Source organism: Kitasatospora sp. NPDC057940, assembly GCF_042887425.1.
GTDB lineage: Bacteria > Actinomycetota > Actinomycetes > Streptomycetales > Streptomycetaceae > Kitasatospora.
In genome coordinates this window covers 1-57671 of sequence record NZ_JBHVPH010000023.1, presented here as the reverse complement: position 1 = coordinate 57671, position 57671 = coordinate 1, and the positions used below count along the sequence as shown (strand labels likewise).

The following is a 57671-nucleotide window of genomic DNA, read 5'->3' as shown; positions in this document are numbered from 1 at the left end:
ACCGCCCAGGCCGGACCCGCCACACCAGGGGACACCGACGGGACGCGATCGGCCGGCGAACTCGTCACGCACGGCATCCGGACCCACTGCGACAGGCTGCTGGAGCTGGATGGTGCGGTGCGCAGCGGGGAGGAGGACTCCGTGCATCAGATGCGGATCACCGCGCGTCGGCTGCGGAGCCTGCTGAAGGCGCATCGCCGGTTGTTCGACACCAACCAATCGACGCCGTTGGCCGATCAACTGCGCTGGCTCGCAAGGCTTCTGGGCGAGGCCCGCGACCAGGAGGTACTCGCCGACCAGTTGGTGGACGCCTCGAGTGCCGTCCCCGCAGCCGTGCGCGAGGGCGCCCTGCGGGACCGGATCACCGAACGCTACGCCCGCGGCTACCAAGCTGCCTGGCAGCGGGCCGTCGCCGAACTCGACGGAGCCCGGTACTTCACCCTGCTCGATGACCTGGAGGACTTCGCGGCGCACCCGCCACTGCGCCGCCGGGCCCGCCGCGATGTCGGCGACTACCTGGCCGGCGCCCTGCGGCGCGAGCAGCGCCGGACCCTGCACCGACTCGACAGGGCGCTTGACGCGGAGACCGGGGCCGCCCAGGACGAGGCCCTGCACCGCGCTCGCAAGGCTGCCAAGCGCGCCCGTTACACCGCCGAGTGCGCACGGCCCGCCACTGGTCGGACCACCGCGAAGCGTCTGGCGAAGTACGCGGTCCGGATGAAGAAGCTGCACAAGGTGCTCGGCAATCAGCACGACAGCGTGGTCGTCCGCCGCGCTCTGGTCGACCTCGGCACGCAGGCGGACACCGACCGTCGGCACGTGTTCGCCTACGGCGTGCTCCACGAGGTACAGCGGCGCGCTGGCGACGACGCCTTGGCGCGCCTGCCCCGGCTGCGCCGGCGCGCTGCCCGCCGCAAGCTCACCCGGATGCCCTGAGCCGGGCAAGCAGATCGAGTTCCAACCGGGCGCTGAGGCACCGTCCCTTCAAGCGACGATATGGGAGCGGTCGGCCAGGAGCCGCTGCCGGTCGTCCTCGGTAAGTCCGCCCCACACGCCGTAGGGTTCGCGCGTCTGCAGCGCGTGGCGGCGGCACTCGAGGCGGACGGGGCAGTCGGCGCAGACGGCCTTAGCCGCTTCCTCGCGCGCCACCTGGGCGGCGCCCCGCTCTCCCAAGGGATGGAAGAATAGGGCGTTGTCGGCTTCACGGCACAGGCCGCGAAGCTGCCAGTCCCAAAGGTGCGAGAAAGCTCCGGGCAAGCGCGAGTTGTCCGCCATGGCAGACCCCCTTCGATGTGGACGATCGCCAACTGCCCGGTCGTATAACCGCACCCGCGCGGAGTAATCACGGTGATCGATACCGGGATCGGGTCGGCTCGTACACGAGCAGCGCCACGTCCACTCGCTGCACTGCGGCACGACGAAGCGGTGGCGGCTCACCCCTGGCAGCGGTGGCTGTCGTCGTCGGCGTAGGCGCCGACACCAAGCGCGCGCTCAAGCTCGTCGATGCGGTCACGGACCTGCTGCGCGCTCCGGCCGCCGTGGCAGGCGGGACGCGCGAGGGCCAGCCTCGCCACCAGGCGCCTGACGACCAGTACAGGGACGGCGGTCACCCACAGCACGCCGGAGAACAGGGCGATCGCCTCGATGTGCTGGCGTTCCCTGCGCTCGAACTCGGCGAGCGACCTGCCGGTCGCCGTGCCAGCGAGAAAACCGGTCCTGCCGCGCTCGAAGACAGTTCGGGCCGTCACCACGGCCCCGATCGCGTACCCGCCGAGCACGCCCAGCCACAGCAACAGCACCGCGGATCCCCTCCCTGGTCGCCTCGACTTCCTGGCGTCTCGCGTCTGCCCCAACGGAGCAGTCCATAACGGGACAAACCGGAACGGGCCCGGATCCCACGTTAGCCGCGCTAGGGCTCCCATGGGGCATGGCAGGGCGAAGTCGGGGCACCTGAGACGCATCGAATCGTCCACTCGTGAGGAGACCACCGCGATGCTTGCCCTCGTTCTGGTACTGCTGCTCGCTCTGATCCTGTTCGGCGCCGGGTTCGCCATCAAGGTGCTGTGGTGGATCGCCTTGGCCGTCTTCGTCATCTGGCTACTCGGGTTCATCGCCCGCGGGACCACAGCAGGCGGGAGCCGGGGACGCTGGTACCGCTGGTAGCGGGCTACACCAGTCTGCCGCCAGAGGGATTGGGCTCGCCGGCCGGTCCGGTGACCGCACGGTTGTTCACACCGGGCGGTCACCGGACCGGCCGGCAGCGGGCCACGGTCGTCGCCATACTTCACAACTGCGTGTGCGTCCGTCGCCCAGGCGCTGCAGTGCGGCTGGGCTCGGCCCACGGCCTGGGTGAGGGAGCAGCGACAGGCATTCGACCGAAAGGCCCGCTCCCGGCAGTCGTGCAGATGCCCAGTGTCGGGGTGCCCTCGAAGCCGATCTTCCATGCCATGGTCGGCAGCACCACCCGGACCACAGTCAGCTGTTGCCCCACAGTGGGCGAGGACGGACGTCGTGCCATCGGAGTGGTGTCGTCAGGGCATCGCCGTGCCGGGTGCGAGCCGGGCCGCGGTTTCGAGCAGTAGCGCGTGGACGAAGACCTGGGGCAGGTTTCCGCGCAACTGACGCTGAGCGACATCGAACTCCTCCGCGTACAGGCCTGCCGGTCCGCACGCGGCGCGGTTGCGTTCGAACCAGCGCACCGCCTCGAGGTCGTTGTGCTGCTGCTGCTCAGCCAGGGCCATCGTGAAGCCGCAGAGGAGAAACGCGCCTTCGACGTCCTGCAGGGGTCGTTGGTCGTGGCGGAACCGATAGGCGTAGTGGTCCGAGGCGAGGTCTGCGCGCACCGCTCGCAGGGTGGCGGTGGCGCGGGGGTCATCGGCGGGCACAGCGCCGCGCAGGGCGGGCATCAGGAGGGCGGCGTCCACGCCGGTGTCGCTCGGGGACCGCTGCCACCGCCCGGACGGGTGCAGGCAGTCGGCTGAGGTCTCCGCGACGATACGGTCCGCCAGTGCCTCCCAGTCGCCTGCCCGGCCGCTCGCGGTACGCGGGGCTGCCTGGGCGATGGCCCGCAGGCCGGCCACGCAGGTGAGGCGGCTGTGTGCCCAGTTGTCGTCGTGCAGTTCCCAGATCCCGGCATCTGACTCGTGGTGGCGGGCGGCGATCGTGTCGGCGGCGGTCAGCGCGGCGTTCCAGCCGTCGGTGTCCAGTCGGTCGTGGCGGGCGGCCGCGGCCAGGAGCAGCAGGACCTCGCCGAACCCGTCGAGCTGGAACTGGCGGTTGACGTGGTTGCCGACGACGTCGAAGCCGCCGGGGTAGCCGGGCAGGTCCAGGGTGCGCTGGTCTGGCACTGCCCGCCCGGTGGTCGTGTAGGCCGGGGCGAGGTCGGGGCCGTGCTCGAGGAGGCGGGCGGTGGTGAACCGCACCGATTCGTCCAGTAGTTGGTGCCCGCCGGCGGCTGCGGCGGCCTGGCCGACGTAGGCCTGGTCGCGGATCCACACGTACCGGTAGTCGTAGTTACGGCCCTGCTCTGCTCGTTCCGGCAGGCTGGTGGTGGCCGCGGCCACCGTGCCTCCGCCGGGGGAGGTCAGGCCGGTCATGACCGCGTACGCGTGATGGGCGTCGCGTCGGCCCAGGGTGTCGGCGAGGTCGGGCACGCAGGTCGCCCATCGGGTCTCAGTGGCTCGCCACCACCTGTCGGCTGACGAAGGTTCGGGCAGCGGCCGGCCGCCCACCTCCAGCACCAGGTCGTGGTGCGCTCCGGCTGCCACCTCCACGGTGGCCCGCAGGGTGGTGCCGCCGTGGTGGGCCTCTGGTGCACCGCTGAAGCGGACGTACAGGTTGCCGGCGCGGCCCGTCCACCGGCCGTGGTCGTCGCGGCGCACGTCCCGGAGCGGGTGTGCGCCGAAGCCGGCCGCCAGGTTCAGCTCCAGCTCCAGTCGGGCGTCGCCGTCCACGGCCAGGATCCGGCGCAGCAGCACGGCCCGGTGCGGGTCGCCGGGGTGGGCCAGCGCCTCGCGGCACTCGATGATGCCGCCGGTGGTGATCCAGCGGCTGCGCCAGATCAGGCTGCCCGGTTCGTAGTAGCCGCCCCACACGAACGGCTCGGTGGGGGTGACGGTGTACCAGCCTTGGCCGCCGATCAGCGCGGCGAAGACCGCGTCGCTGTCCCAGGTGGGCGCGCACATCCACACGATGTCGCCGCGCGGCCCGACCAGAGCGCCGCGCTCGCCGTCCGCGAGCAGCGCGTAGTCCCGCAGCGCGTGCGGAGGCGGCGCGCCGCCGGCTCCCGCGGGGGCGGTCACGGCCGGCCCCTTCCGCCGCCGCCGTGCGGCTGGGGCTGCAGGACGGCGGGGGCGCCCGGCCGGACCGGGCCGGGCTCAGAGGTGGACACGGTAGTGCTTCGCGACGTCGTCCCGGATCGTCAGGCCGAGCCCGGGCTCACCCTCCCGTCCCGGGCGCAGGTGGCCGCCGGACGGGTCGAGGGTGCCGTCGAAGAGGAGGTTCTCGATGCGGACGTGGTCGTGGAACCACTCCAGGTGGCGCAGGTTCGGGATGGCCGCGGCGGCGTGGGCGTGGGCGTGCGGGGCGCAGTGCCCGGACAGGTGCAGGCCGTGGGCCTGGGCGAGGGCGGCGGCACGCAGCCACACGGTGAGGCCGCCGCAGCGGGTGGCGTCGGCCTGCAGGCAGTCGACGGCCGGGATCATGCGGGCGAAGTAGGGCAGGTCGTAGCCGTACTCGCCGGCGGCGACGTCGGCGGTGACGGCGTCGCGGATGTTGGCGAGGCCGGTGAGGTCGTCGGAGGAGACGGGTTCCTCGAACCAGCTCACTCCCAGGCCGGCCAGCGTCCGCCCGATCCGTACGGCCTGTTTGCGGGTGTAGGCGCCGTTCGCGTCCACATATAGCTCGGCGTCGTCGCCTACCAGGGCGCGGGCCTGTTCGGCGCGTTCCAGGTCGCGGCGCTCGCGGGTGCCCCAACTCTCACCGATCTTGATCTTGAAGCGGGTGAGGCCCTGCTCCGCCCAGCCTGCGAGCTGCTCGGCGAGCCGGTCGTGCGCGTAGGTGGTGAAGCCGCCGCTGCCGTAGACGGGCACCTCGTCGCGGGCCCGGCCGAGCAGGTCGGCCAGCGGCAGGCCGAGCAGGCGGGCCTTGAGGTCCCACAGGGCGATGTCGATCGCGGAGATGGCGCCGGCGATCAGGCCGGGCCGTCCGGCGTTGCGCACCGCGCGGCTCATCGTCTCGTTCGCGGCTGGCACGTCGAACGCCGAACGGCCGACGACCACGTCGTGGAGCAGCCCGGTGGCCACCTGAGCGGTGGCGGGGTCGCCGTAGGTGTAGCCCAGGCCCGTCGTGCCGCCGCCGCGGGCCCGGACGAGGACCATGGTCGTGTGCTCCCAGGCCAGGGTGCCGTCCGCCTCGGGAGCGTCGGTCGGAAACTGGAGGACCTGCACGTCCAGGCGCTCGATGGTCGGGGCTCCGGTGGTGTTCATGACGCCTCGCCGGCAGCCCTCTGGGCGGCCGCGTAGGCGTACTGCAGGAAGTCGGCCACGCTCAGCGCGGCCAGCGTAGCGGTCGCCAGGCGGGTGACGCGTGGGGCGAAGATGGAACCGGCGGTACAGGCGGTGGCGGCCCAGAGGCCAATGCAGAACGGGCAGGTCACCAGCTCGCCGATGGCCTTTCGGGCCCCGGTGCCGCGTACCTCTTCCTCCAACTCGGCCGGGCCCGTGGTGCCCTCGAAGCGGGTGAACGGCGCACGCAGTGGACTGGTGACGGGGTCCTTGGCGAGTAGGCGGGACAGCTGGTGGGTGGCCAGCGCGTTCAGGGCCACGTCCCACGCGGTGGGGCTGGGCAGCTCGCGGCGGCCCGCCCGGGCGGCCGCGGCGATGCCGCCCACCGCGGCGCCGTACACGGCCATGAGGCCGGTGTAGCCGGCCAGCGGCCGATCGTCGTCGCCCTTGTAGGCGCGGGCCTCGCGGTGCAGCCGATCGTGCAGGGGCATCATCGTGTCGAACCCTTCCGGATCGGATGGCGGTGGCGGGCGGCGAGGACACCGCCTACGGCCAGGGCGGCCCCGGCGCCGACCAGGCTCGCGGTCAGCAGGCGGGCCGGCACCAGTCGGGGCTGGGGACGTGGGACCGCATGCTCGGGGTGGTCTGCGGGCGGCGGTCCGTCAAGTGCCAGGGCGAGAACCTCGGCCAAGTGCAGGGCCTGTCGGCCGGTGTCGGCCTGGTCGATCTGGGTGCGGCAGCTGAAGCCGTCGGCCAGGACGAACGCGTCGGGCTCAGTGCCGCGCACGGCGGGTAGCACGCCCTGCTCGGCGATGGCCTGCGACAGGTCGTAATGCCCCTGCTCGAAGCCGAAGTTGCCGGCCAGGCCGCAGCAGCCTTCGTCGAGCACGTTCGCCTCCAGGCCCGCGCGGCGCATCAGTTCGCGGTCCGGATCCGCACCGAGGACGGCGTGTTGGTGGCAGTGCGTCTGCACGGTCGCGGCGCGGTCGATCGTGGGCGGTTGCCAACCGCCGGGGGCGTGGTTGACGAGCTGTTCGGCGAAGGTCCGCACCTGTGCGGCGAGGCGGGTGATGTCCTGGTCGCCGGCGAGCAGGTCCGGGGCGTCGGTCCGGAAGACGGCGGTGCAGGAGGGTTCGAGGCCGATGATCGGCGTGCCGGCCTCCAGCCACGGGCGCAGGGTTCGCGTCGTGCGGTTCAGGACGCGGCGGGCGGTGGCAAGTTGGCCGGTGGAGATCCAGGTCAGGCCGCAGCAGACCGGCCCCTCGGGGACGGCGACCTGGAAGCCGGCGTTTTCGAGGACTCGGACCGCGGCGTGGGCGATGTGCGGGTGGAAGTGGTTGGTGAAGGTGTCCGGCCAGAGCAGCACGGTGTGCGGATCGCGCGGATCAGGCTGTGGCCTGCCGGACCGGTGCCGGGCCTCCTGGAACGACTCGGTGGCGAACAGGGGCGCGGTGCGGCGGGGGTCGATTCCGGCCAGCCGCTTGCCCAGCCACCCGAGGCCGGGTGCGCGCAGGGCGGCGTTGGCCAATTCGGAAACCGCCAGCGTGCGTGTCAGGTGGGTCCATAGCGGGAGCCAGCCCATGGCGTAGTGGGCGGCCGGGCGCAGCCGGCCCTGGTAATGGTGGGCGAGGAACTCGGCCTTGTAGGTGGCCATGTCGACCCCGACCGGGCAGTCGGACTTGCAGCCCTTGCAGGCCAGGCACAGGTCGAGGGCGTCGCGGACCTCGGTGGAGCGCCAGCCGCCGGTGACCGGGGAGTCGTCGTGGCCGCCGAGCATCTCGAACAACAGCCGTGCCCGGCCGCGGGTGGAGTGCTCCTCCTCGCCCGTGGCCCGGTAGGAGGGGCACATCACGCCGCCCTGGTGGGTGCGGCAGTTGCCGATGCCCACGCAGCGCAGCACCGCCCGGCCGAAGTCGTTGCCGTCGTCGGCGAAGGCGAAGTGGGTCTGCTTCGGCTGGGGCCGCCAGTCGGCGCCCAGCCGCAGGTTGGCGTCGACCGGGTGAGGGTGGACGACCTTGCCCGGGTTCATCCGGTTGCCCGGGTCGAACAGGGCCTTGACCTCGGCCATCGCCTCGATCAGGGCGGGGGTGAACATGCGCGCCAGCAGTTCGCCTCGGGCCTGCCCGTCGCCGTGCTCACCGGACAGCGAGCCGCCGTAGGAGGCGACCAGGTCGGCGGCGTCGAACAGGAACGTCCGGAACTGCTCGATGCCCTTGCCTTCGCGCAGCCCGAAGGGGATCCGGGTGTGGACGCAGCCCTGCCCGAAGTGCCCGTACAGGGACGCCTGTTGGTAGCCGTACCGGTCGAAGAGCCGCTCCAGGTCGCGCAGGTAGTCGCCCAGTTTCTCCGGGGCCACCGCAGAGTCCTCCCAGCCTTCCCAGGTTTCGGAGCCGTCCGGCGGGCGGGCCGTCACGCCGAGACCCGCCTCCCGGGCTCTGAGCATCTCCTGTTCCCGCGCCGGATCATCCGACAGCGCCACCCTCGGATCGTCCTCGTCACGGCCCAGCGACCGCAGCAGTTCCAGCGCCTGCCCGTCCGCCTCGTCCTTCGTGTCCCCGGTGAACTGGACCAGGAGCCAGCTGTCGCCCTCCGGCAGGCTGTCCAGTGAGTCCAGGTAGGCGCGCTCCTCGCGCATCAGCTGTGCCATGCGTCCGTCGATGGCCTCCAATTGGGTGGGGCAACTGTGCTCGAGCAGCTCCGGTACGGCGTCGGCAGCCTGGTAGATGTCGTCGTAGCCCAGCACGAGCAGCGCTTCGGCGGCCGGAACCGCGACCAGTTCCAGTTCGGCCCGCAGCACCGTCACGAGGGTTCCCTCGCTGCCGACCAGCGCCCGGGCGACGTCGAAGCCGTTCTCCGGGAGCAGGGAGTCCAGGTTGTAGCCGGACACCCGGCGCGGGATCTTCGGGTAGCCCGTGCGGATCTCAGCCAGGTGCCGTCCGACGACATTCCGCAGGCCCTGATAGATCTCGGCGCGCGGGCCGCCGTCGGCCGCGATCCGCGCGTACTCGTCGTCGCTGGTCGCCCCGGCCCAGAACCGGACGCCGTCGTAGGTGAGAACGTCGAGGCGGCGGACGTTGTCGACGGTCTTGCCATACGCCTGGGCGGAGGCCCCGCAGCTGTTGTTGCCGATCATGCCGCCCAGTGCGCAGTGGGTGTGGGTGGACGGCTTCGGCCCGAACTTCAGCTTGTGCGGAGCCAGTTGCCGGTTGAGCTCGTCCAGGACGATGCCCGGCTCGACCACGCACGTCCGGGCCTGCGGGTCCACCGAGACCAACCGGTTGCAGTACTTGGTCCAGTCGATGACCACCGCCTCGTTGGTGCACTGCCCCCCGAGGCTGGTACCGCCGCCACGGGAGAGCACCGGAGCGCCGAAACGGGCGCACACGGCAACCGCTGCGGCGCCGGCCTCCACGGTGCGGGGCACCACCACGCCGATCGGGACCTGCCGGTAGTTCGAGCCGTCAGTGGCATACGCGCCGCGGCTGCCCGGGTCGAACCGGACCTCGCCGTCCACCTCGGCCCCGAGCGACTCCTCAAGTGCGACGAGATCCACCCCCTGACTGCCGGCCATGAGTCAGTTCCCTCCGTTGCCGGGCAGGAACTCCTGGATCTTGGCCTTCACTCCTTGCCTCACAACGGAGCCCCGGTCACTGTCCCCCTTCAACACGGACAGAGCGGCGGCCTTGATCTGGTCCCAGGTGGCGTGCGGCGGAATCGGCGGCACCGCCGGGTCGGTGCGGAAATCGATGACGAACGGCCGGTCCGCCGCCAGCGCCTGGCGCCAGGCCGGTTCCACGTCCTCGGGCCGTTCCACCCGCACTCCCTCCAGGCCGAACGACCGGGCGATGTCGGCGTAGCGGACGTCCGGCAGGCTCTGCGAGGGCTCGAACTGCGGGGCGCCCTGCATCGCCCGCATCTCCCAGGTGACCTGGTTCAGGTCACGGTTGTTCAGCACCGCCACCACCAGGCGCGGATCCGACCACTCCCGGTAGTACTTCGCGGCAGTGATCAGCTCCGCCAGGCCGTTCATCTGCATGGCTCCGTCACCGACGATCGCGATGGCCGGACGGTCGGGGTGCGCGAATTTCGCACCGATCACGTACGGCACTCCCGGCCCCATCGTCGCCAGTGTTCCCGACAACGAGCCACGCATCCCGCCGCGGAACCGCAGGTGCCGGGCGTACCAGTTCGCGGACGAGCCGGAGTCCGCGGCGAGGATCGCGTTGTCGGGCAGCAGCGCGTCGAGGGTGTGCACGACGTACTCCGGGTTGATCGGATCGGCGCTCACTTCGGCGCGGCGCTGCATGACCTCCCACCAGCGGGCAGCATTGGCCTCGACGGTCTTGCGCCAGGTGCCGTCCGCCCTGGGTTCCAGCAGCGGGAGGAGTCGGCGCAGCGTCTCGCCGGCGTCGCCGACGAGGTTGACCTCGAACGGGTAGCGCAGACCGACCATGGACGGGTCGATATCGATCTGCACCGCCCTGGCCTGGTCGAACTCCGGAAGGAACTGCGTGTACGGGAAGCTGGAGCCCACCACGAGGAGGGTGTCGCAGTCGCGCATCATCTCGTAGGAGGGACGGGTGCCGAGCAAGCCGATGGAGCCGGTCACGTACGGCAGGGTGTCGGGCAACGCGTCCTTGCCGAGCAGGGCCTTCGCCACCCCGGCGCCGAGCAGGTCAGCGACCTGCTCGACCTCGGGCCGGGCGGATCGGGCGCCCTGCCCGACCAGCATCGCGACCTTCTCCCCCGCGTTGAGGACCTCCGCCGCCCTCGCCAGATCCTCCTCGGCGGGGACCGGCGCATAACGGGGGATGCCGAGACTGGAGGGGACCTGCTTGAACGCGTGAGCGGGCGGCTCATAGTCCAGCTCCTGCACGTCAGCCGGGATGATCACCGCGGTGACCGTGCGCCGCGTGGCGGCGATCCGCATCGCGCGGTCCAGCACGTTCGGCAGCTGAGCGGCGACCATGACCATCTCGCAGAACTCGGAAGCCACGTCCTTGTAGAGGCTGAGGAGATCGACTTCCTGCTGGTAGGAGCCGCCCATCGCGGTGCGGTCCGTCTGGCCGACGATCGCCACCACCGGCACGTGGTCGAGCTTCGCGTCGTACAGCCCGTTCAACAGGTGGATCGCACCCGGCCCAGAAGTGGCCACGCACACCCCGGTGCGCCCGGAGAACTTCGCGTAGCCGACGGCCTGGAAGGCGGCCATCTCCTCGTGTCTGGCCTGCACGAACTGCGGCTTGTTGTCGGCACGGCCCCAGGCGGCCAGCAGGCCGTTGATCCCGTCACCGGGAAAGGCGAAGACGTGCTCCACCTCCCACTCGCGCAACCGCTCCAGCACGTAGTCGGAAACCTTCATCGCCCAACTCCTCCACAGCGCGGCCCTGGCCTCTCAGTCACCGGAGAGGCCCCGCCAGCACGGCTAACCGCTGGAGCAGCGATGAAACCGCCGCAGGTCAGGCCGACCGGGGACTACGGCAGTATCACCTCAGCCTCCGCTGTCGGCAGTCAGGCATGCCGGACGGCTTGCGCTCGGGTACCCCGGCTGGGCGCGCGGCTACGAAGCGGAACGCCTCGACGGTGCCAGGGCCGCGTGGCGTCCTCGTTGATCAGTACAAAAGGAAGCCACCACGGCGCGCGCAATCCCGGGTGCCGCACCCCCCGGCGGTCAATCCGTCCTACCAGCCATCCCCCACACTCCACACGCGCTCTCATGACGATGCAGGAACATCACGACCCCACCGGAGGCAATCCGCCGCTCAGTGACCACCACGCAGCACCCCGCTGCTGGGCGTGCCGGCTCTGGTGCGGGTCCACGATGCCGCTGATCGGGAACAGTGACCGTCCCTGTCGGAGGGCGCGTACAGGCATCGAGCTCTGCGAGAGTCACGCCGAGCGCCCTGGCACGGGAGCGGCGCCGACCACGGCGCTCGCGCTGCTGCTTCATCTGCCTAGCATGCCGCCTAGGCAATGCACACCCCGCGTACCGACACGAGGCTACGGTGACCACCCACCCGCAGCGGCCACCGTAGGAGCGTCCGGGTCAGGCGCAGTCGGCCTGCCCCTGGCAGAGCTCCTAACCGATCAGAGGTCCGACGGCGCCGAGCGCCTCTCGGAGCAGCCTGCTATCGCGCCCGCTCACTGCAACTCGTAACGCGCGACAGCGGCTTCCGGCCAGGTGGCGGCCACGGTGAGCCTATAGATCATTCCAGGCCTGCCCCCAGGCCACCACCACCGCAAGACAGGATCTCTCCGGTCGGCGGGCGCACTTGCCAAACAAATAAAGGAATCGGTCCAGTAGGCCACTTCCACCGCCGATCGAATTGTGTCGTCGAACTTACCTGCCCGCCCCCCAACCAGACCACAATGAGGGTGCACGACTCCATCCGCCACTAGAAGGTGATCACCATGCGTGCCCACGCCAGCGCGAGCGCGGCTTCGGCGTCACCGGGGCCGGCCCGGTGACCGGGGCTGACCAGCACTTCGGTCTCGTCGGTGGCGGTGGTCACTACGGCTCCTCCCGGGTGCTGACGGCGTTGTGGTCGCCGTACTTCCTGAGCACCTGTCCTCCTGCGGGTTGGGTGGATCGGGCCGGGCCGCCGCGCGGGCGGCGGCCCGGCCCGTGCGGTCAGGCTTCGTCCGGTTCCGGACCCGTCGCCTCGGAATCGAGCGCACCCGAGGCGATCTGCTGCTCGGTCTCGGCGAGGCGGCGCTCGGCAATGTCGGCGTAGTGCGAAGTCACCTCGAAGCCAAGGAAGTTCCGGTTCTCCAGCAGCGCCGCCACGCCCGTCGAGCCGGAACCCGCGCAGAAATCGAGGACGGTGCCGCCCGGGCGGCAGATCTTTACCAGCTCCCGCATTACCGAGACGGGCTTCTGGGTGATGTGGACTCGGCCCGTCCTCGGCTGGGAGGCGGTGTACAGGCCGGGCAGGTAGACGGGGTGGGCGTCGCCGTCGATGGGGCCCTTGCTGCCCCACAGAACGAATTCACAATTCTGCGTGAAACGTCCCTTTTGCGGGCGCGCAGCGGGCTTGTACCAGGCGAGCGCACCGCGCCAGATCCAGCCGCCGGCCTGTAGAGCGTCGCTGGTGGCGGCCAACTGGCGCCAATCCGTGAAAACGAGCGCGACGCCGCCGTTCTTGGTGGCCCGATAGGACTCAGCGAGGAGCTGGCTCAGCCAGTACGTATAGGAACGCTGGTCCTTGTTCTCTCCGGGGAAATCGGCGAGGGTGTGGGCGGCATCGGCTGAGGTGTACTTCGCGCGGGCCGTCCGCCCGGTCCTTTCCTGCGTGGTACGCCCGCCCGAATTGTAAGGGGGGTCGGTGATGACGCAGTCGACGGAGTTCGAGGGGATCGCGGCGAGCCGGGTGAGGGCGTCGCCCCGATGGATTTCGTAGGGCAAGGGGCGGGCTGTCCTCCTGGTCGGGAAAGGGGAAGGCAGCCGGAGCACGCTCTCTGAACTGGGCATTTCTGCCGCAGTCGGCCGGGCGAAACGAGCGTTTGAACCATGCGGCTCCGGCTGCGGTGAGGAACCTAGCCCACGTGCGGCTCGCAACCTAAAAAGGGCGCCCCCGGCCACTGGCGAAGATCGTTTTAGGTTGCGAGCCGCACCTCGCCTATCGTCACCTGCGCCACGGGAGAGTCCGCCGGTCTGGCTGATCTTCGTTTTAGGCTACGAGCCCTTGCGGACCTACTGTGAGGCACCCGGCTGTGACATTCCCTCCGTTCGCTCTGGCGACCATCGTACTTTTTAGGTCGCGAGCCGCGAAGGCGCTAACGTCCTACCGGCCCATCGCCGGGATATCCCCATTCGGAGCGTTCGCCTCTTTTTAGGTCGCGAGCCTTCGATTCGGTAGCTTCGGTGACCTCAAGCGAATTCCACCTATCCACCCCAGGGGACAGTCATGCCCTTTTCGAGATTACGAGCGCGGCTTGCTGCCGCTCCCGCCGGCCCGCCCATCCGCAGGAGGGCAGGCCCCTCCCCCCGCGCTCGGTCGCATGATCCGACAGGAGACCTCATCATCCGCTCCCTCACCGTACGGACGCCGAATCCCATCTCCCGGCCTCCGGACGCCTCCGCCGCCGCACCGGCGGGAGGTGGCGCTCTGGAGACCCGATGAGCATGAAGAAGGTCGTCGGCCTCGGCACGGCCGGCCTCCTGCTCACCCCGTTCGCCATCGCGTTCCCCGCGCTGGCCGTCACCGCCAACGACGAGGCCACCAAGGCCACCAGCACCAACACCTGCACGTCCGGCCCCGGTCCACAGGCTGTGGACACCGCCGCCGTCGCCGCCCAGGTCAAACTGATCCTGAGCGGGGCCGCGGGACCGGCCGGTTCGGTCGCCGGCCTGGACGCCCCGAGCGTCCAGATCCCGAACGCGAAGACGATCGTGGCGACCGGCATCGCGATGAAGGTCCCGGCTCGCGGTCAGACCATCGCACTGGCAACCGCCTTGCAGGAGTCGGGACTTCGCAACCTGAGCTCCGGCGACCGCGATTCGCTCGGCCTCTTCCAGCAGCGCCCGTCGCAGGGCTGGGGCACGGCCGTGCAGATCCAGGACCCGGTCTACGCCTCCACCAGCTTCTACAAGGCCCTGCTCGACGTCTCCGGCTGGGAACAGCTGCCGCTGACCCAGGCCGCGCAGAAGGTCCAGAAGTCCGGCTTCCCCGACGCGTACGCGAAGTGGGAGGGCTTGGCGAACGCCCTTCAGCAGTCCATCTCCCTGGCCCTGAATGGGAGTTCGAGCGCAGGCGGCGGCTCCCCGTCCCCGACCGCGACCCCCTCGCCTTCGCCCTCTTCGGGCGGGTGCGGAACCAGTGCCGGCGCGGGGACGGACTGGGGCACCATCCCCCCGGGCGTCCTGCCCGCCGGCTACCAGATCCCCACCGAAGCGCCGCCCGCCGTCCAGAACGCGATCAAGTTCGCGCTCGGTCAGCTGGGGACGCCGTACCAGTGGGGCGGCGACTGCACCGCACCACATGGCCCGGACCCGATGGCCCGCTGCGACTGCTCCAGCCTGACGCAGCAGGCGTACAAGGCCGGCGGCGTGACGCTCACGCGAACGACCTACACCCAGGTCAGCGAGGGCACCGCGGTGTCGGTGGACGCCTTGCGCCCCGGCGACCTGCTGTTCACCCGCCCCGGCCCGCAGGGCCCGGAGCACGTGGGGATGTTCATCGGCCAGGGCCTCGTGGTGCACGCGCCGAAGACCGGCGACGTGGTCAAGATCTCCACGCTCAACTCCTGGAGGCCGGACATCATCGCCGCCCGCCGCGTCGCCAACTGACGGCAACTGCCTTCCACCTCAGCGCACTTCGCGCATCCTACCCCCTCCCTCGCGCGGCTCGGCCGCGCACCTTCCCGCCCCTCTAGCCGTGGAGTGTGATTGCTCACCTACCTCGCCGATTCCGCCGCCAAGGCCCAGCAGCTGGCCTTCGACCCCGGCATCACTCCCAGCCAGGGCGGCCTTCCCGGCCTGGACGTCCTCAAGTCCACCGTCGGCTCGATCAACCTCTTCGCGATCATCGCGGTGGTCGGCGCCCTGTGTGTCAGCGGCATCGTCTGGGCCTGGGGCCACCACACGGGTTCGCACGGCAGCGAGCAGAAGGGCAAGCAGGGCGCACTCGTGGCGGCCGGCGCGGCCCTCCTGCTGGGCGCCGCCAACGGGATCGTCAGCTTCTTCAGCGCAGTTGGGACCAACGTCCACTGATGCTCAAGTCGTCCTCGCCGTTCACCGGGCAGTCCGCGCTGCTGCGCCGGCTGCTGATCGGCCTGGGCGTGCTCGTGGTCGTCGCCCTGCTGGCCGGGCTCACCGCCCGGCTGGCGGGCGGCGGCCACCGCGCCCCGATCGCCGCCAACTCCCCCTCCGTCCCTGCCGTTTCGACGCCTTCCGCAGCGCCTTCGCCGCGCACCGGCGCCGACCCCTCGGCCGGCCCGGCTGCCAGCACCGCCCCCGTCGTCGCCCCGCCGCCGCATACCAGCGACCCGATCGCGTTCGCGAAGGCGTTCACCGCGGCGCTGTGGACCTACGACACCCGCGCCGCGACCCAGCCGCAGCAGCTCGCCGGCCTGCGCGAGTGGCTGACCGGTGAGAGCCAGTACGCCGATCCGGACGCGCTCGCCGCGCAGGTCCCGGACCCGACCCTGTGGGACCGGATGCGCGACAACGGCCAGTTCGCCGTCGGCGAGGTGGCCGAGGCGCACCTGCCCGCCGCATTTCAGAAGGGCATTGGCAACGACCCGACGCAACTGACCATCGCCTACATCTACGCGGTCACCGTCACCGGCAAGCAGACCATCAGCTGGCGCGACGGCGGCCGGGGCGCCGAGGACCGCGCCATAACCATGGCCGTGCAGTGCCGGGCAGGCCGCGACTGCGCGCTGGCCACCATCGCCACCACCGTCTACCCCTGACCCGCCCATCGGTCCCAACCAGAGGAGCTGATTGCCCATCGGTATCTGCGACCTGCCCGGCTCCGGTCTGCTCTGCGACGTCATCGTCGGCGGCGTCAGCGATTCCGTCACTGACTCCATCGGCAAGTGGATCGCCAAGAGCGCCGGCGACCTGGCCAAGAGCGCGGTCGACCTCGCCTCCCGCGCCGTCGACAAGACCACCAGCATCGACCTATCGGCGGACTGGTTCCGCACCAACTACGCCACGATCTTGCCGATCGCGCTGACCATGCTGGTGATGACCTTCATCTTCCAGCTGATCAGGGCAGCCTGGCGCCGCGACGGCCAGGCACTCGGCCAAGCCGTCACCGGCACAGTCTCGGCGACGCTGTTCGCGATGTGCGCGATCACTTTCACCGGCGTCGCGGTCGTGATCGTGGACGCCCTCTCGCGGGGGCTGTTCCAAATCGCCAACTCCAATATGGACGACGCGGTCAGGCGGATCGTCCGGGTGTCGATGATCCACGTCACGTCACCGCTTGGCTGGGCCGTCCCCGCAGTCGTCGCGCTCGGCTGTGCGGCAGGCGCAATCCTCTACTGGGGCGCGATGGTCCTGCGCAAGGTCACCGTCCTCGTGCTCGTCGTACTCGCCCCCTTCGCGGCGGCCGGCGGAGCGTGGGAGCCGACCCGCGACTGGCGCCGCAAGTGGATCGAGGCCACCGCGACCGTCGTGTTCAGCAAGCTGATCATGACGGTGATCATGCTCGTCGGTGTCTCCGCCCTCGGCGAGAGCAACACCAAGGACGGCGTGCAGGCGCTCTCGGACATCATCTCCGGCCTGGTCATCATGGCACTGGTGCTGCTGTCGCCCATGGCCATCTACAAGTTCGTGCACTGGGCCGGCGACGGCGGACAGTCCCACGACCTGCACCGATCGACCGCTGCCGGCCTTCAGGCCAGCGCCGCAACCGCCCAGAAGGGCACCCGGATGGCCATGACCGCGGCCAGCGGCGGCGCAGGCGCCGCGGCGATGGGCGGCGGCGGCGCGAGTGGTGCGGCGACGGGCGGCGGCGCCCCGCAGGGCCCCGCGCAGGTGCCCGGCCAGGACAGCCCTGCCGGTGGCAACAGCACCAACTCCGGCGGCGGCGAGTCCTCCCCGTCGCAGAGCACCTTCCGGTTCCCCGGCACGTCCTCCGGCAGCAGCGGCGACGCGATCGGCCAGCCGCTGATCACCCGGCGTGGCGCCCGCAGTGGCGGCGACCAGGGACAGCCCCTGATCTCCCGCGCCCCGGCCTCCGGCCAGCAGCCCGGAACGCCCTCCGAGGGATCAACTACCAAGGCGGGCAATGCACTTACTGCCGCCCCTGCAGCGGGCGGGTCCAGTGCACCACAGGTCGTCCTCGGCGCTGCGCGGACCACCGGCTCACCCTCCTCAGCCGGGCGAGCAGAAACGTTTCCCTCTGCCGCTGCCGGACCAGACTCCGCACCGAGCACCCCCGTCGGTTCCTCCACCCCGCCCACCTCCTGACCGCCACCGGCCGGGGCCGCCCCTCACCCGAGCCCCGGCCGGCCCCCGCCCTCATCGAAAGAGTCGCCCCTGTCGGCCTCCGAACTCCCTCTGCCGACCGTCCGGTTCCCCAGCCGATCCCGCCGCGGCGTGCTGCTCGGGCTCAGTGCCGCCCAGCTCACCGTCGTCGGCACGGCCGGCGCCCTGCTCCTGGCAACCATGGTCGCCACCGGACTGGCCGGCGCCGCCCTGGCCACCCCCATCTGGGCTCTGGCCGCCACCCTCGTCCTCGTCCGCGTCCACAGCCGCTCCATCGCCGATTGGTCCCCTATCGCTATCCGCTTCTACCTGCGCCGCGCCAAGGGCCAGCTCGTCTGGCTCGCCCGTCCCGCCACCCGGCCCCGCCGTGACGGGCTCCTCCACCTGCCCGGTACCGAGGCGAGCCTGCGCGCCGTCACCGCGCAGGGCGGCACGCTCGGTGCGGTCCACGACCCGCAGAAGAACACCCTTACCTCCATCATCCGCGTCAGCTCCCGCGCGTTCGCGCTGCTCGACCCGCCCACCCAGTCCGCCAACGTCTCCGCCTGGGGCCGGTGCCTGGCATCGCTCGCTCGCACCGGCTACATCACCACCGTGCAGGTCATCGAGCGCACCGTCCCCGACAGCGGCGACGCCCTGCAGCGCTACTGGGCCGAGCACGGCCGTCCCGACGCGAAGGTCGCGGGCCCCGTCTACAAGGAGCTGCTCGCCGCCGCGGGACCGACCGCCGCGCCGCACGAGAGCTACATCGCGGTGAGCCTCGACCTCAAGGCGGCCCGCCGCCTGATAGGAGAGGCCGGCGGCGGCCTGGTCGGCGCCTTCGCGGTGCTCGCCCAAGTGGTCCCCGGCTTCGAGCAGTCGCTGCGCAACGCCGGTCTGAACCCTGGCGGTTGGCTGACCACCGGGGAGATCGCCGCCGTGATCCGCAGCGCCTACGACCCGAAGGCCCTCGCCCACCTTGAGCAGTGGTCCGAGACCGGCCAGCCCACCGCCGACCCGGCCGCCGCCGGCCCGGTCGTCGTCGTCGAGGAGCCCACCCGCCTGACCACCGACACCGCCTGCCACGCGGTGTACTGGATCGAGCAGTGGCCCCGCTCGGAGGTCGCCCACGGCTTCCTCCACCCACTGGTGTTCGCCGGCGGCGCACGCCGCACGCTCTCCCTCACCTACGGCCCGCAGGCCCTCGACGCCGCGCTCAAGGCCGTGCAGCGCACCAAGGCCAGCATCATCGCCGACGCCGCCGAGCGCGTCCGCAAGGGCCAAGTCGACTCCGAGGCCGACTCGATGGAGTACGCGGACGCCAAGCAGCACGAGCGCGAGCTGATCAGCGGCCATGCCGACGTCGACCTGACCGGCCTGGTGGTCGTCTCGGCCGACACCCCCGAGGAGCTGCGCCGTTCCTGCGCCTCCATCGAGACCGCCGCCGCCGGCACCGGCCTGGACCCGCGGCTCCTGCGCTGGCAGCAGGCCGATGCCTTCGCCCAGGCCGCTCTGCCGCTCGCACGCACCTGACGGGAGGCCCTGCCGTGCATCACCCGCCTACCGACGACCACCGGCTGCTGCGCTTCGCGACCGCCGGCCTCGACGTCCACCACCACACCGCCCTCCCCGAGCAGGAGCCCGTCTCCCGCGCCGAGTTGGACGCCCTGCACGCCCACTGTGTCGCGCTGTTCGCGCTGCTCGACACCCACACCGGCACCACCAGGCTCCACGCCCCGGCCGAGGCCGACCACCTCCACGCCGCCCGCATCCGCGCCTGGCAGACCTGCGAAGCGCTGCACGGTGCCTACCATCGCGCCCCGCGCGCCGACGGACGCCGCCCCACCCGCGAGGCGTGCGCGCTGCGGTTGCCCGAAGGGGCACCGGACATGGCGATCTGCCAGCGCCACACCACCACCGCCGGGCGCGTGCGCCGCATCGCCACCCCGTCCGAGCTGCGCGGCACCCCCACCGCCTCCTCCCGCACCTGATCTGGAGAAACGTTCCTGCGCTCCGCCAGTGCCACCCCCCTGTTCACACCGACCCGGTCAGACCGCGCCGCCCGCCGCCAGGCCACGCGCGACCTCGCCGCCGCCCGCCTCGCCGCCCGCGAGGCCGGCCAGCCCCACCGCCCGAAGAACCGCCGCGAGGAGAACGCAGAACTCCTCCCCGTCTACCCCGCCTCCGGCCGCCCCGGCCCGGCTTCCCTGCGCGGCGGCAAGCTGCGGCTCCCGGCACACCGGATGACCACCGCGACCGCGTCCGCTGCGTATCCCTTCCTCGCGGAGGGCGGGCTCGGTTCCTCCGGCGTCCTCATCGGCCGCGATGTTCACGCCGAGGCGAGCTTCGTCTTCGACCCGTTCGCCCTGTACGGGAAAGTTGAAAACTTTACCAACCCGAACACGCTGATCGCCGGCGTCATCGGCCAGGGAAAGTCGGCACTCGCAAAGTCAATTGCCTTGAGGAGCACCGCATTTGGCTACCGCGTGTACGTGCCGTGCGACCCGAAGGGAGAGTGGACGTCCGTCTCCGAGGCGATCGGCGGGACCACCATCGCGCTGGGCCCGGGGCTACCCGGCAAGTTGAACCCATTGGACGCCCCGCCCCCGCCGGCGGGAGTGGACCCGGCCGACTGGGCAAGCGAGGTCCGCAAGCGCCGACTCCTGCTGCTCGGCTCGCTGGCGCGCACCGTGCTGCACCGGGATCTGCACCCGATGGAGTACACCGCGCTCGATGTCGCCCTGGACGCGGTCGCCACCCGCACCGACCAGACCGGCCAGGTTCCGCTGCTCGGCGACGTCGCCGCCGTCCTCGGGCAGCCAGCCGTCCTCGACGCCGCGCTCGGCGACCCCACCCGCCGGGTCGGCGCCGCCGCCCAGGACCTCTCCCACGCGCTGCGCCGACTGGTTCTCGGGGACCTCGCCGGGATGTTCGACGCCCCGTCGACCGCAGCCTTCGATCCGCGCAGCCCGATGCTGACGATCGACCTGTCCAGGCTCGGCTCCACCGGCGCGGTCGCGGTGCCACGGGACGGCGGCGGCCACGTGCGGCATCTTCACGATCATCGCGCTGACCCGGGCTCGCGCCGGGCGGCCGAGGAGAGTCTCGGCGAGGTGATGCAGCGGGCCGGCGGCGAACAGCACGGCGACGACCGGGGCACTCGGCTGCTGATGGAGGTTGTGGACGCGGTAAAGCACCGAGGCGTTCTCCCCGTCACGGGTGAAGTGCCAGAAGTCGTCGCTGCGGTGACCGCGTTCGAATGCGGCCACCAGGGCGTCGGCCTCGGCACGCAGCCGCTCCAGCAGCACATCGGTGACCACCGCGGGGACGACCGCGTACCCGTCTGCCCGTAGTCGGCTGAATGCGTCGACGGCCGGGGCACTCACAGCGCGGCCCCGGTGGCGAGTTGCTGGGCGAACCAGGCCACGGTGGCGGCCAGGCCGTCCTCGACCGGGGTCTGCGGCTCCCACCCGAACGCCTGGCGGGCCAGAGTGGTGTCGGGTCGGCGGCGCACGGGATCGTCCTCGGGCAGGACGACGAACTCGATACCCGCGGCGGAGCCGGTGAGGCCGAGGATGCTGCGGGCGATGTCCAACACGGTGCGCTCGTCCTCGGTGCCCAGGTTGACCGGGCCCGGGTGGCGGCTCGTGGCAAGCGTCAGCAGCCCGGCCACGGTGTCGTCGACGTAGCACAGCGAGCGGCTCTGGCTGCCGTCCCCCGCGACCTGGAGTGGTTGCCCGGTCAGCGCTCGGGTGATGAAGGCCGGCACGGCCCGGCCGTCGTCGGTGCGCATCCGGGGGCCGAAGGTGTTGAAGATCCGCGCGATCGCGGTGTCGGTGCCGTACTCGCGGCGGTACGCGGCGGTGGCGGCCTCCGAGAAGCGCTTGGCCTCGTCGTAGACGCTGCGCGGGCCGATGGGGTTGACGTTGCCCCAGTACGCCTCGGTCTGCGGGTGCTGGTGCGGGTCGCCGTAGACCTCGGAGGTGGAGGCGAGGACGAACCGGGCACCGCGGTCCTTGGCCAGCTCCAGCGCGCTGAGTGTGCCGATGGAGCCGACCGTCAGCGTCGGGATCGGGTGGCGCAGGTAGTCGGCCGGGGAGGCCGGCGAGGCGAGGTGGAACACCAGGTCCACCTCGCGGCCGACGGCGAGCTTGTCGTTGACGTCCTGCTCGATCAGCTCGAAGTGCTCGGCGCCGAGCAGGTGCTCGATGTTGGCGCGGCTTCCGGTCAAGAAGTTGTCCACGCAGACGACGGCGAACCCGCTGCCGTATAGCGCGTCGCACAGGTGAGAGCCGATGAATCCGGCTCCACCGGTCACGACGGCGGTCCTTCGTGACATGGGGCTCCTCAGGGATGGGCATGCCGAACCCGTCCGGCGGCGCGACGGCGCCGGCGGCGGATCGGTGTGCAGGTGAGCGGATGCGGGCACGGCTGGCGTGCCGTGCTTCGGCGATTGGTGCGAGTGGTCCGTCCTCGGTGACGTCGTCTCGCTGCGGCCGGGTCATCGACAGGTTCGGTCCTGAAGTGGTCCCCGGCCGCGCTCCCAGGTGCCCCGCCGCACACCAGCGACAGGGCACCCTTCGGGGAGCACTAGCTAACCGCCGCCCAACTCACCTTGTGAAGAGCACTTTTGTCGTCTCCGTGTCGTCTTCCGAACCCACCGGCCACAAACGAGACATCAGCACACAGTGGCGGAAGGGCTACAATCCGGTGAACACATCGGGGGTCTGCTGATGGGCCGATCAAGCGGCTTGCGCACACGGATGCGCCTCGTCCACCCGCTCAGCGTCGTCCGGGACGAGCAGGATTGGACGTACCAAGACGTCGTCGACATCGTCGCCGACGCCACCAAGCGGTCCGCCGACCGGCGCAAGGCGTGGAAGTGGGAGAACTGGGGAGTCGAACCTGACGCCGAGAGCCAGGCAGCGCTCGCGGCAGCGCTCGGCGTACGCCTGGAGGAGGTGCACCGACTCGGCTGGCCGGGGTGGCTACCGGACGGTGGGCCGGTCCGCACCGGTCACCCCTGGACCATGGTGGGGACGCTGGATGCACTGGACGACACCCTGGAGCATGCGATGCCCGACCGACGCGGATTCATGAAGCTCGGCGGGCAGGCCCTGGCCCTGCTCGCCAGCCAGTGGCTCTCGCAGACGCCCGAAGCACTGGCCGCCGCGTTCGCCGGAGGCCCGGTCGACGAGCAGCTGGTGGAGGACCTGGAGGGCGGGCTGCCGCGGCTTCGCCGACTGGAGGCCGCACTCGGCGGCCACCGCGCCCGCCTACTCCTCGACACCGAGCTGGCTACCGTCACCGACCTGCTCAAGCAGGCGTCCTACACCGAGAAGGTCGGCCAGCGCCTGCTCCGCCTCGACGCCGAGCTCGCCCGCCTCGCCGGCTTCGCCAGCTTCGACGCCGGACTCCATACCGCCGCCCAGCGGTACTGGACTACCGGACTGCGCGTCGCCCACGCTGCCGACGACCGCGCCCTGGGCGCCAACATCCTCAAGTCGCTCAGCCTCCAGTGCTACGACCACGGCCTCGCTACCGCGGCCCTCGCCCTCGCCACCGCCGCCGTCGAAGGTGCAGGCGATGTCACCCCCAGAACGCGGGCCATGCTGCTGCTGCGGCAAGCCCGCGCCCAGGCCGCCTGCGGCAACCGGGTCGGGTGCGACCGTTCGCTGTCCGAAGCCGAGACGCAGATGGCCCGCTCCGCGGTCACCGACGACGACCCGGCCTGGACCGGTTACTTCGACGCCGCCGAGTTCCACGCCCAGACCGCCACCTGCTACGCGGACCTGCGCCGCCCGAGGCTGGCCGAAGTCCATTTCACTACCGCGCTGGACCTGATGCCCCCGGCCAAGGTACGTGACCTGGCCACCTACACGATCCAGAGCGCCCGTACCCACACCGCGCTCGGCAACGCCGACCACGCCGTCCACCTCCTGGAGACGGCCGCCCAGTTGGCCGCCAGCGCACCGTCACACCGCAACACGACCCGGGTGCTCACGGCCCGAGCCGAACTCCCGATGGCCAAGAAAGACCCGAAAGTCCAGCGCCTCGACCAGCTGCTCGCCACACTGTCCGCATGACCACAAACCCCGCCCAGCGCGTCGCCCTCGTCTCCGGCGGCAACCGTGGCCTCGGCCTCGCCATCGCCGCCCGGCTCGCCGAACAGGGCATGCGGGTCGTCATCGGAGTACGCGACCGGCTGGCCGGCCGCGAGGCGGAAACCACCCTCGCCAGCACAGGGCTCCTCGTACACTCCCACGAACTGGACGTCACCGACCCAGCCAGCGTCGCCCGCGCCGTCGCCGACGTAGCCGCCCAGCTGGGACGCTTGGACGTGTTGGTCAACAATGCAGCCGTGGCTGTGGACCGCGGCCAAGCCGCCTCCGCACCCGACTTCGAGCGCGTCCGCGCGACCCTCGACACCAACCTTCTCGGCGCCTGGCGCCTCGCCGCAGCTGCCGTACCGGAGATGCGCAAGAACGGCTACGGCCGCATCGTCAACATCACCAGCCACCTCGGCTCCCAGAGCAACATGGGCATCGGCAACGTCTCCTACCGCATCTCCAAGACGGGCCTCAACGCGCTCACCCAGATCCTCGCCGCCGAAGTCGCCGACACCGGCATCCTCGTGAACGCCGCCTCCCCGGGCCGGACGAACACCCGCATGGCCTACGGCGAGACCGATCGCACCCCGGAAGAGGCTGCCGATACCCCGGTGTGGCTCGCCACCCTCCCCGAAGGTGGTCCTACCGGGGGCCTCTTCTACGAACGGAAGCCCTTGGAGTGGTAGTCCTGGCTGCCGGATTGATCGACCTGCAGCACTGCTGTCGGTGGTCGGCTCTAGCATTGGCCGCATGCCCGCAAACCGCCCCGCGATTCCGCGAGAGTTGGACCGCCGAGTCCGTGTCGAGGCCGGCCACTGTTGCGCGATCCAGCGATGCAAGTGGCCGATCATCGAGATCGCGCACATCGTTCCATGGTCGAAGGTTAAAAGGCACGAATTCGACAACCTTATTGCACTGTGCCCAAACTGTCACACACGATACGATCGAGGCGAGATCGATCAAACTGCCATGCGACAGTACAAGGAGAACCTCAGTCTCGCTTCTCCTCTCGCACTTGCGATACATCCCGACCACTTTGACTTATTGTCTAATTACCAGAGGTTTCGAATCCTCATCGAGCGCTGGATAGACAGGCTTACCGAGTTCACCGAAGGCGTGGAAAGTCGGGTCTCAAAGGCCGAAATTCGAGTACGTTTCGCAAAGGTCAGGGAGGCTTCAAAGCAGGCCTCGCATTCCTGGGTGCGCTTCGCACTGCAGTCGCCTCGAAGTGTCTCAGTTCTGGTCGATCAGGTATTTCATGGAGTCGCAAATTGGGGTTCCCAGGTACTCCGAATCCCCTTGCGAGATGACTTTCCCCGCGTCATGCCACTCACTCCCGGCGCCATGCCAGCAGTATGGTCTGAGCTGCATTCGGCCATTTATGACGCGGTCGCCCAGAATGAACTGGAATCTCCTGGCGAATCCACTGATTCATGGCATCAGCGGCTGCTGTGACCGCCGCCTCTGATTTACCTTCAGCGGCAACTGAAAATTTCCGGAGCCGCCTCCCGGGGAGGGGCGACACCGGTCAGTTCATGGGCTCGTTCGGCTAGGGGGCTAGCCAGTTCCGGGTACCATCCGCGCGCGACGGCTTGAAGCATCTCTGCGATGGCGGTGAGCTCGCCGACGCGGCCAGATGGGCTGTCGAGGACGGCTGCGAACTCGTGGCGGATCCGCGCGGCGACGGCGGGGACGAGGAGGCTGTTGGCGTGGAGCATGCCCGGGTCGAAGCCGACCGGGACCAGGCCCCAGCGTTCCCAGTCGATGATGGCGAGGGTGGGACCGGTGAGGTTGGCCCAGTGGAGGTCGCCGTGCCCGGTGGCGCGTTCGATTGCTTCCGGGGCGCGGACGCCGAGGAACTGGGGGAACGCTCGCTCGATCCAGGTGTCCCGGACCGTGGTCCGCACGCCCTTGGCGGTGGCGAGGCTCTCGGTTGCGCTTCGGAGGCTGTGCCACCAGAAGTCGTCGAGGCCAGGGTCCGTGGTCAGGTCAGGTCGGCTGGAGACTACCGGGTTGGTGACGTGGTCGAGTAGGTCGGCCTGGTACCCGTGCCCGTCCTGCGTCCAGTCGAGGATGCCGTGGAGGCGCGGCCGGGGGACGTCCTTCGGGACGAGGGCGTCGGCTCCTGCGATGCCGCACCCCTGCTTGCGGGTGCTGGTCGGCGAGGTGGAAGCGACGCGCAGCCAGTGGGTGTTGGCGCGGCGGCCGATGGTGCTGCCTGCAAAGCCCCAGACGGGGCTTCCGGTGCAGGTCACCTCCAGGTGGGCGGCGGCGGTGGCGTGCGCGGCTTCCATGCGGATGCGGGTGGGTTCGTCAGGCGACTGCACGGATCACGCTCCTGAGCTGGTCGGGCTCCAGCGGCACTGTGGTGGCTTGTAGAGCATCCTGCCAGTGGGTGCTGCTGCTGGCGGACAGGAGTGTGACGGTCAGGCCAGGGCAGGAGGCTGCGACCAGGAGGGCGGCGGAGGCGGGCGTCAAGCCGGATCGGATGAGGTCGACCAGTTCGGGTGTCATGAGACCCGGCAGGTCTCCGCCGTGAAGGGGGGCGGACCCGAAGGTGGTGATGCCGGCGTCCTGGGCCTGGTAGAGCGAGCTGGGCGAGGCGTCGAGCACTTGGACGATCGGGTCCGCCATGACGAGGCTGACGGGCTGCTGGAGACCTGCGAGATGGTGCTCGTCCGATCCTGCGGCCTCTCGGGCCAGTCGAAGCAGTTCCGGGACGGTGAACGCGCCGTCCCGCAAGCCCGACCAGGTGGCCACGCCGTACCCGGTGATCCGGCCCTGGTGGACCAACTCCTCCAGGACCGTGAACGCGCGGCGCAGAGCTGTGTGGATCTGCGGCCGGTGCTCCCCTGCACGTTCCGGGTTGTGGACTAGGACGAGGTCGGCCCGGCCGAGTTCCTCCAAGGTGCGCTCGGTCTGCCAGCGGACGAAGCCCGGTGCGAGGCTGTGCCCGGCGGTCGGTTCGGTGATGCCGAGCACTCCGTCGACCATGGCGGCGCGCGCCTGTTCGGCCGTGTGGAACCCGGTCTTCGTCGCCACGCGGACGCCAGGGTGCTCGTTGAGCAACGGAGCGAGGGCCCGATGGGCTTGGCCGCCCGCGTAGTTGGGGGCGGTGTCGATCCAGGGTGCTCCAGAGGCCAGGGCGGTGCGCGCCGCCAGTTCGACGTCGCGCACCTTGTACGTGCCCAGGCCGAGCACGGCCGTCATCGGCTTCCTTCGGTGACGTGGAGAACCTGCCCGGCGAGGAGCTCGTTCAGCAGAGCGACGGCGTCGTTGATACTGAGCCCGCCCGCCTCGGCGAACGCGCGGACGGTCAGCGGCTGCCCGACGATCAGGCGTTCCATGGCGGGCCTGGCCCGGTCCTTGAACTCCCACTCGGTGCCGGCCGCCGCGAACGTGACCGTTCCCTCGGCCGGGTTCTCGGTCAACCGGGCGCGAGGAGCCGTCGACGTGATCGTCAACGAGCCGACCGTGTCCGTCTCGGCAGGGGTGCGCGGGACCGGCAGCCCACCGACGAAGGGAAACGAGGGCACTGGGCGGCCCGGGTGGGTGGTGTCGATCGTCTGCGCCCACCGGGTGAGCAGGCACGGGTCGTCCAGCTCAGCGAGAACAGCGCGCCGCAAGTCGGCGACATAGGCCGCCTGGTCTCCCACGGGGGCGAACCGCGGCACGTCCAGGCGGACGGCGGTCTCGGCGCGTACCCGGTCGACGACCCAGGACAGGAGGTCGGCTCCGGTGTGGGCGACGAGGCCGAAGGTTGCGTGGAGCGAGGCGGTTCCTTGATCGGCGGTGACCGCGTGCCACCACCCGCGGGGGAGGTACAGCACGTCGCCCGGGGTGAGCACGAAGTCCGCGATGGGTTCGCCGGTCGGCTCGGTCGGCGTCTCGACGTCGCGCCAGGCAGGTGCAATCCGGGTCGGGCCGTAGATGCGCCATCGCTTGGCGCCGTCGAGTTGGACGACGACGACGTCGTGGTCGTCCCAGTGGGTGCCGAAGCCTTCCACCGAGGTCCAGGAGGCGTAGGCGTTCGCCTGGACAGGGGTGCCGAGGAAGAGTTCGAGGCCGACGGCGGCGGCCCGGAGCGGGCGGTGTATCTCGTCGATGGCGTCGAGGACCAGCGATGCGCCGTCGGCCAGGCGCTGGTGAAGTTCGGAGGGCTGGATCCGGTGCCAGGTGGCGGCACGCCGGTTGGTGACGGTCGAGGCGTACCGGTGAGCGGGCAGAGTCTCGCCGTCCGCCGACAGGCGCAAGCGGGGCGGCTCCAGCCGGTGGGTGGCCAGGATGGTGTTCAGGTCGTCCCAGGACAGCAGGTCGGCCACATCTGCCGACCTGCCGGGGATCACGAGGTGGGAGCGGTGGAGCGTCTGGGCGAGGAAGGTCTCCCCGCCCAGACGCGCCGCCCACGAGGCGGTGTCAAGCATCGTCGTGGGCGCTCCGGCTAGTCGTTGTCGTTGCCGTCGGAACGGCCGCCGGTGACGTCGGAGGGCACGTCGGCCCTGCTGCGGGCGGCGGCGATGCTCCGCTTGGCGACCAGCAGCCCGTCGTCCTCGACGCCTTCAACGGCCGTCACGATGTTCTTCATGCGGTCGACCTCTCGGTCCTGTTTCGCCGGGCCTTCCGGCGAACACCAGGGAATCGCTGCGCGACGCATCCGAACAGAGCAGAATTGGTGCACAGATGGGACATCCGTGTGGGAAACCAGGCGTTGAGCAGGTGACTTCACAGTCAGGATCGGCACAGCACGCTGAGGGGACAGGTGATGGGGGAGCGGCGCGAGCGGCTCGTCGCACTTCGCGTGGCAGCCGGGTTCACCCAGGAGTCTTTGGCCGAGGCCATGGCCGTCGACCGGTCGACGGTGGGCCGGTGGGAGCGGGGCAAGTCCTCGCCACAGCCCTGGCAGATGGCGAAGCTGTCCGACCTTCTGCGGATGACCCCGGACGAACTCGTCGCAGACCTGCGAAACGGCCCCATCCGGCCAGCCGTTGGAACCACCCTGGCCACCAGCAATCCGTATGAGGCCCCTCGCCGGCCCGAGGCGCACGGGTTGGGTGGCACGGACACTTCCATGACGGCTGGAACCGCCACGATGGCTCTCATGGACGGCGGCGTCCGGGTCGGGTGCCGGGCGGCCGACGGGCGGATCATCTTCGTGACCATGCCGCGCCAGGCGCTGTCCCATGGCGTATCGGCGACGTCCGGTGTCACGCGCTTGTCCGGCCTCGCCATGCCCAACGTCCAGGCCCTGCCTCCCGTGCTGGCCCCTGAACTTCACCCGGTCGAGAGCCTTCGGTCGCTGCGCAGGTCCCTGGTGGAGTGCGACAACATCCTCGGCCCTCGCGAGGTCGTCGCCACCGCCCAGGAACACATCCAACTGATCCAGCACCTCCGCCGGGAGGCCACCGGTCACGACCGGCAAGCCCTGCTGCAAGTTCTCGCCGAGTACGCGGAGTTCTGCAGCTGGCTCCATCAGGACGGCGGAGACCACCGCGCCGCCCAGTACTGGGCCGGCCGCGCAACCGACTGGGCGAGCGCCTGCGGCGACCGCGACCTGACCGCCTACATCACGGCCAGGAAGGCCCAACTGGCAGGCGACATGAGGGAATCCGCCGACGCCGTCGACCTCGCCGACTACGCCGAGCGCCTGGCCCGTCCCGGAAGCCGACTGAGCGCCATGGGTGCGGTCTACGGTGCTCACGGGCACGCGCTCCTCGGCGACGAGCTGACCGCCCAGCACACCTTCGACCGCGCGCTCGCGCTGATCGCCGATCCGTCCGAAGCTCCGATCGGGCGCGGCAGATGGCTCGACGCCGCGTACGTGGAGGCCCAGCGCGCTCGATCGCTGTCTCTGCTCGGACACCACCACGAAGCGGTGGCTGGCTTTGAGCGGGCGATCCGCTCCCTGCCTCCCAACTTCCGCCGCGACCGCGGCGTCTACCTCGCCCGCTCGGCCATCTCTCAGCTCGCTGCCAACGGCCCGGAACACGCAGCCGCAACGGGCGAGGCGGCGCTCGCCATCGCCGTCACCACCGGCTCCGCCCGGATTCTCACCGAGCTGGCCACGCTCGATGGACTGCTACAACGATGCCGGGGCGTTCCCGCGGTCGACCGGTTCCGGGAAGCCCTCGACAGCCATCTCCTTCATGAAGTCTGATCATCAAAGCGCCCAGCACCACCGAGAGAACGGACCACGATGGCCACCCGCCCCTTCGTCCTGCTCAGCGTCGCCACCTCCGTCGACGGCCACATCGACGACGCCTCGCCCGAACGTCTTCTGCTGTCGAATTCGGCCGACTTCGACCGTGTCGACCAGGTCCGGGCCGAGTCCGACGCCATCCTCATCGGCGGCAACACTCTGCGCAGCGACAACCCCCGGTTGCTCGTGAACAACGAGAAGCGCCGTGCCAACCGCATCGCGGCCGGCAAGCCGGAGTACCCGCTCAAGGTGACCATCAGCGCCAGCGGTGACCTGAGCCGGAACCTCAAGTTCTGGCACTTCGGCGACAAGAAGGTCGTCTACACCACCGACTCCGCCGCCGCCAAGCTCCGCGAGGAACTCAACGGCCTGGCCGACGTCGTCAGCACCGGCGAGAGCGTCGACTTCGGTGCCCTGCTCGACGACCTCGCCGCCCGCGGCGTCGAGCGGCTCATGGTCGAGGGCGGCGGACAAATCCATACCCAGTTCCTCTCGCAGGGCCTGGTCGACGAGATCCACCTCGCCGTCGCACCTCTGCTCGTCGGCGACGCTGATGCGCCCCGCTTCCTCTACCCGGCCGACTACCCCGGTGGAAGCACGCGCCGGATGCGCCTCCTCGGCACCGAGGCGGTGGGCGACGTCGTTCTCCTGCGCTACGCCCCCAAGGAGGAGTTGGTCTGAGCAAGCCGTGCCGGTGGTCAGCAACGACACTCGCTGGCCGCCGGCTCCGGTCGCCCTGGCGTTCGCTCAGTCATCGCTCACGATGTTCAGCTGCGCTCTGCCCAGCGCTTGGCGAGCGCCGGAATCGCAGCGATCTTCTCCTCCGGAAGATCCTCCCACCGGATCCGGGCGGGAGTGCGCGGCCCGGGGCACGGGATCACCGTCTCCGGTGTGACGATCAGATCGACCTTGACGTCGTGGGCCTCCGTCGGCACCGCGTCCACCACTTGGAGGCGGTGCACCGTGGTGACGAACACCGTCTTCTCGCTGATCAGCCCGGCCTCGGTCAGGAGGGCGGCCTCAATGTCCGAGTATCCGGCGCCCTTGCCGATCCGGGCGCCGGTCCGGTCGACCGCGACGCTGCCCAGGACGACGATGTCGACCGGCGCCAGCTCGTCGACGTCCACGGCGTGGGTGAGGTTCGGCACCTCTCGGCGGCTCGCGGCCACCGCGGGGGGGACGGTGAGGCGCGCAGGGTCCAGGACGTAGAAGGGCGCCTGTGCCGCCAGCCGGGGGACGGCCATGTAGACCGTCTTCCCCTGCTCCAAGGCGAGGGCGCGGACAGGCTCCTGCGCGGTGTCCGGCACCGCCTTGACGATCTCGGCTGCTCGCCATGCCAGCAGGTCGGCGAGGCGCCCGGCTGCTTCTTCGGCGCCGTGAAAGGCCGGAATCCTGCCGTGCGCCGTGTCGTCCTGGACCGCCAAGGCTGCGTCCAGCTCGGTCCAGACGCGCTCGCGCAGTGCGGCCTTGTCTCGTTCCCGGCGCGCGGTCACAGTTGCATCGTCTCCTTCTTCGGTCAGGGCGCTGCCATCAGGGACAGCAGCCGGTCGTTGAGCTCCAAGACCTGGACCTCCCGCCGCCAGGGTTTCAGCTCCCGAGCTGCGGCGAACACTCGGTTCATTCCCCCGCCACCACGAGTCTGTTCGAGTTCGTCGACCGCTTGGTCGAGCACCTCCAGGGCGCCGTCGACTTCCCGCTGGCGGATGAGGGCCAGGGCTAGGTTCCCCAACACGATCGTCCGCGACTTCTGTCGACGCCCCAGGCTCCCGGCGACGGTCTCCAACTCGTACTGCGCACGCTGGAGTTGACCGAGTTCGAGATAGCAGGAACCGGCGAGACGGCGGAATTGGTCCGGAGAGATGAGATCTGCGGCGGGCCCGCTGTCACCATGCGCCAGCAGTTCCTGGGCGAGGCCGATGCTTTTCTCGCACTCTTCCCTGTCTCCAAGCATGGCGTGTGCTTCACCGGCATGCAGGAGTGCCAGGCCGGCGAGAGCCGGGCTGACCGGCGCCGCCCGTCTGGCTGCCGCTTCGGCGAGCGCGAGTCCGGTCGGCGCGTCGGTGGTGCCGTACAAATCGACGTAACTCGACCGCAGGAGTGCATGGCTCTCCAGAACGGGATTCTGAAGACGTCGGGCGAGGGTGGCGGCCTGGGAATAGTACTTGCGGGCGCCGATGTGGTCGCGTCGTTGCGAGGCGTCCCAAACCAACTTCCCCATCAGGGTGGCCGTTTCGGCTTGGACGGTCAGCACGTCACGCTTCTGCGGGCCATCGCCAAACTGGCAGGCCATTTGGTCGAGCAGGGCGAAGTACTGACCGGCCTCAGCGAGCAGGCTTGAGGACGGCGCACGGTCGTACCGCCGCTCAAGGTCCAGATACACGATCCGTAGTTCATCAGGCGAGCCTCCGGCGTGATCACCGGACCTGGCCTTCGTCGGCCTCTCGTCGAGCTGCCCGTCGAACAGGGCTTCGAGTTCTGCGGGAGCACGTTTGATGGCCTCACTGAGTGCCGGGAGCTGCCACGACCGCGGGGCCGCCTTGCCGGCCTCCCAACGGTGCACCGTCGAACGGTCGACACCGAGATGCTCCGCCAGCGCCTCCTGGGTCCAGCCCGCCGCCCGACGCCACTGGGCGAACAGCTTCATCATGCACTCCAGTACGTTGTCGCTCTAAAGGCCGCAGCTCACGGCCAGGTTTCCCGCATGGATGCCACACGATGCAACAAATGTGCCCTGTTGCAACGCCATTGTCGCCTGGTTCCGTATGACCCGCACAGAACGGTGACTTCTCGGCTCGTCCTCCCGGCGCCGGAGTCGCGTAAGCGCCACGCACAGCCTCCCACCACCCTCCGTCTGAACGCTGGCGCCCAGTGGGCTCCGCGCAAGGTCCGGCGGGCAGCTGGACCGATCGACGCCCAGAACTCGACAAACACCTGCCATGTTCATGCCTGGAAGGACGATCCCATGATCGCCGTGTCTCCGGCTCAGCCGGCATACCACCCGGCCGGCCTAGACGATGCGCTCCGGACCGCGGTGGACGATCTGCGGGCCGGTCGCTGGCTGTCGACACAGCGATTGCTGGCCACCACGGCACAGAACCTCGGCCTTCGGACGTCACGGACGCAGGTGCTGGCGCTGGTTGCGGCCCGGTCTACGGTGCTCACCGACTGGGGGCGTGAGGACCCGGACGACCCGGGGCTGGCCATCCTGCGGACGCGGGTCGCGGTCGAGCACGCCCTGGCCGCGGCCGAGGCCGGTTCCCCCGCAGCCGGCCACCTGGAGCGAGCGGCGCGGGAATCGTGCCGGGCCGCCGCCGAGGCGGTGCCCTCCGACCCTGTTCCGTGGGTGTGCCTGCTCGCCCTGGCCGTGCTGGACCGGTCCAAGTCCCGCCCCGAGCACCGGTGGCACTCATCGGATCCGATGCTGCCGCTCGGGCCGTGGGGGCTGCTCGACGAGGCGCTCACGCGTGATCCGGGCAATCGGGAGGCCCATCACCGCGTGCTCCGCTACTGGCTCCAGGCCTACCGGCCAGTGGCTGCCGACTTCGTTCACCTCGCCATGTCGAAGGCTTCGGCCGGCTCGCCGCTCGCCGCCCTGCCGCTGTACCTGTCGGTTGAGCACTACCGCAACGAGCCAGGGCGGAACGCGGCCGTGCTCCGGCAATGGCTTCGGGAACCCCATTTCTCCCGTGCTCAGCGCGCGTACGAGAGCTGGTCCGCGTCGGAGCCCGGGTCGTGGCCGGTTGTCGATCTCAGCTACCTGACCCACGCGCTGTGGGCATCGGCCCGAATGGCCGCCGCCGTCGAGGTGTTCACCACGCTCGGCCAGTTCGCGTCCCGGGCCCCATGGGGCCTGGTCGCCGACTCGCCGGAGCAGGCCGAGAGTCTGCTACTGACCGCGCGCCAGCAGGCCCTCGCCGGCCGGGCGACCGCCCTGGCCTGATCTCCCCCACCCTTGCCCTCTGCCCACCTTCTTCCCGCACGGAGGTCGACCTCGATGTCCCCCGCCCACGCCGCACCGCCGACCGACGAGGAACGGCTCCGCCAACTCGGCTACGAACCCAAACTGATCAGGAGAATGGGCGAGTTCGGCAACTTCGCCAGCTCGTTCTCCGTCATCAGCATCCTGTCCGGCTGCATGACGATGTTCGCGTTCGGCCTGAACACCGGCGGGCCGGCGGTGATGTTCTGGGGCTGGATCGGCGTCGGGGCGATGGTCCTCTTCGTCGGCCTGGCGCTCGCCGAGGTCACCTCAGCTTACCCAACCTCCGGCGGCCTGTACTTCATGGCGCACCAGCTCGGCGGCCCGCGCTGGGGCTGGCTGGTCGGCTGGCTCAACTTGCTCGGGTTGGTCGGCGGAATCTGCGGCATTGACTACGGCGCCGCCAGCTTCATCGGAGCCTTCCTCAACCTGCAGTTCGGCTACGAGCCGACCCCGGGCGGCCTGTTCGCGATCTTCACGGCCGTCCTGCTGCTCCACGCGCTGCTGAACCTGCCGGAGGTGCGGCGGGTGTCCGTGCTCAACTCGATCTCGGTGTGGTGGCACATCGGCGGCGTCGTACTGATCGTCGGCGCGCTCGCGATCGTGCCCAGCCGGCACCAGGACGCCGGCTGGGTGGTTGGGCACTTCGTCAACAACACCGGCTGGAGCAGCCCGATCTACGTGAGTGCGGTCGGCCTTCTACTGGCGCAGTACACGTTCTCGGGCTACGACGCGAGCGCACACATGTCCGAGGAGACGACCCGGGCAGCGGTGTCGGCGCCCCGCGGGATCGTCCGCTCGATCTGGGCGAGCTGGATCGCCGGCACCGTCCTGCTCACCGGCCTGCTGTTCGCCGTCCAGGACTACGACGCCGTCCTCGGCACCACCACCGGTGTGCCGCCCGCGCAGATCTTCATCGACGCGCTCGGGACGACCGGGGGGAAGGCGCTCCTGGTCGTGGTGATCGTGGCGCAGTTGTTCTGCGGGAACGCGGAAACGGCGGCCGCCAGCCGGATGGTGTTCGCCTTCGCGCGGGACGGGGCCCTGCCCGGATCAGCGCTGTGGAGTCGGGTGTCGGAGCGTACCGGGACGCCGGTGGCCGGGGTGTGGCTGTCGGTGGGGGCGGCGCTGGTGCTCGCACTGCCGTCGCTGTACAGCGCGACCGCGTACGGGGCGGTGACCGCCGTGAACGTCGTGGGGATGACGCCGGCCTACGCGGTGCCGATCTACCTGCGGCTGCGCAGGGGCCAGAAGTTCCGGCCTGGGCCGTGGAATCTGGGTCGCCGGGGGCCGTTGATCGGGTGGATCGCGGTGGGCTGGGTGGCCGTGGTGAGCGTGCTGGTGTGCCTGCCGCAGAGCTACCCGGTGACCGTCGACACCTTCAACTATGCGCCCGTCGCGCTCCTGGCGGTGATGGTGCTGGCGTGGGTGTGGTGGCTCCGGGCGGGACGCTCGTACTCGCCGCCGGTCCAGCAGTCGGCCGAGTTGGCCGGGCTTTCCGAGGGGGTCGTGTGACCAGCCGCCGCGCGGCTCGTCCGGAGGCGGCGATGCGCACCGCCCGCTACCGCGCCGGCTCGGCGGCGGTGGCCTCGCCGGCCGGGCCGCTGCACCGGCTGGTGGACACCTTCGGGATCGAGACGGTGCTGCTGGCGGCCGTCGACGTGCAGGGCCGGCTCAAGGGCAAGGAGTACGACGCGGCCTGGCTGGTGGACCGGCTGCGGTCGGGGCGTCTTGCCCCGGAGATGTGCGGGTACGTGATCGGCACCGACCTCGGGATGACCGCCCCGCGTGCCGGGTCGTTCTCGTGGGAGTCCGGGTTCGGCGACGTCGGGCTGCTGCCCGATATCCTGCGCGCCCGCGTCCTGCCGTGGCTGCCGTCCACCGCGGTGGTGCTCGCCGATCCGGTCAGCGAGGGGTGGCCGCACCCGCTCGCCCCCGTCACCGTGCTGGCCGAGCAGCAGCAGGGCCTCGCCGGTGTCGGCCTGACGGCGATGGTCGGGATCGAGACCGAGTTCGTGCTCTACTCGGGCACCGCCCGGGACGCGACAGCGGCCGGCTGGCGCGGGCTTCGCCCCGCTGTCTGGGACAACCGCGACTACGCGCTCGACCTGCCGACGCCGGTCCGGGAGTTCAGCAGGAGGCTGCGGCAGGTCCTCGCCGGGGCCGGCCTCCCGGTCGAGGCGGTCAAGGGCGAGGGTGCCGCAGGCCAACTGGAGGTCACCTTCCCGTACGGCGAGGTGACGGCTATGTGCGAGCAGCACGTGCTGTTCAAGCACGCCGCGAAGACAACGGCGGATCAGCGGGGCATGGCGGCGTCGTTCATGGCGGCCCCGTCCACCGGGGTCGGCAGCGGCATGCACCTGCACGTCTCGCTGCACGACGTCGACGGCCGGCCGGTCCTGGCGGCCGACCCCGAGGACGGGACCGTGCTGTCGGAGCTGGGCGAGCAGGCGGTGGCCGGGCTGCTGACCGTGCTGCCGGACACCGCCCCGCTGTGGGCGCCGTACGTGAACAGCTACAAGCGCCTGCAGCCGCACTCGTTCGCTCCGGCCCGCTTCACCTGGGGCCGGGACAACAGATCGTGCGCGGTGCGCCTGGTCGGGCACGGCCGCAGCCTGCGGCTGGAGGTGCGGCTTCCCGGCGCGGACGCCAACCCGATACTCGCGCTGGCGGCCGTCCTGGCCGGTGTCCGACACGGCGTCGAGGCCAGCCTCAAGCCCCCGCCCGCCACCCGCGGCGACGCCTACCTGAACCGTGAGGCGCTGCCCGTGCCGCAGTGCCTGGCCGAGGCACTCGCCGCCTTCGAGACCAGCGCACTGGCCGGCGAACTGCTCGACGAGCCGGTCGTCGCCCACCTGGCCCGCGTCGCCCGCCTGGACCTGGACCACCACGCCGCCCGCGTCACCGACGCCGAGCTGGAGCGCGGTCTCACCCAGGCATGAGCCCCGGGCCGGTCACGGCGCCACACCCCCAGGCCCGCGACCGGCCCGGTCCAACCCCACCCCTCACCCTCACCTGCTGGAGGACCCCATGGAAACCGTGGACACCGCCGTCCGCCCTCGCGCGAACGGCGGCGCGAAGCCCACCCCTGACCGGCCCGGCGTGCTGGCCCGGGCGCACCTGGTCGACGTCGCGAAGCCCGGTATGGAGGGCCTGGCGCTGTGGCTCGTCTCCCACGGTCTGGACGTCACCGGCAGCATCGACCCCACCGACCAGGACAGCGCCGCTACCGCCCGGTTGCGCGAGGCCGGGGTGAACGTGGTGGCCGGGTTCGACGCGCGCAACGTCCGCGAGGACCGGACCTGTGTCGTGTGGTCGGGGGTGGTGGCCGCGCCCCACCCCGAACTCGACCGCGCCCAGGAGCTGAAGCTGCCGGTGCTCGCACGCGCGCACGCGCTCGCCTCGCTGACCGCGGGCTTCGGCCGGCAGTTGGTGGCCGTCGGCGGCAGCCACGGCACCGCCACCGCGGCGGCGGTGCTCGCCACCGCGCTGGACGACGGACGCACCGGCTGGATCCTCAACGCCCCCGCCCGGTACCGCCCGCCGAGGCGTGGCGGCGACCGGCGGCTGGTGGTGGACCTGTGCCCGGACACCACTACCCACGAGGCCGCGCCCCTCGGGTCCTGGGGCTACCGGCCCGGCACCGCGAACCGGCAGCGGCGACCGAAGCCCTCGGTGACGCTGATCAGCGCCGTCGCCAGGACCGTGCCGCACTTCGAGGACACCATCGAGGCGTTGAACGACGCCACCAACCTCGCCCGGTCGTCGGGCACGGTGGTGCTGCCGCTGTGGGACAAGGGCGCCAAGATCGTGCACGAGAGACTCACGGACCGGCCCGACCCCAACGTGGCGGTGGTGACCGTCGGCCTCACCGAGGATGCCGACGTGTGGGTCCTCACGCCCCGGTGGCTCGGCGGCGAACACCTCCTCACCCTCCACTACCGGGGCGTGCAGCACCAGTTCACCGTTGCGGTCATCGGCCGTCACCACGCCCTGGCGGCGTGCGCCGCCATCGCGACCGCCCTCGTCGCAGGCGAGGACCCGCAGGCCGTGGCGGAGCGTCTCGCCGCCTTCGGCGGCGTCGCTCGCTCGCTCGCCGTGCTCGGCACGCAGAACGGCGTCACCGTGGTGGACTCCCGCGCCCGGCACCCGCGCGAGGTCGCCCAGGACGTCACGGCCGCCCGGATGCTCACCGAGGGAAACGTGGTCGTCGTCCTGGAGCCTGACGGCATCGCCCGCACCGGCGCCCACGCCGGCGAAATCGGCGCCGCCCTAGGCGATGCCGATCGCGCGCTGCTCCTGCCGGTCGCCACCCCGCTGGCCGGACACGACGGGCCCGACCCGCTGGACGCCGTCGAGCGGGCCGCCGTGCGAGTCCTCGGAGACAGTGCGGTCCACCGCGTGCGCTCCGGTCCGTGCGAACCCGGCCCGGAGCAGCGCATTGTCGAGATGGTCGCCGAGGGCGACCTCGTGCTGGTCGTCGGGACCGGCCAGGCCGAACGGCTCGGGCCCCGCGTGCTGGACCGCCTCACCCCGACCGGCGCCTCGGGCGCCGACCGCCCGTGAACCGCCCGCCGACCACCGGAGACACCACCATGACCAACCCTCCCGCCCACACCCTGACCGGGCAGCAGGTCCGCCTGCTCGGACACATCGCCACCGAATCCACCGCCCGCACGATCGCCGCCGACCCCGAACTCCCGTGGGAGCGCGCCGAGGTCGACGCCGCCGTCAAGGACCTGCTCGCGGCCACCGGCACCCGCACCGCGTCCCAGCTCGTCGCCTGGGGCACCGCGCACCGCATCATCACCGACACCTCGCAGCCCTGCGCCGCGCTCACCGCCGATATCCGGCTCCCGCAGCGGCTCCGCGGTGTCCTGGTGGGCTGGGTCGGCGGACGTACCGCCCCGGAACTCGCGGCGGACGTCGGCATCGCGACCACCACCGTACGCAGTTACGGCAGGGACCTGCGCGCCTGGCTGGGGGTGCGATCCCAGGTGCAGGCGAGCATCGCCGCGGTCCTGGCCGACCTGGTCCTCCTCAGCGACATCGACCCCGCCTGGCCCGCCGAGCCGCTGCACCACGCCGCGTCCTGCAGCCAGGCGGCGTGAGCCCCCGCCACACCGGCGGCAGAGCTGCGATCGGGGCGGTCTGCTTCCTCCTCGGAGTCCAGGTCGCAGCCGCCATCGGCGCCCTGGCCGTCGCAGACCGCCTGATCGCCTCGCGTTCTGTGCCGAAGCGCCGGACCAGTTCCTCCCCGCAGGCCCTTCCCTGGCCGGCCGGCTGAACACCCGCTCCACGCACCATCCCATGGCGGCCATTTCGGGCCAGGGCCGCACCCCAGCAACCCCGGACAGAAGATGAACACCTTACGACCTGCCGACGGACTGGCGGCCCGCGACCTGGACCGCCACCTGATCAACCGCGAAGGCCTCCTCGTCGATGCCGCCGCCCTCGCCCAGCTGCCCGCCACCCGCCTGTCCGGCGCCGACCCGCTCCTCCTGGCCATGGGCGCCCCCGTGCCGGCCGCCGTGCCCGCCCCGCTGCTGCGGCTGCTGATGCGCGCCGGCTCCATGGCCGTCCCCTGCTCCCTGGTCACCGAACAGCTCGGCCCCCACGTAACTGCCATGCTCGCCGCCCAGCGCGTCACCAACGTGTGGTCCGCCTCCGTGAGTGCGGCAGAGCACCGCGAGCAGGGAACCAACCCCTACCGGGCCGCGGCCCGCGCTCTCAGGCTCCCGGTCGGGAACTGCCTGATCATCGCGACCGATCTCTCGCTGCGCGAGGCCCGGGCCAGCAGGGCACGCCGCGTACTGATCAGCACCTCCGGATCCCTCAGCGTGGCCTCCAAGACCACCGATGGACTCAGCCAGCACGAGCACGACGTCGCTCTGCAGCTCGCCCTCGGCCACACCTACGAGGGCGTCGCCGAGCAGCTCGGCTGCTCCGCCAGCGCCGCCGCCAACCTCATGTCCCGGGTGATGCGCCGCCGAGGCCTCGCCGACCGCACCCGCACCATCGCCGACCTCATCCTCTCGAAACTGCTCGACACCACCGAGCTTCGCGCGGCGCTGCCCGAGAAGCTCCCGGAACTCGCCCGACGCGACCAGGAGGTGCTCACCCTGCTCGCCACCCACGAGGTGCGCACCGTCGCACGGATGACCGGCATCAACCAGGACACCATCGGCAGCGTGATCACCCGGGCCACCAACGCCGTCGGGGCCAAGACCCGCACCCACGCCGTCGTCATGGTCCTCCTGCTCGGCCAGCCCGGCCCGGTCGCCACCTCCGGCGGTGCACCGTGCAGCTGATCGAGTACCCGGAGCACTACACCCCCGACGGCAGCCCGACGCTGTACCTGGCCCGCTCGGGCACCGGCCGCCCAGGCTGGCAGAGCGACGCCGTCGCCCTCTTGGACGCGGCCGGCTTCACCGGCAGCGTCCTCAACCCCCAGCCCTGTAACCGCTCTACGTCCGGGATGGGAGCAGCGGCCGGCTGGCAGGAGCACAACCTGAGGCGCATCGGCGCCATCCTCCTGTGGTGCCCCCACGGCGCGCAGCAGGTCCTCGACGTCCGGCAGCGTTTTCTCCACCGCTCACGCACTGAGCTGGTCGTCGGCTGTGACCTCGACCAGCGTGCGCAGCGGTTCGTCCACGCCGAACTTATCGCCGCGATACCCCGCCTGGCGGTTTCCACCGGTCTGGCAGCCACCCTGCGCGCGGCCCTCGACTGCCTCGGTGCCCCCGCCGCCACCCGGCACTGACAGCCCGGTTCCACCGGCCGCATACCCCCGCCCATGACAGGATCCTGATGCTCTCCATCCCACCCCCGGCCCCGCTGATCGAGGACCAAGCCCTGATCGGCAATCTGTGCAGCGCGGCGCTAGTGACCCGTGACGGGTCGATCAACTGGCTGTGCCTGCCGCGGTTCGACTCCCCGGCCGTCTTCGCGGCGCTTCTTGGCAGAAAGGAGCACGGCTTCTGGCGTGTCGCCCCCGCCAGGTACGACGGCGCCCCGCCTGCGGCGAGTACCCGGCGCCGCTACCGGGGCGAGTCCCTCGTCCTGGAGCAGGACTGGGACACCCCTGAGGGATCCATCCGTGTCATCGACTTCATGCCCGCGCCCGACGACACTGGCCACGCGCCCGCCGAGGTCATCCGCATCGTCAAGGGCCTGTCCGGGGAGGTCCGCGTCGCCTCCCAGTGGCGCCCGCGCCCCGGATACGGGGCTCAGGTGCCGGCCATCCGGCGTACCGAGCAGCACGGCCAAGCCCAACTCGGCGCCGTCAGCGGCACCGACGCGTACTGGCTGCAGGGCGGCCCGCGTCACAGCCCCGGCCGTCACGGCACCTGCCGCGCGGACTTCCCGGTCGCCGCCGGACAGCGCGTCGTCCTCGCCCTCACCTGGCAGGAAGCCCGCCACCCCGCGCCCACCGCGACCGACGCCCACCGCGCCCTCGGCCACACCCTCGCGTTCTGGCACGCTTGGTCCTCCGGCTGCACCTACACCGGGCCGGAGCGCGAGGCCGTGGTGCGCTCCGCCATCACCCTCAAGGCCATGTGCCACGTGCACGGCGGAATCGTCGCTGCCCCCACCACCTCCCTGCCCGAGCAGATCGGCGGCGAACGCAACTGGGACTACCGGTTCACCTGGCTACGCGACTCCGCGCTCACGGTCGCCTCCCTGCTGCGGCTGGGCTTTGTCCAGGAGGCCGACGAGTGGAGGGACTGGCTCACCAGCACTCTGGACCCCGCGAACCTGCAGGCGCTCTACCGGCTCAGCGGCAAAACGGACACCGACGAGGAGATCCTGCACCACCTGCCCGGCTACGCGGGCTCCCGGCCGGTGCGCATCGGCAACGGCGCCGCCGGACAACTGCAACTCGACGTCTACGGCGAACTGGCGCACGCTCTGCTGCTGGCCGACGACGCGGGCCTGCCCCGCAACCGGGACGCCGACGAGCTGCTGCTCGCGCTCGCCGACCAGCTGGAACGACGCTGGCGCGAGCCCGACGAGGGGATCTGGGAAGTGCGCGGCCCGCGCCGGCACTTCACCCACTCCAAGATCCTGGCTTGGGTGTTCTTCGACCGGGCCGCCACCCTCCTGGCCCGACGCCCCGGCACCGGCCTGGCCGTGGCACGCCTGCGCGCGGTGCGCGAGGAGATCCACGCCGACGTCTGCGCCCACGCCATCGACCCCGAGCGCGGCGTGTTCACCCAGTACTACAGGGGCCAAGACCTGGACGCCTCACTCCTGCTCATCCCCGCCGTCGGATTCCTTCCTCCCGACGACAAACGCGTCATCGCCACCGTCGAGGCCATCCAGCGCGAACTGACCACCCCAGACGGCCTCGTCCTGCGCTACCGCACCCACGACGACCACACCGGCGACCACACCGGCGACCACACCGAGAACGTCGACGGACTCCGCGGCCACGAGGGCGCCTTCCTGGCCTGCTCGTTCTGGCTCGCCGACGCCCTCACCGCGATCGGCCGCGTCCAGGAGGCCCGGGAGCTGTTCGAGCGCCTCCTGGCCCTGCGCAACGACCTCGGCCTGCTCGCCGAGGAATACGACCCTGTCGCGCGGCGCCAGCTCGGCAACTTCCCACAAGCCTTCAGCCACCTCGCCCTGGCCGACACCGCCACACTCCTCACCACCTGCGACAACCCGCCCTTGCCGACCCAGCGAACCCAGCCCGCCGGGACTCCCCCCGAACGGGAGCAGAACACGCTCACGGTGGCGGGTGTGCGGTAGGAGCGCGGCTGAGCACGCCGAACACCAGAGGTCGCCACCATCGATCCCCTTCAACGTCTCTAGACCAGAGTGGAGTTCTTCGTGCAGATCGAACCAGGCCGCCCCCTTCGCAGGGCCATGCTGGGCGGTGCCACTGTCCGGATCGGTGAACTCGCCGGCCATGGCCGCCCCAGCGAGGACCGGGTGGTCACCACCGCTGACGCCGTGATCGTCCTGGACGGCGTCTCGACCGTCACCGACGACCAGCCCCGAGGCGGCTGGTACGCCGACACCCTGGGCGCGGCCATCGCCGAACTCCTGTCCCGGGATGCGGGCATGGACCTGCGCCAGGTCCTGGCCGCGGCGATCCAGGCCGTGGCCGGCGACCACGGCCTCGTCCCCGGTTCGTCCCCGGCCTGCACCGTGGCGGTCGTGCGTCGGCGGGCGGATCGGATCGAGGCGGCCGTCCTCGGGGACAGCCCCGTCGTCGCCATCGGCCGCGACGGCACGGTGCACGCGGTGTGTGACGACCGGCTCGCCCGGCTGGTCGACGCCCAGCCGCCGGTACGGGAGTACCGCGATCTCCTGCGTGCCGGGCACGGCTTCGGCGAGCGGCACCGCCAGATCCTCCAGGAGCTGCGCGGCTTCCAGGGCGGCGTGGTCAACCGCCCGGACGGTTACTGGATCGCCGAGGCCGTGCCCGAGGCGGGCCTCAACGCGGTCACCGCCTCGTGGTCGGCCAGCGACCTGGCCGAGGTCGTGGTCGCCACCGACGGCATCACCGCCGGCGTCGAGGAGTACGGGCTGTACTCGTGGCAGGAACTCGCCCGGGCGTGCCGACAGGACGGGCCGCAGGCGGTCGCCGACGCCATCGCCCGCGCCGAGCATCAGGACCCCGCCGGACAGCTGTGGCCCCGCTACAAGGTCAGCGACGACAAGGCCCTGGTCTGGTGGCCGTTCACCGGCGTCGAGCGGGTGAGTGAGCAGGAGGTGGCCGACGCCCCGGGCTCCGCCGGTCTGGTCACCATCGCGAACCTCAACGCCTACAAGCTGCACCCCCGCGACGTGGGCACCGCGGGGTGGAGGGCCCGGGTCACCGCGATCCGCGAGGTCGCCCCGGACGTCCTGTGTCTGCAGGAGGTCCTGGTCGACGAGGACGCACCCCAGGACGCCGACGAGAACGGGATCGTCGAAGCGGCGAAGCGGCGAAGCGGCACCACCGCTGGGACACGCAGGCCGCCGCCGTCATCGAGCGCCTGGCCCGCGAGTGCGGACTCACCGCCACCACCGTGCGCTCCGACGGCAGCCCCGGGCCCGTCGCGATGGCCCGCAACGCCGACCGGCCCTGGTACACCGCCGTGCTGTGGAACCCCGCCACGGTCACCCCGGTGCCCGGCGGGTTCCGTGCCTACGGGTCGCCGGACTACTGGCACGGCTGGAGCCCCGAGGCGCTGGCGGCCCTGGCGAAGCAGAAGCGGACCGACGAAGACCCTCTCAAGTGGGTTCATGAAAACCTCCGGGCGCTGGAGGATCGCGCCAGGACGACCCGCGGCCGTCGCGGGCAGTTCCTGTCGGACTGCGCCGCCGCCCTGCGGCCGGCCGCCCTTCTGACCGTAGACGACCTGGAGCCCGGGAAGACGTGGTCCGGCATGCCGCCGATGCTCGAAGATGCCCGCGGCGCCCTGGACGCGGTCCACGTGGTCCTTACCGCAGGCGCCACTGGCAACGTCGACTACTGACAGTGATGATGTTCATGGTGACGCTGCGGGCGGGTCTGACCCACCTACTGACTGACGTCTCGACTGTCCTGTTTTGGGATTTGTCGGCCCGCCGGGCGTCACCACGCACGCGGCCGGACGGGCGCTTGTGACTTCATAGGAGCTTGTCGCAGAAGCCCCGTCACTGTCTTGTCCACCCGCCCGACCGGCGCGTGCCGCCCTCGGCACGGACAAGCGGCAAGGACGGACATGACCAGCATGACGCATGACGGCCCGGAGATCACCGGCGGAGTCGACACCCACGGCCTCACCCACCACGCGGCGGTGATCGACCCCATCGGCCGACACCTGGCCGACCGGGAGTTCCCCGCGACCATCCGGGGCTACCGGGACCTCCTGGACTGGATGCGCTCGCACGGCGCCCTGAGCGCGGTCGGCGTGGAAGGCACCGGCGCCTACGGGGGCCGAACTCACCCGGGTACTGACCGCCGCCGGGGTCACGGTCGTCGACGTCGACCGGCCGGATCGAAAGACCCGACGCATGAAGGGCAAGTCCGACCCGATCGACGCCTACGCGGCCGCAACAGCTGTCCTCTCGGGCCGGGCCACCGGGACACCCAAAAGCCGGGACGGCGCGGTCGAGGCCGTCCGCGTCCTGCGGATCGCCCGCCGAAGCGCGATCAAGGCCCGCACCCAGGCGATGAACCAGATCAGGGGCCTGCTCGTCGCAGCGCCGGCGATGCTGCGAGAGCAAGCCGCCGGTTTCAAGCGGACGACACTGATACGCACGCTCGCCCGGTTGCGGCCCGGCGACGACCTCTCCACGCCACTGGCCGCGACCAGGGCGTCACTGCGACGCCTCGCCCGACGCCACCAGGCGATGGACGAAGAGATCGCTGAGCTCGACGTCGAGATCGCCCCGCTGATCAAGCAGGCCGCCCCCGCACTGCTGGAGCTGTTCGGCGTGGGCCCCGAGACCGCCGGCCAACTCCTGGCATCCGCCGGGGACAACCCCGAACGCATGCGCTCCGAGGCCGCGTTCGCCCACCTGGCCGGAGTCGCGCCGATCCCGGCCTCCTCCGGCCGCACCCACCGCCACCGCCTCAACCGCGGCGGGGACCGGGCCGCGAACAACGCCCTGCACACCATCGTGCTGGTCCGTCCTGCGCTACGACGAACGCACCCGCGCCTACGTCGAGCGCCGCACCACCGAAGGACTGTCAAAGAAAGACATCATGCGCTGCCTCAAGCGATTCGTCGCCCGCGAGGTCTACCGCGCCCTGACCAGCAAACTAACGACACAAATCACTACTCAAACCGATCTTGCTCCTGCGGCTTGACGTCTATAGGAGCATCCGCCCGCTTCCCTGGGCCCGAGGTCCCAGGACGTACGGCGCCACCGTGGAGCCTGCCAGTCGATCGGCCTGGCGGAGACAATCCTGGCGGTGCTGTCCGTGCCGTCCGGCGCGACCACCTGTACGGCACCGGTGTGCGGCAGCACTGCATCCGGCCTGTGGCGCCCCCGTACCCGGCCGGGAGCGGGTTCGGTGAGGTCGAACCGGCGCAGCGCCGCCCACACGGTCCACTCCCGCAGGGCGATCCCCGCCCAGACGGCCTGGTCCTCCTCGGTGTCCAGTTCGACCAGCAGCGGTGACCAGGATCGGTCCGGCCGGCGGGATCCGCGTTCCAGCAGCACCGCGCACCGGCGCGGCGAGACGACGCCGACGACGTCCTCGATCAGCAGGTCGTGGAGAAGCCGTCCAAGGGCAAGATCGACCGCATCGTCCTCCAGTCCCGGCAGGGACGCCAGGAGCAGGCCGTAGGCCGTACCTTCGTGGAGGAAGTCGCAGGCCCCAGGGCCGGTCGCGTACACACCGGCGTCGAGAACGTTGTCGTCACGGGTGTACGGCGAATCGCCGTGATCCCGGTACAGTGCCAGGCTGACGCGCGGGGGCGCGGAAGGTCCCCGGTCGTCCACCACGACCCTGGACTACGCTCCGGCTCTGTCGCCGAGCACGGCGCTCCCCGCCAGCCCCGCCCCCAGTCCGCGGTCGGGGCGCTCCCGCAGCATCTCCGCCAGCACATGCTGGCGCGCACCGATTGCCGCCGACGCTCCAGAACTCACGGCCTCACGGTGGCAGGCCAGCATGCGCCCCACCTGCCGGGCCGCCTCGGTCCCGTCTCCGACGGACGCCGCCACCTCCTCCAGCAACGCCGTCACCAACGGCGCGCCGAACCCGAACGGCGTTCGCGGGAAACGATGCAAGGCCTCCGCAAGCAGCCGCACTGCCTCCTCACGCCCCTGGACACCACCGATCCGCTGCTCCGCCCAGGCCGTCAGGCACTCCGCCCACTCCCCGGCACTGGCCAATCCCGTCATCGGCGGTCAACTGCCCGAACAACGCGTCCGGTTGCACGTCGGTCCTGTTCCTCTCCATCCGGCCCAGCCTCATGCTGCTCAGTCCGAACACCGCACCCAGAGTGCCATCTCCGCGGACAGGGCATCCGGCGTGCGTTCACGCAGGCTACCGCGCGGCCGGCTTCGCTACTGCGGCCCAGTTCCCGTGATCACCGATCACCGATCACCGATCACCGATCGGGAACTGCGTTACGCCGATCACCCTTGGCTCGTTATCCATGATGTGATGGAGACAACAACTCCCGCCACCATCAGTACATTTCGCCGCGACGGCTACTGCGTGCTGCCGGGCGTCCTGACTGCAGGGCTGATCCGCCGCTGGTGCTCGCTGCTCAGCAGGCGCATCGCCCTCGACCCGCCCGCACCTGACCACACCGGCTCCTACTTCCTGTGGCCGCCGTTGGCCCAGGACACCGAGCTGCGCGACCTCTACGAGATCAGCGGGATCACCGACGCAGTCCAGCCGTTCCTGCGTATGGGGCTAGGCCTTCCGGCGCCGGAAGTCGCGCAGCTCGCCTTCACCCTGCCTCCGCACCCCCACCACCCCGGCGCCCCGCACATCGACGGCCTCACCCCCACCGAGAACGACGGCCGCCCGGGGACCTTCACCCTTCTCGCTGGCCTGCTGCTCACCGACCAGCAGCAACCCGACCGCGGCAACCTGTGGGTCTGGCCCGGCAGCCACCTTCGCGCCGCCGCCTGGCTCCGCGAGCACGGGGCTGACGCGCTACGCGACAGCGCCCCGTACCCGCCTGTGGAGCTGCCCGCCCCACTTCAGGTGATCGGCTCGGCCGGGAGCCTGGTCCTCGCGCACTACCTGCTCGCCCACAACATCGGCGGCCACTTCGGCACGGCCGACGACAAGCGCCGCGAGACCGTGTACTTCCGACTGCGCGCCGCCGGCCACCGCGAACGCTGGCGTACGGCCGTGACGGACCCGCTGTGGGAGTTCGCGCCCCCGGACAACGGCGAGGACTTCACCCTGGGGTAGCGGGCAGTGATCGCCGTTCTGCAGAACACTGGCGGGGTGGTGTCCGGCTGAGCGGAGGCCAACACGACGTCAAGGCATCACCCCAGACCGAGTGGATGTTGGACCGGCCCTTTCCTTGATGCTGCCCTCCACCCTCCTTGGCCGGACGATGAGTCCTCGGCGAGCCAGCACTGCCATGGTCTCGGCGGCTGCGTCCTTGACTGCCTTCGTGTTCACCACGCGCGACAGCATCAAGGCGATACGACCGAGGCCACACCGCCCCCTGGGTGAACCACCTGTTCCAGGGCCGGATACCCACTGCCCGGGCACTCCGGTAGCGCGTAGTCCGGAGAGATGGGGCCCGATCGGGCGGCTTCAGGAAGAAGTGCTCTCTCCGAAGCAGCCCGATCGGGTTGCTGAATTGGCCGAGCACCGCGCCTACATCTTCAGGATCAGCGTCTCGGCGTCCGCCAGTTCTGCAGCGCTGCCCTCCGTAGCCTCGCGCAGCGCCGTCAGCCTCTCCATCCACTGGATCCGCTGGTCGGCCGGGAGCGGTTCCTCGCCCAGTTGGGTCCGCAGGTCGATCGCTTCCTTGAAACCGGCCATGAGCTCGCGGGCAGCGGCGCCGGCGCGCTGGTAGCCGCCTTCGACCAGTTCGATCCGCGCGGCCATCTCCTGGCGCAGGCCAGCGAGCCGGTCCCGCGGGTCCTCCGGCGCTTGCCCGTTCGCGGTGGTCAACGTGGTACCGGCGCTGCCGCCGGAGGCCGCGGTGCCCTCGGCCGTGGTGTTCGCGTCGTTCCCCGAGTTCGTACTCTGGGCGAGGTCCGGCGGGAACATGTCGTCGAACCACGCCTTGTCCGCGACGAGGCCGGTGGGCGCGCCGTCGATGCCCGGGACGAGGATCATCCCGGGGACGATCGGGCTTCGCTGGTCCTCGCCTACCTCTCGTTCGCCGTAGCAGATCGGCTTGCCGCCGTCGGGGGCCTGCGGCGCCAGGACGGAGTCGGGGTGCCCCAGGACGGAGCGCGCGAAGGCGAGCAGGAGGACGCGGCTGAGGTTCTCCGCCCCTGCCCTGTAGGCCATGGTGAGTGCCGCGACGGCGTTGGTAGGGCTGCGGCGCACGCCCTTACGCCCGGCTCCGGCCTCGCTGCCCTGGCCAGGCGTGACGAGGGGCTGGGGGGCATGGATCAGCGCGGGCACCATGCGTCGGACCAGTGCGGCCCATGCCGTCGGTTCGCCGGCCTCAGCCCGCAGAAACAGTTCCTTAAGCGGCCTGGGGTCCTGGTTGGAGCCCTCCTTGGCGTCCGTCACCGTGAACAGGCCGAGCGCCGAAAGGTGGTTGGCCCGGTGGAGGAACAGCTGCGCGACGGCCGCCGACCACAGCCGCGTACGGGTTTCGGCGTTCGGGGCCTTCGTCTGGCTCCATGCCGGCTCCTGCAGGCTCGCCCGGACGATCGGCCAGAACGCCCCGGTGTCGCGCACCTGCCGCTTCCCGTTGCCGGGCCGGGCCGGGGGGATGTCCGGGAAGACCAGCGCGGTGATGGCCCGGACGGCGATGTCCCGCAGGGTGACCGGCGAGACCTTCTCGTCTGCGGGCAGGAGGGCGGCCAGGGGGTCGAGGGGGCCGTTCGCCGTCAGGGCGTTGCGGACGCCGTCCAGGTCGAGGAGGTCCGCGCCCTGGGCCTCGGGGAACGTCTCGCCGAGCAGCGCGACAAGCTGGTCGTCCCTGGCGTAGGCGTCGACGAGGGTCGCGAACAGGGCGACCAGTCGGGCGCCCTCCTCGTAGGGCTGGATTCCGCGGAGGTGGTCGTTGACGTTCAGCCCGCGCAGCACGTGCTCCAGTGCGGCCGGCTTGCTGCAGCCGACGACGATCTCCATCGGCACCGTGGCGAGCTTCGCAGCGCGCCGGGCCGTGTGCTCCGGCTCCGTCTCCTCGTTGGCGTCGGCCTCGTTGAGGCGGTGCGAGATTCGATTGAGGACCTCCCGCTGGTTCAGGAGCCGCACGCTGGGGTCGTGCTTGTCCGACGGCAGTGCCACGAGGGTCCGCGGCATGCCGGTGACGATGTGCTCGGGGCGCAGGCCGAAGACGTCGAGGCGGGCCAGGGCCCGGTTGTTGGCGGTCACAGCGACCATCCGCCACAGTTCGGAGAGGGTTCCGTCCGCGTTCCTGATACGCCATTGCTGCAGGACGCTCATACCGCGCGAGAGCTGGCCGGCGGCGACCAGGGACTCGGCGAGGTCGTATCCGCGACCTTTGCCGAAGCGCTGCAGCTGGTCGGCCGCGTAGCGCTGGATGTGGACGGCCTGCTCGTAGGTCTGCTCGGCGAGGGTGAGCGCGGCCATGGGCTCACCGTTCTCCTCGGCCGCCCGCACCACGGGGCGAGGGCGGCGGTTGCCGAGCGCGGTGAGCAGGACGGTCCTGTGGCTGTCGGCTTCACGCGACTGCCGGGCGGCGTTCGCCAGTTTGGTCTCTGCGGCGGCGAGGGCGGTGGCGTAGTGGGGGTCGCCGCTCGGGGCGCGGCGGCGGGTTTCGCGTTCCTTCTCGGCCGTTTTCCTGGCCTTTTCGGCGGCGTCGAGCGCGGTCTCGGCGGCGATCAGGTCGGCGACGCGCTTGATGGCCTCGGGGCTGGGAGGGGACCAGGTACCGACGGTGCGGTCGTTCAGGTCCCACGGGGCCACGGCGGCGCCGTGGACGTCACAGATGAGCAGGAGGACGCGGTCGTTGCCGGACTCCACCACCCTCGATGCCGTGGGGTTGAGGATCTTCTTGCCCCGCGTGGTGCGGACGAGCTTCTTGATCTCGGTGTCGCCGAGGGAGGTGGCGAGGCCCTCCGTGACTGCGGCACGGGGCGGGGGCACCAGTCCCTGCTCCTCGCAGGTGTTCTCGACGGCGTCCGCCAGGTGCTCGGCCCACGGCTGGGTGCCGATGTACGAGTAGATGCCGGTAGGTCGCTTGCTGGCCATGAGGTCTGTCCTTCTCCCGGCCGAGCCGGGCAGCAGAGCACGCCTCCGTCGGTCGGGGCGTGACACGCGCCCGAGGAGCCGACCTCGTGCCAGCGGGAGATCCGCTCCAGGAGCCGGACGGCGTCCTGCGCGACCCGCTACATACGATTCAGCTGCCGACGCCTGCAGAGGAGGGATCACACCAAACAACACCCACAGGCCGGGTGTCTGGGATCTCGCATCTGGTTCCTGCTCCGCCGACGGCGGCATGAGGCAGACATCGGTGATGAACCACCGACGTGCGGCACCGACTGTGCCAGCACCCGGGGCGGGTCTGCGCACATCAGCCGGATCATTCACCCGATCGGGTGGAGTCCTCCTCAACAGGCCGCCCCGGCAAGCAGGTTGCCGCTTCGAGCATCGAAGCGGCAACGCAGCCCAAGGGCGTCTCCTCAGGCGGCGCTCCGAGGGGTTCGCGGACGCAGAAAGTGCAGCAGGTCCGCGGTGATCACGCGGTAGCTGCCACCAACCTCCACGACGGTGACCGGGTAGCGGCCCTCGCGGACCATGCGGTACCCCGCCGTCCTGCTGAGCGAGAGCAGCTCGTTGGCCACCGGCAGTGGGATCGCAGGCGGGAGAGCCGCGAGAGCCTCCGGCGAGTACCTCTCCGATCGGGCAACCAGGGCTGCATTCACGGCAACTTTCCCTCCCACGTGCTGTTCTCTGTGCGAGAAACTTCTATCACATCTGCCATGGGAGCAGAAGAATGGTGCTGTATTCTTCTGCTGTGGAAGATTCCAAGATGCAGTGGCCGTCGGCGCTGACGGCGCGGATCGCCCAGACGATCAAGACGCAGCGGGGTCAACTCGGCATGACGACGGCCGACCTGTCGTCAGCGTGCGAGGCGAGAGGTGTACCGATCGCTGCGAACACCATCACCAAGATCGAGAAGGGGAAACGGGACTCACTCAAGCTGGAGGAGGCAATCGTCCTCGCCCATGCCCTCGACCTGCCGCTCGTGGCACTGCTCATTCCACTGATGGGCCAGGCCGACATCGACCTCCTGCCCAACGTGACCACCCCCGTCTGGCAGGCAGCGGCCTGGATCACCGGCGAGGACTATCCGGGCGATGCCCCACATCCCGGCTCGGCCCGTGCCGTGCTCGCCGTCTTCCGCGAACACGACGTCGACGTGCGCACCGCACTGATCTCCACCCGCGAGGCCCACAACCGCCGTCTTCAGGCTCGTCAGGCCCTAGGCTCAGCCCGCTACGAGCAGTTGTCCCGACGAGCGGAAGAACTCGATCGCATGGCCCACGAGGACTGCGCGCGACTCAAGGCGCTCCGGGATCAGATGCGTGTCAATGGGCTCCAGCCAGCACCGCTTCCGGCTGCGCTCGAGTTCGTCGAAGCCCCCACCAGTCCGATCGCCGGGTAACTCGGACACTCTGCTTGGGGCCCCGGCACACACCGCCACACCTTCCGCCGGTTCCCCCCATCGTCACAACCGACGGTCTCCGAGACGGCCTTCGCCTCGGGGGACGCGTGGAGCAAGGACCCGCTCCGCGGCCGACTGGGCGGGCGGCCGGACAGCATCGGCCCGGGGCTGTCCGGCCAGTGGAGCACGAAGGTAACGCCGGGCCGGCTGATCTGGTGCTCGATCAGCAGGACGAGCTTGGGCGGCAGCAGGACCGCCGCGTCGTGAGCCGCGCAAGTGCCGCGTCGTACCGCGCCTGGACTTCCGCGCCAGCTGTTACCCACTACCGGGCGGCGAGCGCCCCGTACCGCGCCGTCCTCGCAGCCGGAGGACTCCGCCTCCCGGGCCGCCAGGTCGAGCTGGGTGCTGCCCTCAGCTTCGTTCCCGAGCCCCAGTAAGGCCTCGCCCCTTACTCTGAGCAGCATGACGCGGGGGCCGTCGGCGGTGCCCGGTCGATTGTCGAAGGCCAGGGCCTGGCTGGCAATGGCGAGGGCCTGGTCCCATTTTCCGGCGTCGGCCCGGTGCCGGGCGAGGTGTTGCAGGGCAAGTCTCTCCACGGCCCGGTCGCCGCCCTGGCGCGCCAGCTCCACAGCGCGCTCGCATCCGTTGGCAGCCTCGTCCAAGCCGCCGAGGGATGCCTGTGCCATGGCCAACACGATCAGGGCGTTGGCTTCGGCGATCGCGTCGCCTGCCCGGGAGACGAGTGCGGATGCGGCCCCCAGGTGGGCCATTGCCTCCAAGGTGCGCCCTTCCTCGATCAGGACCCAACCGAGGACGTTGAGCACGCACGACTCGCCGTACTGATTGGCGTCGGCCCGTTCCGATGCGGGGGCGGTGTGCAGTAGCGGGACCCAGTCGTCCCGTACGCGCCAGACGATCAGTGGCCACATTGTCAGGACGATCCGCCAGGCCCTGCTGTGCAGTCCGGTGGCGTACGCCGCGGCGACCGCCAGTGTGAGGTCGTTCCTCTCGGCGGCGTACCAGGTGCCAGAGCCATTCACTGGGCGGTAGGTTCCCCGGGCCGCGCCGCCCGGCGGCGGGGCACCGATCGCCGTCAGTACCTCATTGGCCGCCCACCACCGGATCTCGCACCACCCGCCATGCGGCCCTGGGAGTCGGACGAGGCGTGCTCACCGGCGAAGTGCAGCCAGCCCTGGGCCGGGCGCCCACCTGTTCCACGCGCAGGAGGCAGCAGGTCACCATGACGCTGGCGACCTGCCCCCAGAGGACATAAACCCGCTTCACGCGGTCGCAGCGGCAGCTCTCTTAGCACAAGATCGGCTCGCTACAGCGAGCCATCCACCGCGAAAACTCGACATGTGCCCACCACGAGGGTGCGTATCTCGTTCATTCGCATGAGTGGAAGTAAATCATTGAACCCGCGCAAGCGCGCTCTGATCGGAGTTCGGCTCTCAGTAGCCACCGAAGAAAGTACGTCGCCAGCACGCCAACGCGAAAAGGGCCGGCTCATGGCCCAGATGAAGGACTATCAGATCGTCGGTTACGCCGAGGATCTGGATGTCTCTGCCACGAAGTTTCGGCCGATCGATCGTCCACAGTTGGGCGATTGGATGAAGAATCGGCACCACGAGTTCGACGTCATGATCTTCTGGAAGCTGGATCGAATCGTCCGAAGCCCGGCCGACCTTTCTGACATGATCCGCTGGTGCGACGAGCACCGCAAGAATCTCATCTTCGTCGACGACACATTCGACCTCTCCAGCGATCTGGGCGAGGCAATGGCCTACATGGCTTCGGTATTCGCACGCATGGAGGCCAGGAAGATATCCGCACGAGTTGCGGACGCCCACCGATACCTCAAAGGGACACGTCGCTGGGCCGGCGGCCGCCCACCTTATGGCTATCGGATAGTCCCGCTCGACGGCGGCGGGAAGGTTCTTGAGATCGATCCAGTGACCTCTGCCATTGTTCGACAGATGTACCACTGGGCAATCGCCGGGGTGGCGCAATGGGAGATGGCCCGAAGGCTGAACCGGCAAGAGGTGCCAACGCCACGGAACTGGATCCGGCTGCAGAACAGCCTGCCTGTCACGCCGGCCCAGTGGAATCCTGCATCGATCGGGAAGATTCTCACCTCACCCGCTTGCACTGGCCTGAAGATGACCGGTGGATCCACGGGGTTCCGCCGGATTGTCTACGACACCCAAGGCAATCCTGTACGCGCAGCCGACGCGATCCTCAGCCCAGATGAATGGCAGCTTCTCCAAGCTGTTCTCGGGGCGGCACGTCCAACTCGCAAGAGGCGGGTCAGTGAGCCCTATCCGTATCTCGGCTCCGTATTCTGCGCCCAATGTGGGAATGTTGCTTACCGCCAGGTAAACCGGATAGGGGAAACCGGGTACGGGTACTACCGGTGCGGCGCTCCCCCTGGAAATTCGGCGAAGCGGTGCGACACCGCATCCCCCATGGAATTCGTCGAGGAGCAGTTCAAGGCTATCGTGACCCATTTGTTTTCGACAGTACAGGCAGTCGAGCCGATACCGCTCGATGCATCCCTGGTCCACGGCGAAACAATCGTTTCCATATCCAGGGCGATGAATGATATTCGGACCGAGAAGGACATGGGCCTCTACGAGTACGAGGGTGGGAATGAGGAGTACCTTCGGCGCATCAACGGATTGGCAGAGCGCCGGAGGGTCGTGGCGAAATCGGTGCTACCGTCCCCAAGGGCCATGCGCCCCACGGGGTCGACGATCGCTTCGGAATGGGCCGGCAGCGATGTTGCCGGCCAGCGCCAGCTCCTCTTGAAGTCCAAGGTGAAGGCCTACATGTGCAAGAGCGCCCTCAGCTTTGTGTTCCCCGACGACCTGCGGAAGGAGCTGGCCTCCGTCTGAACGTTCCTCCATCACACGGCGTAGCGGCGAGGGCCTCCCTCGCCGCTACGCCGACCTCCCGACTACCCCGGGCACCTTGTGCACTCCAACTTCGGTACCCGTTCTTCGAGTTCGGCGGGCAAGCACCAACCTTCGACGGCGGGGGTCATGTAGAGGCGCGCCTTGAGGCCGAGGAGGAGCTGGCGGCGGTGTTCCTGATCGGCCCCGGTCCAGGCGTCGGCGAAGGTCTGACCCGTCTCGACTTCCACCCAGGCGGAGGGGCGTTGCGGGAGTGCGGCGAGGCGGCGGCGTTCGTCGACGAGGACTTCGAGGGCTTCGGCGTACTCGTCGTCGCCACCGGGGTAGTCGAACAGGTTGCGGCGCTTCTCTTCGCGGAGATCCTTCATCGCCACGGTGACGTGGTTGAGCTGCTCGGTGTGGTCCTCACCGGGGATGAACCGGCGCACCGTCATCGCGAGGCCGGCCAGGCGCTCGACCAGCGCGCTGATCGCCGCGGTGACGCGCTCGCCCTTGACGGACTGGCCCTTGCAGGTCGGCTTCCCTGCTGACTTCGCGCACCGGTAGTACTCGTACACCTTGCCGTTCTTGGCGACGTTCACCTGCCGATAGAACCGGTAACCACACCGGTCGCAGTGCGGCACACCGAGCCAGGGTGAGGCGCCGTTCGAGCGTTCCTTCGTGATCGCGCGCTCGTCCATCGCCGCCTGGATCGCCGCCCACTCCTCCTCCGTGAACAGCGGCTTCGCCATGCGGATCGGCAGACCCTTCGCGTCCCGGGCGATCTTGCGCGCCTTCACGGAGCGACCGGTCAGCTTCAGGCCCATCGTCGCCGGCGAGCGCAGGATCTTCCCCACGCTGGTGGGATTCCAGTGGTTCGACGGCGGCATCTTGCGCTTGCTCGTGTAGCTGTCGCCCTGGTTCTTGTACGCGTGGGTCGCCGGAGTATCGAAGCCGGCCGCCTCGAGAGCGGTGGCGATCATCCACTGGCTCTGCCCCTCCAGGAGAAGCTTGCCCATGTACCGCACCGCCTCGGATGTCACCAGGTCCGGTTCCAGCGTTCGGCCTCCACCTGGACGGTCCACGATCCGGTACCCGTACGGTGGCTGCCCGCCAGCCCAGCGGTCCGTCTTGCGCAGGTGCTTGTGCGCGGCCGTGACGCGGGCCTTGATCCGCTTGAGCTCCATCTCCGCGAAGATCGACGCCAGCATCAGGAAGACCTTCGCCAGCTCGTTCCCGAACGACGACTCCCGGCCCTCCCGGTAGTCCAGGGTGATCCCGTCGTCCGTGAACACCAGGACCTTGTGGTTCTCCTCCGCCCAGTGGGCGACATCGGCGCAGTCCTTGGCCGACCGGAACGCCCGGTCCACCTTCGCCCACACCAGCGCGTCCCACTCGCCCTGCCGCTCGGTCAGCCACGGCCCCAGATCCGGGCGCTTCCAGGGCGTGATGTCGGCGGAGACGTCCAGGTCCTCGAACGACCCGACGATCTCCCACTCCTTTGACAGCGCGTGCCGGGTCGCTGTCTCTGCCTGAATCAGGTGCGAGACCTTGCCCTCGTTGCCGTGCGTGTCCGACACACGCGAACCAACCACCGCCCGAACCGGCACCGAAGCCGTCATGATGCTCACAGGAGGTCCCCTACCGCCCAGGCCAGCAAGCACCCTCGAACAGGCTGCACTCGAACGGGTGGACCCTTTTCGAAAAGGTGTCGTTCCGCTGGAGGATCGACCTCCAGGTCGCCACCCCGGGCCTCGCCGCCAAGGCCGTCGAGGCCTACGTCGAACGCGCCGCCACCCACACCGAACGGTGGTCCGACCACGCACCGGTCACGGCCGTGTTCGATCTGAACAACTAGGCAGCAGAAACCGGTAGTTCGACAGAATCAAGAGGCGGCCCCGACGCGGGGCATTCCACACGTCGGGGCTTCCTCCCGGTAGCGCATACGCCAGCGGCGAAGGAAGTCGCACGGCACGCCCGGAGTGGATTTTTCAGCAAAGCGATTCACGTGACCGCCCGGTGCGGCAGCAGGGCTCGGACCGCGCGTCGCGGTCCGAGCCCTGCCCCGTGCGGTGCCCGCGCTGCGGCGGCGGTGCGTCAGCCCTGTACGGTGTCGCCGCCCGCCTGCCCGGCGCCCTCAGCCGTTCCTGCCTTCTCGCGCATCTTGCGCACCAGCTCCGCCTTCTGGTCGGCTGCACCCTGCCGGTCGAGGTTGCGGTGCGGACCGTTGTTCTGCCGTTCGGCGCGGGACTGCCTCTTGCGCTGGCCGCCGCCCATGCCCACGGGGTTGTTGATGTTCTTGCTCACGGTCGTGGGTTCTCCCGGTGGTGAAGTGAAGTGAAGTGATCTACGGATTCATCGGTGGGGGACGGGCGGCGACATCGAAGGACGTCAGCAGGGGCCCATCACGCGCTCACTCGTAAGTCTGGAAGAACATGGCAAAGACGTTACCCGGTTCCGTCGGCCCTGGACACCAACCTTCTCGCCGCTCCCGCGTCGGCCGGGCCTTCGGCGAGCGCCCGGGGCCGACCGGTTCCTTCGGAATCCCAGCACCGCCAGCACCCGCCAGCACCCGCCGGTCGTCGCCGCCCGCCTTGTCACAGATGGGCGTTGCCGGGCCGCACGCTCTGCCGCCACGCCCGGCCGAACGGCAAGCCTTGGACCAGGGTCACCACGTTCAAGAAGGCCGGCCGCAACGGCCAGCGCGGATCCGCGGCGACCGGCCGAACCGGCACGGCCCCCGCTCGTAACCGGGCCCGGCTGACCGGCGGCAGCCGGCCCTTCGCGCTCCAGGCCGGCGACCCTTGTCGCCCGCCCGGTCGGCGGCACCGAGCGGGCGGGCGACAAGGG

The 57671-nt window shown here is 70.4% G+C and carries 47 protein-coding genes and 4 pseudogenes (1 of these 51 running past the window's edge); 28 read left to right on the top strand and 23 right to left on the bottom strand.

Features of this window, described 5'->3' with window-relative positions:
• On the top strand, positions 1-936 hold the 3' portion of the coding sequence (locus ACFVTF_RS28475; RefSeq protein ID WP_387817256.1) for a CHAD domain-containing protein. 678 nt of this gene lie to the left of the window's left edge; only the last 936 of its 1614 coding nucleotides appear in the window; its start codon lies off the left edge, out of view; its stop codon occupies positions 934-936.
• Positions 937-984: 48 nt separating this feature from the next.
• Here ACFVTF_RS28475 and ACFVTF_RS28470 read toward each other — a convergent pair whose 3' ends face one another.
• Both ACFVTF_RS28470 and ACFVTF_RS28465 read right to left on the bottom strand, forming a co-directional pair.
• Positions 985-1275 carry a WhiB family transcriptional regulator gene (locus ACFVTF_RS28470; protein WP_387817254.1) on the bottom strand — a complete coding sequence of 97 codons (291 nt, stop codon included), beginning with the start codon at positions 1273-1275 and terminating at the stop codon, positions 985-987.
• Positions 1276-1433: 158 nt separating this feature from the next.
• Positions 1434-1799, bottom strand: coding sequence for a hypothetical protein (locus ACFVTF_RS28465; protein WP_387817253.1), 366 nt, complete (start codon positions 1797-1799; stop codon positions 1434-1436).
• 193 nt (positions 1800-1992) lie between these two features.
• Here ACFVTF_RS28465 and ACFVTF_RS28460 point away from each other — a divergent pair, with 193 nt between their 5' ends.
• Positions 1993-2163, top strand: coding sequence for a hydrophobic protein (locus ACFVTF_RS28460; RefSeq protein ID WP_387817252.1), 171 nt, complete (start codon positions 1993-1995; stop codon positions 2161-2163).
• A gap of 368 nt (positions 2164-2531) precedes the next feature.
• On the opposite strand, the gene ACFVTF_RS28455 is transcribed toward ACFVTF_RS28460, so the two are convergent.
• From ACFVTF_RS28455 to ACFVTF_RS28430, 6 genes are all read right to left on the bottom strand, one after another.
• Positions 2532-4301, bottom strand: a complete 1770-nt coding sequence (locus ACFVTF_RS28455) for a glycoside hydrolase family 15 protein (protein WP_387817251.1) — start codon at positions 4299-4301, stop codon at positions 2532-2534.
• A 75-nt stretch (positions 4302-4376) separates the two neighbouring features.
• Entirely contained in the window at positions 4377-5486 is a 1110-nt protein-coding gene (locus ACFVTF_RS28450; protein WP_387817250.1) for an enolase C-terminal domain-like protein, read from the bottom strand.
• Positions 5483-5995 carry a DUF1360 domain-containing protein gene (locus ACFVTF_RS28445; protein WP_387817249.1) on the bottom strand — a complete coding sequence of 171 codons (513 nt, stop codon included), beginning with the start codon at positions 5993-5995 and terminating at the stop codon, positions 5483-5485. The genes ACFVTF_RS28450 and ACFVTF_RS28445 overlap by 4 nt, the downstream gene beginning before the upstream one ends.
• On the bottom strand, positions 5995-9075 hold the full coding sequence (locus ACFVTF_RS28440; protein ID WP_387817248.1) for an FAD-binding and (Fe-S)-binding domain-containing protein: 3081 nt from the start codon (positions 9073-9075) through the stop codon (positions 5995-5997). The genes ACFVTF_RS28445 and ACFVTF_RS28440 overlap by 1 nt, the downstream gene beginning before the upstream one ends.
• 3 nt (positions 9076-9078) lie before the next feature.
• Positions 9079-10866 (bottom strand): thiamine pyrophosphate-requiring protein, encoded by a 1788-nt coding sequence (locus ACFVTF_RS28435; RefSeq protein ID WP_387817247.1) that lies wholly within the window; start codon positions 10864-10866, stop codon positions 9079-9081.
• 1269 nt (positions 10867-12135) lie between these two features.
• Positions 12136-12909: a DNA-methyltransferase gene (locus ACFVTF_RS28430; RefSeq protein ID WP_387817246.1), complete on the bottom strand. Its 774-nt coding sequence runs from the start codon at positions 12907-12909 to the stop codon at positions 12136-12138.
• Between the two features lie 720 nt (positions 12910-13629).
• Here ACFVTF_RS28430 and ACFVTF_RS28425 point away from each other — a divergent pair.
• The 7 genes and pseudogenes from ACFVTF_RS28425 to ACFVTF_RS28395 all read left to right on the top strand — a co-directional run.
• Positions 13630-14793, top strand: coding sequence for a C40 family peptidase (locus ACFVTF_RS28425; protein ID WP_387817336.1), 1164 nt, complete (start codon positions 13630-13632; stop codon positions 14791-14793).
• Between the two features lie 99 nt (positions 14794-14892).
• Positions 14893-15216: a DUF6112 family protein gene (locus ACFVTF_RS28420; protein WP_380650589.1), complete on the top strand. Its 324-nt coding sequence runs from the start codon at positions 14893-14895 to the stop codon at positions 15214-15216.
• Positions 15216-15920, top strand: coding sequence for a hypothetical protein (locus ACFVTF_RS28415; protein WP_387817245.1), 705 nt, complete (start codon positions 15216-15218; stop codon positions 15918-15920). Before ACFVTF_RS28420 ends, ACFVTF_RS28415 begins: the two co-directional genes overlap by 1 nt.
• A gap of 31 nt (positions 15921-15951) precedes the next feature.
• The gene (locus ACFVTF_RS28410) at positions 15952-17427 is read left to right on the top strand and encodes a conjugal transfer protein TrbL family protein (protein ID WP_387817244.1); all 1476 of its coding nucleotides are present in this window, start codon (positions 15952-15954) and stop codon (positions 17425-17427) included.
• Between the two features lie 69 nt (positions 17428-17496).
• Positions 17497-18957 (top strand): SCO6880 family protein, encoded by a 1461-nt coding sequence (locus ACFVTF_RS28405; RefSeq protein ID WP_387817335.1) that lies wholly within the window; start codon positions 17497-17499, stop codon positions 18955-18957.
• A gap of 14 nt (positions 18958-18971) precedes the next feature.
• Positions 18972-19415, top strand: a complete 444-nt coding sequence (locus ACFVTF_RS28400; RefSeq protein WP_387817243.1) for a DUF6238 family protein — start codon at positions 18972-18974, stop codon at positions 19413-19415.
• A gap of 15 nt (positions 19416-19430) precedes the next feature.
• Positions 19431-20435, top strand: a pseudogene (locus tag ACFVTF_RS28395) (ATP-binding protein); the annotation flags it as partial.
• A gap of 54 nt (positions 20436-20489) precedes the next feature.
• On the opposite strand, the pseudogene ACFVTF_RS28390 reads toward ACFVTF_RS28395, so the two are convergent.
• Both ACFVTF_RS28390 and ACFVTF_RS28385 read right to left on the bottom strand, forming a co-directional pair.
• A pseudogene (locus ACFVTF_RS28390) lies at positions 20490-20732 on the bottom strand (phytanoyl-CoA dioxygenase family protein); the annotation flags it as partial.
• 74 nt (positions 20733-20806) lie between these two features.
• The gene (locus ACFVTF_RS28385) at positions 20807-21763 is read right to left on the bottom strand and encodes a UDP-glucuronic acid decarboxylase family protein (RefSeq protein WP_387817242.1); all 957 of its coding nucleotides are present in this window, start codon (positions 21761-21763) and stop codon (positions 20807-20809) included.
• Positions 21764-22187: 424 nt separating this feature from the next.
• On the opposite strand from ACFVTF_RS28385, the gene ACFVTF_RS28380 reads away from it, so the two are divergent.
• The 3 genes from ACFVTF_RS28380 to ACFVTF_RS28370 all read left to right on the top strand — a co-directional run bounded on the left by ACFVTF_RS28380 (position 22188) and on the right by ACFVTF_RS28370 (position 24989).
• A complete protein-coding gene (locus tag ACFVTF_RS28380; protein ID WP_387817241.1) occupies positions 22188-23510 on the top strand; it encodes a hypothetical protein in 1323 nt (440 codons plus the stop codon).
• Positions 23507-24220, top strand: a complete 714-nt coding sequence (locus ACFVTF_RS28375) for an SDR family NAD(P)-dependent oxidoreductase (RefSeq protein ID WP_387817240.1) — start codon at positions 23507-23509, stop codon at positions 24218-24220. The genes ACFVTF_RS28380 and ACFVTF_RS28375 overlap by 4 nt, the downstream gene beginning before the upstream one ends.
• Before the next feature lie 64 nt (positions 24221-24284).
• Complete coding sequence (locus ACFVTF_RS28370; RefSeq protein WP_387817238.1) at positions 24285-24989, top strand: HNH endonuclease; 705 nt, start codon at positions 24285-24287, stop codon at positions 24987-24989.
• Between the two features lie 20 nt (positions 24990-25009).
• Here ACFVTF_RS28370 and ACFVTF_RS28365 read toward each other — a convergent pair whose 3' ends face one another.
• From ACFVTF_RS28365 to ACFVTF_RS28350, 4 genes are read right to left on the bottom strand one after another with little or no spacing between them, the layout of a single operon-like run.
• A complete protein-coding gene (locus tag ACFVTF_RS28365; protein WP_387817237.1) occupies positions 25010-25861 on the bottom strand; it encodes a hypothetical protein in 852 nt (283 codons plus the stop codon).
• A complete protein-coding gene (locus tag ACFVTF_RS28360) occupies positions 25848-26744 on the bottom strand; it encodes an aldo/keto reductase (protein ID WP_387817236.1) in 897 nt (298 codons plus the stop codon). The genes ACFVTF_RS28365 and ACFVTF_RS28360 overlap by 14 nt, the downstream gene beginning before the upstream one ends.
• A complete protein-coding gene (locus tag ACFVTF_RS28355) occupies positions 26741-27958 on the bottom strand; it encodes a cupin domain-containing protein (RefSeq protein ID WP_387817235.1) in 1218 nt (405 codons plus the stop codon). The genes ACFVTF_RS28360 and ACFVTF_RS28355 overlap by 4 nt, the downstream gene beginning before the upstream one ends.
• Before the next feature lie 17 nt (positions 27959-27975).
• A complete protein-coding gene (locus ACFVTF_RS28350; RefSeq protein ID WP_387817234.1) occupies positions 27976-28119 on the bottom strand; it encodes a hypothetical protein in 144 nt (47 codons plus the stop codon).
• A 177-nt stretch (positions 28120-28296) separates the two neighbouring features.
• Between ACFVTF_RS28350 and ACFVTF_RS28345 the strand changes: the two genes are divergently transcribed.
• Positions 28297-29688 carry a helix-turn-helix transcriptional regulator gene (locus ACFVTF_RS28345; protein ID WP_387817233.1) on the top strand — a complete coding sequence of 464 codons (1392 nt, stop codon included), beginning with the start codon at positions 28297-28299 and terminating at the stop codon, positions 29686-29688.
• A gap of 39 nt (positions 29689-29727) precedes the next feature.
• A complete protein-coding gene (locus ACFVTF_RS28340) occupies positions 29728-30411 on the top strand; it encodes a RibD family protein (protein WP_387817232.1) in 684 nt (227 codons plus the stop codon).
• Positions 30412-30497: 86 nt separating this feature from the next.
• Here the strand turns inward: ACFVTF_RS28340 and ACFVTF_RS28335 are convergent, their stop codons facing one another.
• Together ACFVTF_RS28335 and ACFVTF_RS28330 are read right to left on the bottom strand one after the other, a co-directional pair.
• Complete coding sequence (locus tag ACFVTF_RS28335) at positions 30498-31223, bottom strand: 5-formyltetrahydrofolate cyclo-ligase (protein WP_387817231.1); 726 nt, start codon at positions 31221-31223, stop codon at positions 30498-30500.
• A 23-nt stretch (positions 31224-31246) separates the two neighbouring features.
• Positions 31247-32377, bottom strand: a complete 1131-nt coding sequence (locus ACFVTF_RS28330; protein WP_387817230.1) for a helix-turn-helix transcriptional regulator — start codon at positions 32375-32377, stop codon at positions 31247-31249.
• Positions 32378-32692: 315 nt separating this feature from the next.
• Between ACFVTF_RS28330 and ACFVTF_RS28325 the strand changes: the two genes are divergently transcribed.
• From ACFVTF_RS28325 to ACFVTF_RS28280, 10 genes and pseudogenes are all read left to right on the top strand, one after another.
• On the top strand, positions 32693-33670 hold the full coding sequence (locus ACFVTF_RS28325; protein ID WP_387817229.1) for a hypothetical protein: 978 nt from the start codon (positions 32693-32695) through the stop codon (positions 33668-33670).
• A gap of 54 nt (positions 33671-33724) precedes the next feature.
• Complete coding sequence (locus ACFVTF_RS28320) at positions 33725-35224, top strand: amino acid permease (RefSeq protein WP_387817228.1); 1500 nt, start codon at positions 33725-33727, stop codon at positions 35222-35224.
• Positions 35221-36651 carry a glutamine synthetase family protein gene (locus ACFVTF_RS28315; protein WP_387817227.1) on the top strand — a complete coding sequence of 477 codons (1431 nt, stop codon included), beginning with the start codon at positions 35221-35223 and terminating at the stop codon, positions 36649-36651. The genes ACFVTF_RS28320 and ACFVTF_RS28315 overlap by 4 nt, the downstream gene beginning before the upstream one ends.
• An 88-nt stretch (positions 36652-36739) precedes the next feature.
• Positions 36740-38275: a Mur ligase domain-containing protein gene (locus tag ACFVTF_RS28310; RefSeq protein ID WP_387817226.1), complete on the top strand. Its 1536-nt coding sequence runs from the start codon at positions 36740-36742 to the stop codon at positions 38273-38275.
• 29 nt (positions 38276-38304) lie between these two features.
• A complete protein-coding gene (locus tag ACFVTF_RS28305) occupies positions 38305-38820 on the top strand; it encodes a hypothetical protein (protein WP_387817225.1) in 516 nt (171 codons plus the stop codon).
• 249 nt (positions 38821-39069) lie between these two features.
• Positions 39070-40020, top strand: a complete 951-nt coding sequence (locus tag ACFVTF_RS28300; protein WP_387817224.1) for a hypothetical protein — start codon at positions 39070-39072, stop codon at positions 40018-40020.
• Complete coding sequence (locus ACFVTF_RS28295; RefSeq protein WP_387817223.1) at positions 40011-40472, top strand: hypothetical protein; 462 nt, start codon at positions 40011-40013, stop codon at positions 40470-40472. Before ACFVTF_RS28300 ends, ACFVTF_RS28295 begins: the two co-directional genes overlap by 10 nt.
• A gap of 47 nt (positions 40473-40519) precedes the next feature.
• Positions 40520-42463, top strand: a complete 1944-nt coding sequence (locus tag ACFVTF_RS28290) for a glycoside hydrolase family 15 protein (RefSeq protein ID WP_387817222.1) — start codon at positions 40520-40522, stop codon at positions 42461-42463.
• Between the two features lie 81 nt (positions 42464-42544).
• Positions 42545-44053: a protein phosphatase 2C domain-containing protein gene (locus ACFVTF_RS28285; protein ID WP_387817221.1), complete on the top strand. Its 1509-nt coding sequence runs from the start codon at positions 42545-42547 to the stop codon at positions 44051-44053.
• A gap of 356 nt (positions 44054-44409) precedes the next feature.
• Positions 44410-45500: pseudogene (locus tag ACFVTF_RS28280) on the top strand (IS110 family transposase).
• Here the strand turns inward: ACFVTF_RS28280 and ACFVTF_RS28275 are convergent.
• Positions 45473-46141: a hypothetical protein gene (locus tag ACFVTF_RS28275; RefSeq protein ID WP_387817220.1), complete on the bottom strand. Its 669-nt coding sequence runs from the start codon at positions 46139-46141 to the stop codon at positions 45473-45475. The pseudogene ACFVTF_RS28280 and the gene ACFVTF_RS28275 sit on opposite strands and share 28 nt — an antisense overlap.
• Before the next feature lie 9 nt (positions 46142-46150).
• Complete coding sequence (locus tag ACFVTF_RS28270) at positions 46151-46540, bottom strand: hypothetical protein (RefSeq protein ID WP_387817219.1); 390 nt, start codon at positions 46538-46540, stop codon at positions 46151-46153.
• A 265-nt stretch (positions 46541-46805) separates the two neighbouring features.
• On the opposite strand from ACFVTF_RS28270, the gene ACFVTF_RS28265 reads away from it, so the two are divergent.
• On the top strand, positions 46806-47570 hold the full coding sequence (locus ACFVTF_RS28265; protein WP_387817218.1) for a phytanoyl-CoA dioxygenase family protein: 765 nt from the start codon (positions 46806-46808) through the stop codon (positions 47568-47570).
• 417 nt (positions 47571-47987) lie between these two features.
• On the opposite strand, the gene ACFVTF_RS28260 is transcribed toward ACFVTF_RS28265, so the two are convergent.
• Together ACFVTF_RS28260 and ACFVTF_RS28255 are read right to left on the bottom strand one after the other, a co-directional pair.
• A complete protein-coding gene (locus tag ACFVTF_RS28260) occupies positions 47988-50513 on the bottom strand; it encodes a hypothetical protein (RefSeq protein ID WP_387817217.1) in 2526 nt (841 codons plus the stop codon).
• Between the two features lie 431 nt (positions 50514-50944).
• The gene (locus tag ACFVTF_RS28255; RefSeq protein WP_387817216.1) at positions 50945-51106 is read right to left on the bottom strand and encodes a hypothetical protein; all 162 of its coding nucleotides are present in this window, start codon (positions 51104-51106) and stop codon (positions 50945-50947) included.
• A 152-nt stretch (positions 51107-51258) separates the two neighbouring features.
• On the opposite strand from ACFVTF_RS28255, the gene ACFVTF_RS28250 reads away from it, so the two are divergent.
• Entirely contained in the window at positions 51259-51930 is a 672-nt protein-coding gene (locus tag ACFVTF_RS28250) for a helix-turn-helix domain-containing protein (RefSeq protein ID WP_387817215.1), read from the top strand.
• Here the strand turns inward: ACFVTF_RS28250 and ACFVTF_RS28245 are convergent.
• A complete protein-coding gene (locus tag ACFVTF_RS28245) occupies positions 51843-52970 on the bottom strand; it encodes a hypothetical protein (RefSeq protein WP_387817214.1) in 1128 nt (375 codons plus the stop codon). The genes ACFVTF_RS28250 and ACFVTF_RS28245 overlap by 88 nt on opposite strands.
• Positions 52971-53324: 354 nt before the next feature.
• Between ACFVTF_RS28245 and ACFVTF_RS28240 the strand changes: the two genes are divergently transcribed.
• Positions 53325-54824, top strand: a complete 1500-nt coding sequence (locus ACFVTF_RS28240) for a recombinase family protein (RefSeq protein WP_387817334.1) — start codon at positions 53325-53327, stop codon at positions 54822-54824.
• A gap of 62 nt (positions 54825-54886) precedes the next feature.
• Here the strand turns inward: ACFVTF_RS28240 and ACFVTF_RS28235 are convergent, their stop codons facing one another.
• Positions 54887-56443 carry a recombinase family protein gene (locus ACFVTF_RS28235; protein ID WP_387817213.1) on the bottom strand — a complete coding sequence of 519 codons (1557 nt, stop codon included), beginning with the start codon at positions 56441-56443 and terminating at the stop codon, positions 54887-54889.
• A gap of 98 nt (positions 56444-56541) precedes the next feature.
• On the opposite strand from ACFVTF_RS28235, the pseudogene ACFVTF_RS28230 reads away from it, so the two are divergent.
• Positions 56542-56679, top strand: a pseudogene (locus ACFVTF_RS28230) (exodeoxyribonuclease III); the annotation flags it as partial.
• Between the two features lie 239 nt (positions 56680-56918).
• Here ACFVTF_RS28230 and ACFVTF_RS28225 read toward each other — a convergent pair.
• Positions 56919-57128: a DUF6243 family protein gene (locus ACFVTF_RS28225; RefSeq protein ID WP_063352004.1), complete on the bottom strand. Its 210-nt coding sequence runs from the start codon at positions 57126-57128 to the stop codon at positions 56919-56921.
• Positions 57129-57671 lie beyond the last annotated feature (543 nt).

Bases quoted from the DNA above. Each gene is read 5' to 3' on its own strand.
- ACFVTF_RS28470 (WP_387817254.1), bottom strand. From the start codon at position 1,275: ATGGCGGACAACTCGCGCTTGCCCGGAGCTTTCTCGCACCTTTGGGAC.
- ACFVTF_RS28460 (WP_387817252.1), top strand. From the start codon at position 1,993: ATGCTTGCCCTCGTTCTGGTACTGCTGCTCGCTCTGATCCTGTTCGGC.
- ACFVTF_RS28450 (WP_387817250.1), bottom strand. From the start codon at position 5,486: ATGAACACCACCGGAGCCCCGACCATCGAGCGCCTGGACGTGCAGGTC.
- ACFVTF_RS28445 (WP_387817249.1), bottom strand. From the start codon at position 5,995: ATGCCCCTGCACGATCGGCTGCACCGCGAGGCCCGCGCCTACAAGGGC.
- ACFVTF_RS28440 (WP_387817248.1), bottom strand. From the start codon at position 9,075: ATGGCCGGCAGTCAGGGGGTGGATCTCGTCGCACTTGAGGAGTCGCTC.
- ACFVTF_RS28435 (WP_387817247.1), bottom strand. From the start codon at position 10,866: ATGAAGGTTTCCGACTACGTGCTGGAGCGGTTGCGCGAGTGGGAGGTG.
- ACFVTF_RS28425 (WP_387817336.1), top strand. From the start codon at position 13,630: ATGAAGAAGGTCGTCGGCCTCGGCACGGCCGGCCTCCTGCTCACCCCG.
- ACFVTF_RS28415 (WP_387817245.1), top strand. From the start codon at position 15,216: ATGCTCAAGTCGTCCTCGCCGTTCACCGGGCAGTCCGCGCTGCTGCGC.
- ACFVTF_RS28385 (WP_387817242.1), bottom strand. From the start codon at position 21,763: ATGTCACGAAGGACCGCCGTCGTGACCGGTGGAGCCGGATTCATCGGC.
- ACFVTF_RS28380 (WP_387817241.1), top strand. From the start codon at position 22,188: ATGCGCCTCGTCCACCCGCTCAGCGTCGTCCGGGACGAGCAGGATTGG.
- ACFVTF_RS28375 (WP_387817240.1), top strand. From the start codon at position 23,507: ATGACCACAAACCCCGCCCAGCGCGTCGCCCTCGTCTCCGGCGGCAAC.
- ACFVTF_RS28370 (WP_387817238.1), top strand. From the start codon at position 24,285: ATGCCCGCAAACCGCCCCGCGATTCCGCGAGAGTTGGACCGCCGAGTC.
- ACFVTF_RS28360 (WP_387817236.1), bottom strand. From the start codon at position 26,744: ATGACGGCCGTGCTCGGCCTGGGCACGTACAAGGTGCGCGACGTCGAA.
- ACFVTF_RS28355 (WP_387817235.1), bottom strand. From the start codon at position 27,958: ATGCTTGACACCGCCTCGTGGGCGGCGCGTCTGGGCGGGGAGACCTTC.
- ACFVTF_RS28350 (WP_387817234.1), bottom strand. From the start codon at position 28,119: ATGAAGAACATCGTGACGGCCGTTGAAGGCGTCGAGGACGACGGGCTG.
- ACFVTF_RS28345 (WP_387817233.1), top strand. From the start codon at position 28,297: ATGGGGGAGCGGCGCGAGCGGCTCGTCGCACTTCGCGTGGCAGCCGGG.
- ACFVTF_RS28340 (WP_387817232.1), top strand. From the start codon at position 29,728: ATGGCCACCCGCCCCTTCGTCCTGCTCAGCGTCGCCACCTCCGTCGAC.
- ACFVTF_RS28330 (WP_387817230.1), bottom strand. From the start codon at position 32,377: ATGATGAAGCTGTTCGCCCAGTGGCGTCGGGCGGCGGGCTGGACCCAG.
- ACFVTF_RS28325 (WP_387817229.1), top strand. From the start codon at position 32,693: ATGATCGCCGTGTCTCCGGCTCAGCCGGCATACCACCCGGCCGGCCTA.
- ACFVTF_RS28320 (WP_387817228.1), top strand. From the start codon at position 33,725: ATGTCCCCCGCCCACGCCGCACCGCCGACCGACGAGGAACGGCTCCGC.
- ACFVTF_RS28310 (WP_387817226.1), top strand. From the start codon at position 36,740: ATGGAAACCGTGGACACCGCCGTCCGCCCTCGCGCGAACGGCGGCGCG.
- ACFVTF_RS28305 (WP_387817225.1), top strand. From the start codon at position 38,305: ATGACCAACCCTCCCGCCCACACCCTGACCGGGCAGCAGGTCCGCCTG.
- ACFVTF_RS28300 (WP_387817224.1), top strand. From the start codon at position 39,070: ATGAACACCTTACGACCTGCCGACGGACTGGCGGCCCGCGACCTGGAC.
- ACFVTF_RS28290 (WP_387817222.1), top strand. From the start codon at position 40,520: ATGCTCTCCATCCCACCCCCGGCCCCGCTGATCGAGGACCAAGCCCTG.
- ACFVTF_RS28270 (WP_387817219.1), bottom strand. From the start codon at position 46,540: ATGACGGGATTGGCCAGTGCCGGGGAGTGGGCGGAGTGCCTGACGGCC.
- ACFVTF_RS28265 (WP_387817218.1), top strand. From the start codon at position 46,806: ATGGAGACAACAACTCCCGCCACCATCAGTACATTTCGCCGCGACGGC.
- ACFVTF_RS28260 (WP_387817217.1), bottom strand. From the start codon at position 50,513: ATGGCCAGCAAGCGACCTACCGGCATCTACTCGTACATCGGCACCCAG.
- ACFVTF_RS28250 (WP_387817215.1), top strand. From the start codon at position 51,259: ATGGTGCTGTATTCTTCTGCTGTGGAAGATTCCAAGATGCAGTGGCCG.
- ACFVTF_RS28240 (WP_387817334.1), top strand. From the start codon at position 53,325: ATGAGTGGAAGTAAATCATTGAACCCGCGCAAGCGCGCTCTGATCGGA.
- ACFVTF_RS28235 (WP_387817213.1), bottom strand. From the start codon at position 56,443: ATGACGGCTTCGGTGCCGGTTCGGGCGGTGGTTGGTTCGCGTGTGTCG.